At 47.2% G+C, this 57,671-nt stretch carries 48 protein-coding genes and 2 tRNA genes (1 of these 50 running past the window's edge); 33 read left to right on the top strand and 17 right to left on the bottom strand.

Annotation, left to right across the window (positions count from 1 at the left end):
- Window positions 1-67 precede the first annotated feature (67 nt).
- Both Absy_RS05455 and Absy_RS05460 read right to left on the bottom strand, forming a co-directional pair.
- Window positions 68-445: a DUF488 domain-containing protein gene (locus Absy_RS05455; protein ID WP_245614746.1), complete on the bottom strand. Its 378-nt coding sequence runs from the start codon at window positions 443-445 to the stop codon at window positions 68-70.
- 100 nt (window positions 446-545) lie between these two features.
- A complete protein-coding gene (locus Absy_RS05460; protein ID WP_048853740.1) occupies window positions 546-1,190 on the bottom strand; it encodes an HPP family protein in 645 nt (214 codons plus the stop codon).
- Between the two features lie 133 nt (window positions 1,191-1,323).
- Between Absy_RS05460 and Absy_RS05465 the strand changes: the two genes are divergently transcribed.
- From Absy_RS05465 to Absy_RS05510, 10 genes are all read left to right on the top strand, one after another.
- Window positions 1,324-2,763 (top strand): aminotransferase-like domain-containing protein, encoded by a 1,440-nt coding sequence (locus Absy_RS05465; protein WP_048853786.1) that lies wholly within the window; start codon window positions 1,324-1,326, stop codon window positions 2,761-2,763.
- Between the two features lie 336 nt (window positions 2,764-3,099).
- Window positions 3,100-3,582, top strand: a complete 483-nt coding sequence (locus Absy_RS05470; protein WP_048853741.1) for an MSMEG_0572/Sll0783 family nitrogen starvation response protein — start codon at window positions 3,100-3,102, stop codon at window positions 3,580-3,582.
- Between the two features lie 24 nt (window positions 3,583-3,606).
- Window positions 3,607-4,590 (top strand): Nit6803 family nitrilase, encoded by a 984-nt coding sequence (locus Absy_RS05475; RefSeq protein ID WP_048853742.1) that lies wholly within the window; start codon window positions 3,607-3,609, stop codon window positions 4,588-4,590.
- The gene (locus tag Absy_RS05480) at window positions 4,587-5,693 is read left to right on the top strand and encodes an MSMEG_0568 family radical SAM protein (RefSeq protein ID WP_048853743.1); all 1,107 of its coding nucleotides are present in this window, start codon (window positions 4,587-4,589) and stop codon (window positions 5,691-5,693) included. The genes Absy_RS05475 and Absy_RS05480 overlap by 4 nt, the downstream gene beginning before the upstream one ends.
- Window positions 5,693-6,256: an MSMEG_0567/Sll0786 family nitrogen starvation N-acetyltransferase gene (locus Absy_RS05485; protein ID WP_048853744.1), complete on the top strand. Its 564-nt coding sequence runs from the start codon at window positions 5,693-5,695 to the stop codon at window positions 6,254-6,256. The genes Absy_RS05480 and Absy_RS05485 overlap by 1 nt, the downstream gene beginning before the upstream one ends.
- Window positions 6,253-7,227 carry a sll0787 family AIR synthase-like protein gene (locus tag Absy_RS05490; RefSeq protein WP_245614750.1) on the top strand — a complete coding sequence of 325 codons (975 nt, stop codon included), beginning with the start codon at window positions 6,253-6,255 and terminating at the stop codon, window positions 7,225-7,227. Before Absy_RS05485 ends, Absy_RS05490 begins: the two co-directional genes overlap by 4 nt.
- Window positions 7,224-8,408, top strand: coding sequence for an MSMEG_0565 family glycosyltransferase (locus Absy_RS05495; RefSeq protein WP_048853746.1), 1,185 nt, complete (start codon window positions 7,224-7,226; stop codon window positions 8,406-8,408). The genes Absy_RS05490 and Absy_RS05495 overlap by 4 nt, the downstream gene beginning before the upstream one ends.
- Complete coding sequence (locus Absy_RS05500; protein WP_048853787.1) at window positions 8,396-8,683, top strand: MSMEG_0570 family nitrogen starvation response protein; 288 nt, start codon at window positions 8,396-8,398, stop codon at window positions 8,681-8,683. The genes Absy_RS05495 and Absy_RS05500 overlap by 13 nt, the downstream gene beginning before the upstream one ends.
- A 16-nt stretch (window positions 8,684-8,699) precedes the next feature.
- A complete protein-coding gene (locus Absy_RS05505; RefSeq protein ID WP_048853747.1) occupies window positions 8,700-9,947 on the top strand; it encodes an MSMEG_0569 family flavin-dependent oxidoreductase in 1,248 nt (415 codons plus the stop codon).
- A gap of 14 nt (window positions 9,948-9,961) precedes the next feature.
- Entirely contained in the window at window positions 9,962-11,734 is a 1,773-nt protein-coding gene (locus Absy_RS05510; protein WP_048853748.1) for an AMP-binding protein, read from the top strand.
- 119 nt (window positions 11,735-11,853) lie between these two features.
- Here Absy_RS05510 and Absy_RS05515 read toward each other — a convergent pair whose 3' ends face one another.
- Complete coding sequence (locus tag Absy_RS05515; RefSeq protein ID WP_048853749.1) at window positions 11,854-13,161, bottom strand: aspartate aminotransferase family protein; 1,308 nt, start codon at window positions 13,159-13,161, stop codon at window positions 11,854-11,856.
- 109 nt (window positions 13,162-13,270) lie between these two features.
- Here Absy_RS05515 and Absy_RS05520 point away from each other — a divergent pair, with 109 nt between their 5' ends.
- Window positions 13,271-14,128 (top strand): LysR family transcriptional regulator, encoded by an 858-nt coding sequence (locus Absy_RS05520; RefSeq protein ID WP_095351793.1) that lies wholly within the window; start codon window positions 13,271-13,273, stop codon window positions 14,126-14,128.
- 59 nt (window positions 14,129-14,187) lie between these two features.
- On the opposite strand, the gene Absy_RS05525 is transcribed toward Absy_RS05520, so the two are convergent.
- Window positions 14,188-15,654, bottom strand: coding sequence for a catalase (locus Absy_RS05525; protein WP_048853788.1), 1,467 nt, complete (start codon window positions 15,652-15,654; stop codon window positions 14,188-14,190).
- A 209-nt stretch (window positions 15,655-15,863) separates the two neighbouring features.
- On the opposite strand from Absy_RS05525, the gene glsA reads away from it, so the two are divergent.
- The gene (glsA, locus tag Absy_RS05530; protein ID WP_052945710.1) at window positions 15,864-16,925 is read left to right on the top strand and encodes a glutaminase A; all 1,062 of its coding nucleotides are present in this window, start codon (window positions 15,864-15,866) and stop codon (window positions 16,923-16,925) included.
- 290 nt (window positions 16,926-17,215) lie between these two features.
- Here glsA and Absy_RS05535 read toward each other — a convergent pair whose 3' ends face one another.
- The 3 genes from Absy_RS05535 to Absy_RS05545 all read right to left on the bottom strand — a co-directional run bounded on the left by Absy_RS05535 (window position 17,216) and on the right by Absy_RS05545 (window position 20,894).
- A complete protein-coding gene (locus Absy_RS05535) occupies window positions 17,216-18,838 on the bottom strand; it encodes an ABC-F family ATP-binding cassette domain-containing protein (protein ID WP_048853790.1) in 1,623 nt (540 codons plus the stop codon).
- 219 nt (window positions 18,839-19,057) lie between these two features.
- Complete coding sequence (locus Absy_RS05540; protein ID WP_048853751.1) at window positions 19,058-19,870, bottom strand: family 1 encapsulin nanocompartment shell protein; 813 nt, start codon at window positions 19,868-19,870, stop codon at window positions 19,058-19,060.
- A gap of 1 nt (window position 19,871) precedes the next feature.
- Window positions 19,872-20,894, bottom strand: coding sequence for a Dyp-type peroxidase (locus tag Absy_RS05545; protein WP_048853752.1), 1,023 nt, complete (start codon window positions 20,892-20,894; stop codon window positions 19,872-19,874).
- Window positions 20,895-21,264: 370 nt separating this feature from the next.
- Here Absy_RS05545 and Absy_RS05550 point away from each other — a divergent pair, with 370 nt between their 5' ends.
- Window positions 21,265-23,676, top strand: coding sequence for a recombinase (locus Absy_RS05550; RefSeq protein WP_048853753.1), 2,412 nt, complete (start codon window positions 21,265-21,267; stop codon window positions 23,674-23,676).
- 19 nt (window positions 23,677-23,695) lie between these two features.
- On the opposite strand, the gene Absy_RS05555 is transcribed toward Absy_RS05550, so the two are convergent.
- On the bottom strand, window positions 23,696-24,196 hold the full coding sequence (locus tag Absy_RS05555) for a lipocalin-like domain-containing protein (protein WP_084596921.1): 501 nt from the start codon (window positions 24,194-24,196) through the stop codon (window positions 23,696-23,698).
- 197 nt (window positions 24,197-24,393) lie between these two features.
- Between Absy_RS05555 and Absy_RS05560 the strand changes: the two genes are divergently transcribed.
- Window positions 24,394-25,305, top strand: a complete 912-nt coding sequence (locus Absy_RS05560) for a LysR family transcriptional regulator (RefSeq protein WP_048853754.1) — start codon at window positions 24,394-24,396, stop codon at window positions 25,303-25,305.
- A gap of 11 nt (window positions 25,306-25,316) precedes the next feature.
- Here Absy_RS05560 and Absy_RS05565 read toward each other — a convergent pair whose 3' ends face one another.
- Window positions 25,317-26,240 carry a LysR family transcriptional regulator gene (locus tag Absy_RS05565; RefSeq protein WP_048853755.1) on the bottom strand — a complete coding sequence of 308 codons (924 nt, stop codon included), beginning with the start codon at window positions 26,238-26,240 and terminating at the stop codon, window positions 25,317-25,319.
- A gap of 119 nt (window positions 26,241-26,359) precedes the next feature.
- Here Absy_RS05565 and Absy_RS05570 point away from each other — a divergent pair, with 119 nt between their 5' ends.
- From Absy_RS05570 to Absy_RS05585, 4 genes are read left to right on the top strand one after another with little or no spacing between them, the layout of a single operon-like run.
- Window positions 26,360-27,997 (top strand): MFS transporter, encoded by a 1,638-nt coding sequence (locus tag Absy_RS05570; protein ID WP_048853756.1) that lies wholly within the window; start codon window positions 26,360-26,362, stop codon window positions 27,995-27,997.
- Between the two features lie 15 nt (window positions 27,998-28,012).
- Window positions 28,013-29,089: an HlyD family secretion protein gene (locus tag Absy_RS05575; RefSeq protein WP_048853757.1), complete on the top strand. Its 1,077-nt coding sequence runs from the start codon at window positions 28,013-28,015 to the stop codon at window positions 29,087-29,089.
- 4 nt (window positions 29,090-29,093) lie between these two features.
- Window positions 29,094-30,617, top strand: a complete 1,524-nt coding sequence (locus tag Absy_RS05580) for an efflux transporter outer membrane subunit (RefSeq protein ID WP_048853792.1) — start codon at window positions 29,094-29,096, stop codon at window positions 30,615-30,617.
- 9 nt (window positions 30,618-30,626) lie between these two features.
- Window positions 30,627-31,355, top strand: coding sequence for a pirin family protein (locus Absy_RS05585; protein ID WP_048853758.1), 729 nt, complete (start codon window positions 30,627-30,629; stop codon window positions 31,353-31,355).
- 59 nt (window positions 31,356-31,414) lie between these two features.
- Here Absy_RS05585 and Absy_RS05590 read toward each other — a convergent pair whose 3' ends face one another.
- The gene (locus Absy_RS05590; protein ID WP_048853759.1) at window positions 31,415-33,163 is read right to left on the bottom strand and encodes a Na+/H+ antiporter; all 1,749 of its coding nucleotides are present in this window, start codon (window positions 33,161-33,163) and stop codon (window positions 31,415-31,417) included.
- 340 nt (window positions 33,164-33,503) lie between these two features.
- On the opposite strand from Absy_RS05590, the gene sodC reads away from it, so the two are divergent.
- The 5 genes from sodC to Absy_RS05615 all read left to right on the top strand — a co-directional run bounded on the left by sodC (window position 33,504) and on the right by Absy_RS05615 (window position 38,999).
- Entirely contained in the window at window positions 33,504-34,037 is a 534-nt protein-coding gene (sodC, locus tag Absy_RS05595; RefSeq protein ID WP_408735014.1) for a superoxide dismutase[Cu-Zn], read from the top strand.
- 221 nt (window positions 34,038-34,258) lie between these two features.
- Window positions 34,259-35,278, top strand: a complete 1,020-nt coding sequence (locus Absy_RS05600) for an MYG1 family protein (RefSeq protein WP_048853760.1) — start codon at window positions 34,259-34,261, stop codon at window positions 35,276-35,278.
- 574 nt (window positions 35,279-35,852) lie between these two features.
- Complete coding sequence (locus tag Absy_RS05605; protein ID WP_048853761.1) at window positions 35,853-36,062, top strand: hypothetical protein; 210 nt, start codon at window positions 35,853-35,855, stop codon at window positions 36,060-36,062.
- Window positions 36,063-36,260: 198 nt separating this feature from the next.
- On the top strand, window positions 36,261-37,937 hold the full coding sequence (locus tag Absy_RS05610) for an OprO/OprP family phosphate-selective porin (RefSeq protein ID WP_048853794.1): 1,677 nt from the start codon (window positions 36,261-36,263) through the stop codon (window positions 37,935-37,937).
- Between the two features lie 27 nt (window positions 37,938-37,964).
- On the top strand, window positions 37,965-38,999 hold the full coding sequence (locus Absy_RS05615; RefSeq protein ID WP_048853762.1) for a sulfate ABC transporter substrate-binding protein: 1,035 nt from the start codon (window positions 37,965-37,967) through the stop codon (window positions 38,997-38,999).
- Between the two features lie 46 nt (window positions 39,000-39,045).
- On the opposite strand, the gene Absy_RS05620 is transcribed toward Absy_RS05615, so the two are convergent.
- The 4 genes from Absy_RS05620 to Absy_RS05635 all read right to left on the bottom strand — a co-directional run bounded on the left by Absy_RS05620 (window position 39,046) and on the right by Absy_RS05635 (window position 43,573).
- Window positions 39,046-40,350 carry a lactonase family protein gene (locus Absy_RS05620; protein ID WP_052945711.1) on the bottom strand — a complete coding sequence of 435 codons (1,305 nt, stop codon included), beginning with the start codon at window positions 40,348-40,350 and terminating at the stop codon, window positions 39,046-39,048.
- A gap of 79 nt (window positions 40,351-40,429) precedes the next feature.
- Window positions 40,430-41,023 (bottom strand): peroxiredoxin, encoded by a 594-nt coding sequence (locus tag Absy_RS05625; RefSeq protein WP_084596923.1) that lies wholly within the window; start codon window positions 41,021-41,023, stop codon window positions 40,430-40,432.
- A gap of 64 nt (window positions 41,024-41,087) precedes the next feature.
- On the bottom strand, window positions 41,088-42,101 hold the full coding sequence (locus Absy_RS05630) for an alpha-E domain-containing protein (RefSeq protein ID WP_048853796.1): 1,014 nt from the start codon (window positions 42,099-42,101) through the stop codon (window positions 41,088-41,090).
- Window positions 42,101-43,573 (bottom strand): circularly permuted type 2 ATP-grasp protein, encoded by a 1,473-nt coding sequence (locus tag Absy_RS05635; protein ID WP_084596924.1) that lies wholly within the window; start codon window positions 43,571-43,573, stop codon window positions 42,101-42,103. Before Absy_RS05635 ends, Absy_RS05630 begins: the two co-directional genes overlap by 1 nt.
- A gap of 269 nt (window positions 43,574-43,842) precedes the next feature.
- Between Absy_RS05635 and Absy_RS05640 the strand changes: the two genes are divergently transcribed.
- Together Absy_RS05640 and Absy_RS05645 are read left to right on the top strand one after the other, a co-directional pair.
- Window positions 43,843-44,682 carry a transglutaminase family protein gene (locus Absy_RS05640; RefSeq protein WP_048853764.1) on the top strand — a complete coding sequence of 280 codons (840 nt, stop codon included), beginning with the start codon at window positions 43,843-43,845 and terminating at the stop codon, window positions 44,680-44,682.
- Window positions 44,683-44,724: 42 nt separating this feature from the next.
- A complete protein-coding gene (locus tag Absy_RS05645) occupies window positions 44,725-45,798 on the top strand; it encodes a zinc-binding metallopeptidase family protein (RefSeq protein ID WP_048853765.1) in 1,074 nt (357 codons plus the stop codon).
- A gap of 7 nt (window positions 45,799-45,805) precedes the next feature.
- Here the strand turns inward: Absy_RS05645 and Absy_RS05650 are convergent, their stop codons facing one another.
- On the bottom strand, window positions 45,806-47,497 hold the full coding sequence (locus tag Absy_RS05650) for an ABC transporter substrate-binding protein (protein WP_084596926.1): 1,692 nt from the start codon (window positions 47,495-47,497) through the stop codon (window positions 45,806-45,808).
- Between the two features lie 685 nt (window positions 47,498-48,182).
- Here Absy_RS05650 and guaB point away from each other — a divergent pair.
- From guaB to Absy_RS05665, 3 genes are all read left to right on the top strand, one after another.
- The gene (gene guaB / locus Absy_RS05655) at window positions 48,183-49,661 is read left to right on the top strand and encodes an IMP dehydrogenase (RefSeq protein ID WP_048853767.1); all 1,479 of its coding nucleotides are present in this window, start codon (window positions 48,183-48,185) and stop codon (window positions 49,659-49,661) included.
- A gap of 9 nt (window positions 49,662-49,670) precedes the next feature.
- A complete protein-coding gene (locus Absy_RS05660) occupies window positions 49,671-50,969 on the top strand; it encodes an RsmB/NOP family class I SAM-dependent RNA methyltransferase (RefSeq protein WP_048853768.1) in 1,299 nt (432 codons plus the stop codon).
- Window positions 50,970-51,104: 135 nt separating this feature from the next.
- Window positions 51,105-52,943, top strand: coding sequence for a cation:proton antiporter (locus Absy_RS05665; RefSeq protein ID WP_048853769.1), 1,839 nt, complete (start codon window positions 51,105-51,107; stop codon window positions 52,941-52,943).
- Here Absy_RS05665 and Absy_RS05670 read toward each other — a convergent pair.
- Complete coding sequence (locus Absy_RS05670) at window positions 52,919-53,443, bottom strand: L,D-transpeptidase family protein (protein WP_084596928.1); 525 nt, start codon at window positions 53,441-53,443, stop codon at window positions 52,919-52,921. The two genes, Absy_RS05665 and Absy_RS05670, sit on opposite strands and share 25 nt — an antisense overlap.
- A 146-nt stretch (window positions 53,444-53,589) precedes the next feature.
- Here Absy_RS05670 and Absy_RS05675 point away from each other — a divergent pair, with 146 nt between their 5' ends.
- Window positions 53,590-54,297, top strand: a complete 708-nt coding sequence (locus Absy_RS05675; RefSeq protein ID WP_048853770.1) for a response regulator transcription factor — start codon at window positions 53,590-53,592, stop codon at window positions 54,295-54,297.
- A gap of 90 nt (window positions 54,298-54,387) precedes the next feature.
- Here Absy_RS05675 and Absy_RS05680 read toward each other — a convergent pair whose 3' ends face one another.
- Entirely contained in the window at window positions 54,388-55,119 is a 732-nt protein-coding gene (locus tag Absy_RS05680) for a YoaK family protein (RefSeq protein ID WP_048853771.1), read from the bottom strand.
- A 122-nt stretch (window positions 55,120-55,241) separates the two neighbouring features.
- On the opposite strand from Absy_RS05680, the gene Absy_RS05685 reads away from it, so the two are divergent.
- From Absy_RS05685 to Absy_RS05700, 4 genes are all read left to right on the top strand, one after another.
- Window positions 55,242-55,316, top strand: a tRNA-Val gene (locus Absy_RS05685).
- Window positions 55,317-56,016: 700 nt separating this feature from the next.
- Complete coding sequence (locus tag Absy_RS05690) at window positions 56,017-56,409, top strand: hypothetical protein (RefSeq protein WP_048853772.1); 393 nt, start codon at window positions 56,017-56,019, stop codon at window positions 56,407-56,409.
- Between the two features lie 509 nt (window positions 56,410-56,918).
- A tRNA-Ile gene (locus Absy_RS05695) sits at window positions 56,919-56,995 on the top strand.
- Between the two features lie 286 nt (window positions 56,996-57,281).
- A protein-coding gene (locus Absy_RS05700) for a membrane-bound PQQ-dependent dehydrogenase, glucose/quinate/shikimate family (protein WP_048853773.1) crosses the window boundary here: on the top strand, window positions 57,282-57,671 show its start. 2,067 nt of this gene lie beyond the right edge of the window; 390 of the gene's 2,457 nt are visible here — the first part of the coding sequence; the start codon lies at window positions 57,282-57,284; its stop codon lies off the right edge, out of view.

The raw sequence follows: 57,671 nt of genomic DNA on the forward strand, positions 1-57,671 counted from the left end.
GCGTAGCCACAAGGCGCGCCCGCTTTGCTCATGTAAATGGTCTCATTACATGATTGGTTTTTGCTATTTATTTTTTAGAAAGTGTATCTGTTAGAAATTTTTGTAATACAAGAGCATGGTTGCACAGTGGGTTCCGAGCAGCATATAATAATGTGACCTTATGTTGACTTGCGATCTCTATGAGACGAGATAAATCTGCATTTCCGTGTAATAATTCATGGCGATAATTGATCTGGAATTCATCCCAATGTGCAGGATCATGCGCGAACCAGTGCCTCAATTCCGGACTGGGAGCCACGTTTTTTAGCCAGTAGTCCATCTTTACATCACTTTTATGGAGTCCACGAGGCCATAGTCTATCAACAAGAATGCGAATACCATCTGTAACGTCATATGGATCGTAAACGCGTTTGATCACTATATCTGGTAATTTGGACATCGTCATAATACACCCTTTAATGGATAAAATACGATTGATAATTGATGTGCCCGACTGTGGGAGTTTTTCTCAGAACATCATGATGTTTTATCGAACATAAGATGTATTATTTATGACTCTTTTTTCTCATGGTTGCAACTTCTTCCGCTAGATTGAGAAGGAGTGTTAGGTCTCGTTCGTCCACATCAAGCGGATCAGGCATTTTTTGGTGAGCTATATGAATATCTTCCCGTGTAAAATGCCCCGTTGATGTGGTTGGTAGAGTGGTTGGGCTGCCAATATGTGGATAACGGTGCCCTGTACAGCGGTGGTAGAGAACTGCCGCACCTGTTAACGCAGCCGCATTGAATGCAACGGGAAAAAATGGAAAAGCAAGACCTGTTATTAAGTCATGGCTTGCTGGATGTAGAAGTGTCGCCATAAGGGCTGTAGCACCGCCGGGCGGATGCAGTGAACGTGTAAGAGACATAACCATAATAGCGAGGCAAACTGATAATCCACATGCAAATGGAAGTGGAATACCAGTGAACAGAGAGACACTCACACCAATTATGGCAGAGAGCATATTGCCCAGAATGATAGCTCTTGGTGTTGCCAAAGGGCTGGCAGGCACAGCAAACGCAAGAACGGCGGAGGCTCCCATGGGAGCCACAATTGCGATGTGATCGAAGTCTAATAACGATGAACCCGTTATATAAACAACAACAATCCCAAACAATGCTCCTACCGCAGCCCGCAGCGAGACTATCATAAAGTGCAACCTTCTTGTTGGTATATGAGGATGTTTTTGTGTGGCAAAGCTCAATTAGATAGCATTATTCATCCATATTGTATGAAAAAGAATGACACTCTCCACGTGGCCATAAGATTATTGTATGGTTGCAATGGCGGGAATATTTAAATTTGTATGGAGACGCCTTGTGCCGCAACGTAATTATCTTGCGCAGTGGAAAGACGAGATCAGTCGCAGCCCTAATGCTATTTATCTGACACTGGCGGATTCACTGGCCCTTTCCATTCGGAAAGGAGATTTACAGGAAGGAGATAAACTTCCACCACAGCGGATTATTGCGGACTATCTTGGCACAAACCTTACGACCGTGACCCGCGCTTTTACCGAGGCCAGACGCCGCGGCCTGATTGATGCTACTGTGGGTCGTGGTACATTCGTGCGCGTTGGTGCAGGGGAAAGCCATTGGCGGCATACTGGGCCAGCAGTTGTTGACCTGACCATGAACCTGCCGCCCATTCCACAGGATCCTCCGCTACAGAGACTTATACAGAATGATATAACAACCATTCTAAAGCAACAGGATTTGAACAGCCTTATGTCTTACCGGGTGACTGGTGGCACATTGGAAGAGCGTCAACTGGGTGCAAAATGGATTGCCCCTGTGATTGGTCAGCGGCGTACTGACGAGGTTCTTGTCTCTCCTGGTACACAAAGTGCGCTGGCTGCGATTGTGAGCACACACACCCAACCAGGCGATATTATAGTTACAGACCGCATCGCCTACCCAGGTATTCGTACCATTGCCGCGCAGTTTGGACTTATCCTTGTCGGTGTAGAGAGTGATGGGGAGGGTATGATACCCGATCAACTCGATCGGATTTGTGCGGAGCACCACCCGCGATTACTTTATTGTATTCCAACCATTCATAACCCAACAACAGCGACCATGTCGTTACAACGACGCAAGGATATTCTGGCTGTCGCACACCGGTACCACCTGCATATTGCCGAAGATGACCCCTATAGCCTGCTTATGGACAACCCTCTGCCAGCCTTGGCTGCTTTAGATCATAGCCGTGTGAGTTATGTGGCAACACTTGCAAAAACACTTAGCCCTGGTCTGCGCACCGCGTATGTAGCACTGCCTAATGCAGACATGACACGAAGAGTTGCTGCGGCCATACGAGCGATTGCACTGACCAATGCTGGTTTGCTGAGTGCGCTAACAGCCCGATGGATGCAGACCGGGCAAGCCCACATAATTTTACAGGCAATTCGGAAGGAGTTACGCCTGCGCCAGGCCATTGCCCGTAAGGTTTTGGGGGAAGGGCACTGTATGAATGCAGATGGCCCACATGTGTGGTTAAAGCTGCCAGAGTGGTGGGGAAGTGCAGATTTTGTTGCGTATGCACGCAGGCGAGGTCTTGCGCTGGTTCCAAGTAATGTTTTTACCATCAGTGGCGAACCGCCTCAGCGGGCGAGAATTGCGCTTGGCAGTGCGCCTGATGCGACAAGTCTGGAGGAATCCCTACAAGGGGTAATGTCGATCTTGCAGCACAAACGTTCACCCGGTTTTGCAGATATTGTGTGATCAGATTCCAGCGTTTGGAATCGTCTTTGCTCTCTTTTTTAGCCAGAAGAAAACTCTTGCGGGCAAAACAAAAAGAGTCAGCGTTCACAAAAGCGCGATCTCAAAGTCTTTGCAAAACAGCCAATTATGGGATTTTCTAGTGATTGTCTGACCTTCATATCGATATTGTATGGTTGTGTTGGTGTAAGATAATGGTTTTGTGAATGTTTTGTTTTTTTTGTACCACTTGAGTTTAGCATACAATATTTGGCCTCTCTCTTATCCCATGTCACCTTTGCTTCGGTAACAGATTTACTTCGGCATCAGCCGGAAGCCACAGCACATGGGAGAGATACTATGCCGGAAGTCACACATGCTCCGCATAAAGATGGCGACTGCTTCGTTAATTATGAAAATAAGGTTTTTGAAGATGTCAAAGCTGAAGCTGGTGAAAAAGCCCTTATTACCTTCCACACCGTTGCTAACGAAGGTTCCGTTGGATTTGTAAATCTTCTGCAAGCAACACGTTTAATCCGCAAGGGGTTTGAAACATCCGTACTGTTGTATGGACCAGGTGTAACTCTGGGAGTGCAGCGTGGTTTTCCGCGTCTTGGTGATGAAGCATTTCCGGGGCATATGAACTGTAACAAACAGATTGCTAAAATTCTTGAAGAAGGAGGTAAGGTTTACGCCTGTCGTTTTGCACTGCAAGCGCTTTACGGTTATGGCGAACATAATCTGATCCCCGGTATTACACCAATCAATCCGCAGGACGTGCTGGATATTATCCTGCTTGCACGGCGAGATAACGCATTCATTCTCAATACTTGGACTCTCTAAAATTTAAAGGGGAGGACCGCCGGTATGTCTCGCATTGTTCGCGCTGCGGCTATTCAAATCAGTCCTGTTTTGGATGATGATGGTCTGGGTACTGCACGAAAAGTCTGTAAGGCTATTTATGAAGCCGCTGAAAAAAGTGTGAAGCTGGCGGTTTTTCCTGAAACTTTTGTACCATATTACCCCTATTTTTCCTTTATCCAGCCTGCATTTCGTTTTGGTGCAGAACATCTCAAACTTTACGAGCGGGCAGTTACTATACCGGGCCCGGTCACAGATATGGTTGCGGAAGCTGCACGAGAGACAGATATGGTTGTTGTGCTTGGTGTTAACGAGCGCGACTATGGCACGTTGTACAACACGCAAATTATCTTTGATTCTACGGGAGAGATACTTCTCAAGCGTCGCAAAATTACTCCAACATACCACGAACGCATGGTTTGGGGGCAGGGTGATGGTTCTGGCCTGACAGTTGTTGAAAGCGCTGCTGGCCGCATTGGGGCGTTGGCCTGCTGGGAGCACTACAACCCTCTGGCGCGTTACGCATTGATGACACAGCATGAGGAAATCCACTGTGCGCAGTTCCCTGGCTCTCTTGTAGGCCAGATCTTTGCCGATCAGATGGAAGTCACCATTCGTCATCATGCCTTGGAATCTGGCTGTTTTGTTGTGAATGCCACAGGATGGTTGACAGAAGAGCAGATTAAAAAAATTGCATATGACCCTGCGCTGGAAGGACCATTACGTGGGGGGTGCTTTACAGCCATTGTCTCGCCCGAAGGTAAATTGTTGGCTACACCGCTGACGGAAGGTGAAGGCATGGTCATTGCAGACCTTGATTTTACTCTTATTACCAAGCGCAAACGGATGATGGACTCAGTCGGGCATTATGCACGACCTGAATTATTGAGCCTGCTCCATAACCGGCAGCCCGCCATACCTGTGCATTACACGGATGAACCAGAACTGGAATCGCGCATTCGTCCGGTTGTGAGCCGGGGGGAGCCATGACTATTCCAACACTTGGCACACTTTCGGGCCGCAAACTTATTACTGACCTGCAGTCTTTTGGTTTGCAAATTGATGAGGGTGCATCTGGTATTTCCCGCAAGGGGGGGGCTGGCCCTTCTGACCATAAGACAATTACCATTGCTGGCCACACCATTATGGTGCCTGTTTATACTTCTGGTGCGCGTAGCTCTCCTTTTCAGGCGAGCCCGCCAGATACGAGTGGTGCCAGTATCTTGCTGCGTGATGGCCAAAATCTGGGATTAATCCAGTTTCCTGCTGCCCCGCGTTTTTATGGTCTCAGCACGGCAGACGGCGTTCCCTATTGGAAAATTGCGTTGCTGCATGGACGTGATACGTTGGCGACCACAGTGCACCAGACCTGCATCCGTTATGCTGACAGAAGGACATCCTGCCAGTTTTGCGCAATCGGTCAATCGTTGGAAGCCGACCGTACGATTGCCTACAAAACACCTGCACAGCTTGCTGAAGTTGCCAAAGCTGCAGTCGAGCTGGATGGCGTGCGAGATATGGTGTTAACAACCGGCACGCCTAATGTGGTTGATAGAGGGGCAGCTGTGCTGACGGCCTCGGCCCAAGCGATCCGTGCCGCAGTCAAATTACCGCTTCAGGTACAGTGCGAACCACCACGTGATCATGAGTGGTTTGAGCGCCTGCGTGATGCGGGAGCGGACAGTCTGGGAATGCATCTCGAAGCAGCAACACAAGCCGTGCGTGAAAGGATTATGCCCGGCAAAGCTACAGTCAGTGTTGAGCGTTACATGGCTGCTTTTGCCAGTGCCGTGCCGATATTTGGGCGCGGGCAGGTCAATACGTATATTCTTGCCGGTCTGGGGGATAGTGCGCAGGACATTCTTGCCTTGGCAGAACGCCTGATAGTGCTGGGCGTTTATCCTTTTGTAGTGCCTTTTGTGCCTATTTCAGGAACACCTTTGGAAAATCATGCCCCTCCTTCATCCGATTTTATGAAATCGGTTCTGGCTCCTCTGGGGCGGATGCTGCGTGAAGCAAATATGAAGTCTACCGATATACGGGCAGGATGTGGCCGATGTGGAGCCTGCTCCTCGCTCTCGGTCTATGAGTGATGCTTACAATGTTTGATAGCATACAAAACCGGCTTTTTGCTCCCATGGAATTTGTAGTGGGCATTGCCCGTACACCATGGGAACGCCATGCTTACCATAGGTTGCGTCAGCAAGTTTTCTGCAACGAACAGCAGATTTTTATGGATGATGATTATGATGAGGTCGATCTGACCGCCATTCCTATCATTGCAACTTGCTACATGGCGGGAATGCCGGATCAAATTGTAGGTGCAGTGCGTATTCATGAAAGCGTACCCGGTATCTGGCATGGTTCTCGTCTGGCGGTTCATGCCGAACACCGCAAACTAGGTCGAATTGGAGCCGAGCTTATTCGTATGGCTGTAAGCACAGCTCACGGACTGGGAGCCAGACAGTTCTTTGCGCAAGTGCAGGAACAGAATGTATTGTTCTTTCGACGCTTGCATTGGAAGAGCCTTGGGGTAACGACCTTGCACGGCTTGCTGCACCACAATATGGAGGCTGATCTTTCCCGCTATCCGGCACATGGTCGTGACCAGACTTGGTTGCTCCGACCGCAGCCTTGCCCCCGGCAGGTGGCATAATGACGCGCAAACTGACCTCATTGTTGCGAGCACTCCGGAATAGTCGTGCTTTTGTAGGAAAGCAGGATATTGCCTATGCTGCGACCATTCTTGGTCAGGCTGGTCAAAAATCCATTCGTCTAGGTGATGATTGCGCGGCCATCCCGGATGGGGATGGTTATCTTCTGCTGGCCAGTGAAGGATTCCAGGATAGTTTTGTTCGCGCTATGCCCTGGTTTGCAGGATATTGCGGCGTAATGGTCAATGTTAGCGATATTGCAGCCATGGGTGGCCGGCCGGTGGCTGTGGTAGATGCGTTGTGGAGCGATACATCAGAGGCGGCGGCAACTATTCTCACAGGCCTTAACGATGGCGCACAAACCTATAATGTGCCAGTCGTGGGCGGGCACACCAATATACGCAGTAGCCATAATTCACTGTCAGTTGCCATCTTGGGGCGTGCCAAACGCTTACTGACCAGCTTTGATGCCAAATCGGACGAAATGCTGATTGCTGCCATTGATCTGCGGGGGCATTGGCATGATCCGCATCCATTCTGGGATGCCAGTTCAAGCCATCGTGGATCTGATGGCAGAAATCGTTTGAGGGCAGACCTCGAAGTGCTGCCAAGTATAGCAGATGATGGATTAAGCCATTCTGCCAAGGACATTAGCATGGCAGGATTATTGGGTACGGCTCTTATGCTGTCTGAATGTTCTGGCATAGGCATGACCATTGCACTGGAAAACATTCCTCGCCCGGCCAATGCGCCAATGGAACGTTGGCTGGCCGCATTTCCCAGTTATGGTTTTTTGCTAACGACTCAGTCTGAAAATGCTGGGGCAATTATGGCGCGGTTTCATGAGCGTGGCATAGCTGCAGCTATCATTGGTCAATGCAATAGTACACAGCGCCTGACTGTAACATGGGAAGGTGAACAGGAGGTTTTCTGGAATCTCGCAAACGTGCCGTTCATGGGGGTGGGGTCTTGAGATTCTCCATTGGCATTTTAGTCCATTCGACAAATCCACGTGGAGGCGTTGTGCATGGTATGGCATTGGCCGAGGCTCTATGTGATGCTGGACATAATGCTACTTTGATCGCTCCCGATATAACGGGGAATGGTTTTTACCGCTTGCCGCGTTGTGCAACCCGCTACATTCCGGCAAAGCCGGAGGCAGACTTACCCCAATTAGTGGAACGACGTATTGTCGAGATCACAAATGCACTGCGGCATAATGCGCCATTTGATGTGTTGCATGCTCAGGATCCGATGAGTGCGAATGCATTAGCCAATTTGGTGCAGGAAGGTCGGCTACGAGGGTTTGCCAGAACGGTTCACCATCTGGATTGTTTCTCTCATCCAGATGTTGCTGCCCGTCAAACACGAGGGTTTATGGCAGCGGCAGAGGTTTTTACTGTAAGTGGACTTTGGCAGGACGCTTTATTTTCCAAATATGGACTTAAAACATCCGTTGTCGGTAATGGAGTTGATCTGGCAAGATTTTCTCCAAAACCTGAATTCTCTGACCATACGCTTCGTGCACGTTATAATCTACCAGCTAAAGTGCGCTTTATCCTGTCGGTTGGTGGTGTAGAACGTCGTAAAAATACTCTTTTGTTATTAAAAGCTTTTGAGGTTCTGCATAAGAATTATCCAGATGTACATCTTGTTATAGCTGGAGGTGCATCCCTGCTGGATCACTCGGAATATCGTAGGTTGTGCGAAGCGCAGATTCAAAGCAGTAATTTGGCTAAAGCCGTAACTATAACAGGTACAGTTGCGGATGATGATATGCCTGCATTCTACCGTCAGGCCTCCGTGCTTGCGTATCCATCACAAACAGAAGGTTTTGGCTTATGTCCATTAGAGGCATTGGCTTGTGGAACCCCAGTGGTCGTGCCGGATATAGCTCCGTTTACAGAGCATTTCCGCTCCAATGAGGTGTTCTGGTGCCAGCCGGAATCTTCGGAAACCCTTGTTTATGCGTTGCGTGAGGCCCTGATTGCCGGTTGTTTAGAGCATTTTCGGGTTAGTGGCCCCGCAACGGCTTGCCGTTTCGATTGGCACCGCGTTGCCAGTCGTCACCTCCATGCTTACCAGCGCCTGGCATCATTGCCACCGGCTGCTGGTGCACCTGATTCAGGAGTTTTGCAGCAATGCCTGAAATGACATTTCGCGTGCGTTGGCCGGATGGAAAAGAGAGTGACTGTTACTCTCCATCTCTGGTTATACGGGAGCACTTTACACCAGGTCAGACTTATTCAGTCAGTGATTTCCTTCAAAAATCTGCGGTTGCACTAACAGAAGCCAGTGAACGTGTTCGTGCACAATATGGCTTTCCATGCAGTCGTGCTCTGGGGCAGTTGCAGGCCATTCGGCAGACTGGTGCTCAGTTTCATGCTCTTTCTGACGCGAAAGTAAGTATTCTGTCCTTTAAATTTTGAAACGAAAAGAACAACCATGTCACAAAGCGAAAAAAGCATCCCTGTTATAATCGTGGGAGGGGGGCAGGCTGGCTTATCCATGAGCTGGTATCTTTGCCGTGAGCAGGTGGAACATATTGTTTTTGAGGCAAAAACAGCCTGTCATTCATGGGAAGATGAAAGGTGGGATAATTTTTGTCTGGTAACACCCAACTGGCAATGCAAACTGCCAGGCCATCCTTACAAAGGGAATGATCCGAACGGCTTTATGGTGAAGCAGGAAATTATCGATTACGTGCAGGAATTTGTTACCTCATTTAATCCGCCTTTGCACGAAAATACAGTGGTTACCTCAATTACCCGCCATGAAGATGGTGGTTACCGCGTGGTAGCTAACGGAGCACTTTGGCATGCAAAACATGTAGTTATTGCATCAGGTGCATATCAAGATGCAGTAATCCCCGGTTATGCCAGTGCAATTGATCCCTCCATTTTCCAGATCCATTCACAGGATTACCGCAATGTCTCACAGTTACCTCAAGGTGCGGTACTGGTTGTGGGGAGCGGGCAATCTGGTGCGCAGATTGTGGAAGATATATTCCTTGAAAAGCGTAAAGTTCACCTTTGCGTTGGATCTGCACCTCGTGTCTCACGCTTTTATCGTGGTCGCGATGTGGTGGACTGGCTTGCAGATATGAATTTTTATGATCTGACCGTGGACAAACATCCATTACGGGATGGTGCGCGTGACAAGACCAACCATTACGTTACAGGTCGTAACGGCGGTCATGACCTCGATTTGAGGTTGTTCGCCAAGGAAGGTGTTGGTCTGCATGGCACACTGGAGACAATCCGTGATGAAGTGGCGCATTTTAGGCCAGATTTGAAGGAAAACCTTGATGATGCAGATAAAACCAATGCAGACATCAAAAAATCTATTGATGCCTACATTACACGCGAAGGCATTATAGCTCCAACTGAAATGCCGTATGTTCCCATGTGGGAACCAAACGGGAACAATACTCCGCTGGATCTAAAAGCTGCTGGAATCACGTCAATTATCTGGTGTATCGGTTTTCGTCCCGATTACCGGTGGATTGATGTGCCGGTTTTTAACGGAGCCAATAAGCCTGTCTGGCATCGGGGAGTAACAGATGCTCCGGGCTTCTACTTTCTGGGCTTGCCATGGTTGCATACATGGGGATCGGGACGGTTTTCTGGTGTGTCCCGTGATGCCGCATGGCTTACCAGCCAGATCACTGGCAGAAATGTTCCTGTAGCCTGAGCGGAGAAAGACCGGTGCTTCCATGGACAACTTACGAGGATATGTACAATGCAGCTCGACACCAGCCGGAGCAATTCTGGCTGGACGCAGCGCAACGCATAACATGGAAGCGCGAACCAGAAATTGCGAGCAGAAAGCGGGAAGATGGTTGGTATGACTGGTTTTCCGGTGCGACGCTTAATACCTGTTACAATGCCGTGGACCGACACGTTGAAAACGAACGTGGTGAACAACCAGCTCTCATCTGGCATTCCTCTGCGGCTAACGCATGTCAAATTGTTACTTACCGGGAATTGCAGGGCAGGGTGGCCGGATTTGCCGGAGGTTTGCAATCGCTAGGAGTGGAAAAAGGAGATCGTGTTCTAATTGCCATGCCGACCATGGTGGAAACGGTTATTGCCATGTTGGCTTGTGCACGGATTGGGGCAATACATGTGGTCGTTTTTGCTGGCTACGCTGGACCTGAACTTGCGCATAGAATTGATGATGTCACACCTAAGGTTATCATATTCGCAAGTTATTATTTTCAGAATCTAAAGCAGATTTCCTCATTGCCTGTTTTAAATGCTGCATTGGCGCAAGCGGCACATAAACCTGATGCTTGTATCATTGTACATCGTAGCAAAGACTCTACACCATTTTCCCCTTCCGTGACCTACGATTTTCACATGCTGGAGCAATCCTCTCCAGCCACGCCACTTGTGCTCCGTGCGGAAGATCCTCTTTATATTTTGCATACATCGGGAACGACTGGTAACCCCAAAGGGATTGTGCGCGATAATGGTGGCCATGCTGTAGCAATGGCTTTGTCCATGGAATTAATTTACGGCTGCCAGCCAGGCGATATTTTTTTTACAACGTCCGATTTAGGCTGGGTTGTCGGGCATTCCTATGGTGTTTACGCCCCTCTGATCAGCGGTTGCACAAGTATCCTTATTGAAGGCGGCGCATCCCCTTCAACCATTCACGGATTGTGCGATAAGCACAAGGTGCAATGCCTTTTTACAACGCCCACTCAGTTACGACTCATACGGCAGGAAAGTCGCAACCTGTCACACTTACATTTGGCTTCCCCGGCTAAAGTTTTTGTTGCTGGAGAATATGCAGAACCGACCTTACTGGATTGGGCGCGGTCCTATTTTCAGCGACCTGTGGTAAATCATTGGTGGCAGACGGAAACAGGATGGAGCATTACTGCTCATTTTTTTGGGTTGCCTGAAGCCGAACCTGCTGCCCTGATGAACGACATAGGACGCCCAGCACCGGGATTTGATATGTTTATTGTTCCATCCATACCGGATGAAGAATGCGGCGAGATTCGGCTATCATTACCGTTACCGCCGGGATGCCTGGCTGGTGTGTGGAAGAATGAAACTAGTCACATCCCAACGTCTTATCTTGATGGGAGAGGTCAACACTATCGGACGTTTGATGAAGGCATGATTGATCAAAGGTATGCTTTGCATATGTTAGGTCGCTCCGATGATGTTATTAAAGTTTCCGGGCGACGGATTTCTGCTGTGCAGATTGAAAAAATTATTGCTGCACACCCGACTGTGGCTGTCTGTGCAGTAATTTCAGTACCAGATGCTTTAAGAGGACATCGGCCTGTTGCATATGTGGTTCCTGTAAATGATATAGAAAATATACCCTCTTCTCAGGAAATTATTGCTCAAGTCAGCCACGATCTGGGTAAATGGACTGGATTAAGAGAGGTTCATTTTGTAAATTATTTACCAATGACAGTGTCTGGAAAAATAAAACGGCGAGATTTGTCCATCTGTTAATTCATGGAGGTTGGAGAAATATAATTGAATATATAAGGAATATTACAAGAGAAACAGTGAGATCCCGAAGAATGATTTTACGGATATTTCAGACTTTCAGGATCTCTATTTATTATTGATTATCTCTTGTAAGTTTTTTCTATGGCTTTTCCTAAGAGATTAATACCAAGGTCTATTTCCTCTTCACTGACTGTAAGAGGGGGAGCAATGCGGAAAACTCCCCCCATTCCGGGGAGTTGTACTACATTCATGCTTAAACCAAGGTTCATGCACTCACGCGTTATGGCTTCTCCCCGATCATTATCTGCTTCTTTTGAGGCACGATCCTTAACAATTTCTATACCGAGCAGCAGACCACGCCCACGGATGTCTCCAATACATTCGTAACGTTGTTGCAAAGATTGAAGTCCAGCCTCCAGGCGTTCCCCCATAATCCGAGCCCGCTCAACAAGCCTGTCTCGTTTAACAATTTCAAGAACTTTAAGCCCAACAGCAGCAGGAAGTGGATCTGATACATGCGTAGTATAAAATAAATACCCGCGTTCATGCGCTTTCTCTTCAATTTCTGCACTGGTAATTGTTGCCGCTAATGGCAGTCCAGCGCCCAGCGTTTTGGATAGTGTAAGAATATCTGGAACTACGCCATCCCGCTCAAACGCGTACATTAAGCCGGTTCGACCTACGCCAGTCTGCGCTTCATCAAGGATCAGAAGCATTTCTCGCTCATGGCACTTCTGCTTGAGTGCTGCCAAATACCCTATAGGGAGGTCAATAATACCACCTGAACTTAAGATAGGTTCGGCAATAAAGGCGGCCAGATTGCCTGTTGATTGCCGGTCTACCAAATCAAAAGCATAATCTAGTTCTGCCGCCCAATCATAAACGCCATTTTTTTCAAAACGAGGGCGATAGGGGAAGGGGGTCGGTATGGCGAATGACCCAACTGCGGAAGGACCCACGCCTTTGCGACCGGCACTGTAAGTGGCAGAAGCGGCAGCCCCTGTCATGCCATGCCAGGATTGAGCAAAACTTACGACTTCATATTTGCCCGTGACCAATTTGGCCATGCGGATCGCGGCTTCGTTCGATTCAGCTCCAGTACTTAAAAATATAGCTTTATCAAGTCCTTTAGGTAGTGTTGCAGTCAAGGCTGCCGCCAGATCGACCACTGGACGAGACAACATGCCACTGAAAAGATGGTCAAGATTACGGCTATATTCTGCAATAACGTGAGAAATATCGGGGTGGCAATGCCCTAGAACAGCACTCATTTGTCCCGACGTAAAATCGAGTATGGGGCGTCCATCGGCATCATAAATAAAACTTCCTTTTGCACGTTCGATAATAAGATTTTCAAATTTTCCGCCATAGCGAATAAGATGCTGGCGTGCATTGTTCCAGAAATGTGGTTCATGATTTTTGGTCATACGATTGCAACCCCGTACTGCGCATTGTCAAACAATCAGAACGGTATCGCATTGACCATATTCAGTGTAGCGAATATATTTAATTAGAGATATCAATGGAGATGATACCTTGGTCGGCACCCTAGACATTGATATTTTAAGATCTTTTACCGTTATTGCTGATATAGGCTCATTCAGTCGGGCAGCTAGCAGACTTGCAAAAACGCAGTCTGCTCTCAGTATGCAGATAAAGCGGCTTGAAGAGTTAACCGGTCACACTCTACTGCATCGTGGAGGTCGAGGTGTCACTTTGACTTCTCAAGGCGAAAAGTTGATTGGTTATGCGCGTGATATTTTAAGAATTCATGATCAGGCTTTCATGGATCTTTCCGGGCGAGGGTTGAGTGGCAGTTTAAAATTTGGTTGTCCGGATGATTATGCCGTCTGTTTTTTACCTCAATTAGTGGGGGAGTTTACGCAACTGCATCCTTCGGTATTTATAGAAATTTTTTGTGGGACTACACAGCAACTTCATCAGAAATTGCGGCGAAACGAAATTGATCTTGCTTTGGTTTCTGTGGAAGACAAGGCCCGGCAGGATGTGCTGAGAACAGAACACTTGGTGTGGGTCGGCCAGCCACGCTCTCCCATATGGGATACTTCCCCTCTTCCTTTGGCGTTGAGTGAAAAAGATACATTTGACCATAAAGCCGCTATTAAAAGCCTAGAGTGTTTGAAGCGTCCTTATCGTCTTGTTTACGCGAGTGGATCACTTGCTGGTTTGATTGCTGTCGTCCGATCTGGCCATGCTATTGCTGTTCTTACGAAATGTGCAGTTCCGGAAGATATTCAGGAATTACCAAAAGAGGCGGGGTTGCCAGATCTCCCCACGTTAGGAATAACTCTAGCCTTCTCTGAAGGGAATAAAGATCCGCTTGTTGAAAAATTTGCATCTCATATAGAGAAAACACTCCCTAATATTATATAAAAATCAGGCATGGTGTAATAATACCATGCCTGTCTCATAGAGTATATGACAGATGGAAATTAAGAACGTTTAGCTAAAACATTCTCCCGAACACGTTGACCTATGGTCTCATCAATGTTTGTCCAATATTCAAATACTCGAGAAAGAACTGGTTCTTCAACGCCCTGCAGAATATGACCGACTATATTACTAACTAATCGGTCGCGTGCTGTATCATCCATAACACGATTGATTAACGTGTTTGCCTGACTAAAATCGTCGTCATCAGAACGTAGTGTATAAGCTGCACGCACAAACTCTCCATCCGCTTCCCATACAGCATTTTCTGGGAAATGTTTGAAATCAGCTACAGGGCCTCCCTTGGAGTTTGGTACGTAAACTGGGTCATGTGCATCCTGAATGCGCATTGTACCGCCTTTAATATAACCATGGACAGGACAGCGAGGTGCATTAACCGGAATTTGTTTATAATTGACGCCAAGACGAGCCCGATGGGCATCCGCGTAAGCAAATGACCGCCCTAAAAGCATCTTATCGGGCGACAGTCCAGTTCCGGGAACAAAGTTATTCGGTTCGAATGCAAGTTGCTCGATTTGGGAATGAAAGTCTGTTGGATTGCGATTAAGGGTAAGTTTGCCCACGTCGATGAGTGGGTATTCTTTATGAGGCCATACCTTAGTGAGGTCGAACGGATTGATGCGATATGTCTTGGCATCCTCATAAGGCATGATCTGCATTTTGAGTGTCCAACTGGGGTAATCACCTTGCTTGATCGCCAGATATAAATCGCGCCGATGGTAGTCGGCATCAGCGCCAGCAATTTGCCCCGCTTGCTCCTGAGTTAAGCATTGAATGCCTTGATCGGTTTTAAAATGATATTTAACCCAGAATTTTTCCCCTTTGGTATTAACCCACATGTAAGTATGGCTGGAAAAACCATCCATATGGCGCCAACTTGCTGGAATACCGCGATCCCCCATTAACCAGGTGACCTGATGTGCTGTTTCAGGGCTAAGAGTCCAGAAATCCCACTGCATATCGTTGTCACGCAACCCGTTATCGACACGACGTTTCTGAGAATGGATGAAATGCTGAAATTTTAATGGATCGCGCACAAAGAAGATCGGTGTATTATTACCGACCATATCAAAATTACCTTGATCTGTATAAAATTTTAATGCAAATCCACGCGGGTCTCGCCATGTATCCGGGCTTCCAGCTTCACCAGCCACGGTCGAGAACCGAGCAATAACGTCAGTTTTTGTGCCAGGTTGAAGAAAATTGGCGCACGTATAACGGCTAACGTCGTGAGTTACCTCAAACACGCCAAAAGCACCGCTACCTTTTGCATGAGGTTGACGATCTGGAATCATTTCACGGTTAAATGCGGCCATTTGTTCAATAAGATAATGGTCCTGTAGCAAAATTGGTCCATTAGCACCGACTGTAAGTGAATGTTCGTCATTAGAAACAGGAATACCAGATTCTGTGGTGTGTATCTTAGTTTTTGAATCATCAACAGTCATAATAAGTTCCTCCACATAATGTTTTTGTTGCTGAGATTTAAACGCATTAGATACATAGAGTGTTCATCTGAGTTTCATCACTTTTTCGAATCACATATTTTTTACATTTATTGAGTATTTATTATGCAGAACAAAAAAAGAATATCTTTTATAAATTTTTATTGTCTATTATATCATAATAATTCGAGTATTTTACAAAGGAGAAGGCTATGAAAAAGAAGATATTTTCCAAAATATGTATATTTATAGTACTTTTAAATGTCTTGTTTATCTATATTGGGAAAAATGTTTTCGCTCGAGAAAGTTCATCTCAACTATCGTCATCCACTATTCAGGAAACTATTAATCAGGCGTATGAAAAATTTAAACCCGTTATGGATGGAGAAAATGCAAGTTACATACCATACTTAAAAAAAGCAGATGGAAAGCTTTATGGAATTTCTATTGTTACTGTAGATGGTCGAGTATTTAAGGCTGGAGATGCAGAATATAAATTTCCTATAGAATCTATTTCCAAAGTTTTTACCTTGTCTCAAGTGTTATATAAGAGTGGAGCAGAGTCTGTTCTGCATAAAATTGGTGTTAACGCAACAGGCTTGCCTTTTAATTCTGTTTTGGCAATCGAGCTTAATCAAGACAAAATAAGCGGTAGCCTACCTCCCGGCAATCCGTTGGTAAACGCAGGAGCAATTGCAACGGCTAGTTTGGTTGCTGGTCAAACATTAGATGCCAAATGGCAGAGCATAATTGATACAGCATCTTCTTTTGCAGGCCACACTTTACACATCAATAATGATGTTTATCGATCAGAAATGGACAGTAATCAACACAATCAAGCAATAGCAATGCTATTGCAAAGTTATGGACACCTTTACGCAAATCCAACAGAAACAGTCGATCTTTACACACGCGAGTGTTCTTATGATGTTGATGCTGTTGACCTTGCCACCATGGGTGGAACATTGGCAAATGGAGGCACAAACCCGCGCACACACACAGTTGTGGTCGACCCGGCAACAAGCGCACGTGTGCTGGCTGTTATGGCGACTGCGGGATTATATAACACATCTGGAGAATGGCTTTTTAAAGTTGGGTTGCCCGGAAAAAGTGGGGTAGGTGGGGGAATACTTGCCGTTGTTCCTGGGAAATTTTCTATAGGAGTTTATTCTTCTCGGCTTGATAACGCTGGTAACAGTGTGAGAGGGCAGCAAGCTGTGCAGTTTATATCTGAAGCGTTGAAGGTAAATATTTTTTCTTCAGAAGCAAGGTAATATAATCTAATTTTTACAGATTAAATCTTACTGCATCATTTAATGAGTTTACAATTGAGTGATGCGGTAAAAATAAAATATTTTAGAATTCTGAAACGCTAGCCAACTAGATGCTGGTATGTAGTTGGCTAGAATAAACAGAATAGTATCATAAACATCTCGTTGTATTTGTGGAGAATCTCTAGATCATAGTTGTAAAATTCATAGGCGAGTTTTTAAAAATACAGCCACCGATCTGCAATCCGTGGCTGTGCATTATGCTTTCTATTTGATTGAGGAAGAAGACGTATTTATTCGTGCAACCCTGGCGCTTCTCGTCCGGTCCGAGCGACATACTCAGTATAACCACCATCATAACGATGCAGACCTTGTGGTGTGAGTTCCAGAACACGGTTGGATAATGCAGCCAGAAAGTGTCGATCGTGAGAAACAAACAGCATTGTACCATCGTAGTCTGCTAATGCGGAGATCAGCATTTCCTTAGTGGCAATATCCAAATGGTTGGTTGGTTCGTCCAACACCAAAAAATTAGGGGGATCAAACAACATTAATGCCATAACAAGACGTGCTTTTTCTCCTCCGGATAAAACCTGGCAGTTTTTATCAACATCATCTCCAGAAAAGCCAAATCCGCCAGCAAGTGAGCGTAAAGCTCCTTGACCCGCAAGTGGGAAAGTATCGGTCAATGTTTCAAATACAGTGCGATCACCATCCAACAAATCCATGGCATGCTGGGCAAAGTAGCCCATTTTAACACTGCCTCCCAAGGTTACGGTTCCTGCATCCGGTTGGATGGAGCCTGTAACCAATTTGAGGAGTGTTGATTTACCTGCGCCATTAACACCAAGAACACAGCATCGTTCCTGGCGCCTGATCAGAAGATCGAGCCCTTGATAAATGATTCGGTTCCCGTAATTTTTATCTACGCCTCGCAGATTAACCACAGCATCTCCCGATCGGGGAGCCTGCGGGAATGTGAAAGAAAGAGCCTGTCGGCGTTTGGGAGGTTCAACCCGATCTATCTTATCCAGTTTTTTAACGCGACTTTGCACCTGCGCAGCATGGGAAGCACGCGCTTTAAATCGTTCAATAAATGCGACTTCCTTGGCCAGCATAGCTTGTTGTCGGTCAAATTGAGCCTGCTGATGTTTTTCATTCAGAGCACGTTGCTGTTCATAGAATTCATAATCACCAGTAAAACTGGTCAGACTGCCGCCGTCAATTTCAATAACTTTATTAATAATCCGGTTCATAAAAGCGCGGTCATGGGAGGTCATGAGCAATGCGCCATCATAACCTGCCAGGAACTGTTCAAGCCAGATCAAACTTTCCAGATCCAGGTGGTTGCTTGGTTCATCAAGCAACATCACATCAGGTTTCATCAACAGAATACGGGCTAGCGCAACACGCATTTTCCAGCCACCGGACAGCCGCCCTACATCGCCGTCCATCATTTCCTGACTAAACCCCAAACCGTGCAGTACCTCACGTGCGCGTCCATCCAGTGCATATCCGCCCAATTCTTCAAAACGGGCCTGCACTTCGCCAAACTGCTCTAGTATGGCATCCAGTTCATTCAATCGCTCTGGATCAGCCATTGCGGATTCAAGCTTGGCCAGTTCTGCGCCAACTTCAGCCACTGGACCAGCGCCGTCCATGACCTCCGCGACAGCGCTGCGACCTGCCATTTCCCCGACATCCTGATTAAAAAAGCCGATCGTTATCCCTCGGTCAGTTAAAACAAGACCTTCATCTGGTTCTTCCTGCCCAGTGATCAAACGGAACAACGTGGTTTTACCTGCACCATTCGGTCCGACTAATCCAATTTTTTCACCCTTTTGTAAGGCCGCAGATGCCTCGATAAAGATCACACGGTGACCATTATATTTGCTGATATTGTCGAGACGGATCATGGAACCTCGGGAAAACATATCGGAGAAAAGACGAACAGCCTTATTGCGCACCATCAGTCGTTCGTAAACTACTGCAGACGGCACACAATAAAGCTGCGGGAGATTGGAAGCCGCTGAAGAGGATCAAAATTCTGCCCCCAAGTGGCAGAAGCCGTTTTGGGGGGAGCTGGCAGAGCTATATGCCTCTTCAACAATAAATCAGATTAAACTGCCAGATACTTACGATTTGGTGGCAATATTCTCAAGAGTTACCGTGGCTTCGCTCGTTAGAACCCGGAACACAAAGCTTTCCTGTAGATAAAGTTCAACAGTTTCTGCCGTGTGATTTAGATAGCCAATGGATATATCCTGACCGATATCGAGAACAAAATCTCCACCGCGCATAGAAACAACAAAAGCACCTTCGAGTGCTGGAGCCCAGATAATCTTACCGTCAATCATACTTTCAATATGCTTGCACACTGGGTATCCATCATCGTCTCCGCTGCTGACAGCCAGATGGGCCTGCGCACCCAGCACTACGGAGTAAGGACCGTTAACACCTGCCAGACGCAATGCGTTAAGAGCTTCAGCAATGGCGTGTGGGTAATCTTTAGCTTGTGCTGGCAATTTAAGATGCGGGTTGGATGTGCCTTTGCGCATACCGCAAATACCCGCAGATTCAAAACCATCGAATATGGCGTGATCTTCGGCAAACGCAATTTTCTTTGCTGCATCTTTGACTGTCTGCCAGTCGGAATCAAGGGCGCCACGCTCTACTGCGTCAATTTCTTCGCGTGATAACGTAAAGGGAACCCGCAATTCTACCAATGGCAGGACTTCACGCTGCATAGCCAGCACGCCGTTATCTGATGCAGCAATTTTTTTACCACGTCCTGTGCCAACGCCAGCAAAGCTGGTGCCTTTGGGTTCTGGTGTATCAACCACGCGACGACCAGCAAGATGGCGGCGAATGGTGCGGGAAGCTTCTTCCTCAATTTGAACCCATGCTTCAGCAGAAATAGGGGCGAGGTGTTTATGCAGATTGTTCATATCAAACGTCCTTATATTTGAGTGATCCAATGCCGAGAGAACCATCTTCTGGTTCGTTTGATTGCAAAGGGGAAGGTGGGGGAGAGTCGTTTAATGTGGCCATATCTGGCGCACTATCAAGGAATTCAGCCGTTGGGATAAAATAGAGCGAGCCAGTAACAGCAGTACTTACGTCCAAGATCCTATCGTAATTACCCGGCGGCTTACCAATAAACATATTCTGGAGCATTTGCTCTATACGAGACGGAGAGCGGGCATAACCAATAAAGTAAGTGCCAAACTCTCCCTTACCTATAGTGCCAAAAGGCATGTTTTCACGCACAATCTGAAGCTGTTCGCCGTTTTCTTCAATATTGGTGAGTACATTATGTGCGTAGCTCGGCTTTGCCGCTTCAGGTAATTCTATATCCGAGACCTTTTTGCGACCAATAATATGTTCCTGCACTTCGGTCGGAATGGCATCCCATTTTTTTAAGTCATGTAAATACTTTTGAACAATCACATAACTCCCGCCTGCAAAGGAAGGATCTTCGTCGCCGATCACCGTCGCATTCATGGCTACCTGACCAGATGGGTTTTCGGTGCCATCTACAAAGCCAAGCAGGTCGCGGGCATCGAAATATTTAAATCCATGTACTTCGTCCACAACATGCGCGGCTCCTTCAAGCCGCCCTACAAGCGCTGTTGCGAGTTCAAAGCAAAGGTCCATTTGCGTTGCCCGGATATGGAATAGCAAATCACCCGCAGTAGATGGAGCGTGGTGAACACCATTAATCTCAGGGAATGGATGAAGATCTTTGGGCCGAGGCATACCAAAAATCTGGTCCCATGCCTTGGAGCCAATACCTGTTATGCAACTAAGCTGACCATCTGATACCCGAAAACCAACACCTCGAACAAGGGAAGATATATCGCCAAACAGGTCCAGAACTTGCGGAGTAAAAGAGGGGTCATCACTCAGACTCAACACAAGGAATACAGCGGCCTGTGTCAGTTTTGGATCAACAAGTTGTGGTGTAGACAACGGACTTAAGCTCCCGGCAATGACGCACTGGACAATAATGCTCTACCATAAGCCCATGTTCGGTCATGACAAGGTGTGATGTTGGAGAGGCCTCATGCCAGCATAATGAGTAAGGTCGTTATAACTCCCCCTCTTTCTCTGGCGCTTTTCAGGAACACATTAATCAGCGTACACAGATGCGAATCGCTCTCAAAAAAATATTTGAAGGAGCATAGGCAGGAAAGTCCTACCTTAAGCATTGCACATAAAATGCGCATACCATTTTTTGCGTGCAAAACACTATATATGGTGCAATTGTTTTAATTGATACACAATATGACCGATATTCCTTCTATCTGCTGATGGGGTAACAACATGATGGAGCCAGAGCATGGGTAGGCAATTTCCACCAGTTAGCATACTGGCTAAGCGCCAGACTGTTGCCCGGTACCCGTTTGAAGGAGCCTTCGGCACACAGCCACTTAAGGCGCGTTCGCTTGACCGTGGCATGGGGGAGGCTGTTGGACGGCGAACAGTTTTTCGTCCTTCAGATCATGAAGATTTTGGGAAAGTTGCGAACCGTGTTGCCGCAGGAAACACGGCATTGCTCCCCAATGTAGATGACCGGGAAACGACACAACTGCGCAATGCTATTGCAACCGGTGCTTTGTTAACATCTGGGCGTCACCTGCAGCATGGAGATCCATCGCAGCCTGAGCGAAACATGGAAGTGTTTACCAACTGTGCGACGGCTATCTGCTCCTTTGCCAAATTTTACCTTCTTCTTAATGGATCTGGCGTAGGACGAGCTTATGATGATGAATTATGCATTATAGACTGGGCACAAGCACCCAATTTGCATTTTGTTCTGGATAATACACATCCCGATTACCCGCATGATCGGTCCAGTCTGCTGCGCTTTGGATTGGAAATGCAGATTGTGCCCTGGAATACAACGCTGGCCACGTTTGATGTGACAATGGCTACGCAGGTCGAGCAGTTTTTAAACAATGTTGTCTTACCTGAAAAACCAAATCGGCCAGAAATTATTGTTCACGAGATTGAAGATAGTAGGGAAGGGTGGGCCAAGGCGGTTGAAACAATAGAATCCATGGCTTTTGAAGGAAGTTCTGAGCGCGCTCTTGTTTTGGACTTTAGTCGCATACGTTGCGCAGGTAGCCCTATTGCTGGAATGCAGGGACGCCCGGCTTCGGGACCTATTTCTCTTTTGCGGGGGTTATTGAATATCCGCACACATGTGATTGAACCAGCAAAGCGTAAGCAGATGCCTCGTTGGGAGCAGGCGTTACGGGTTGACCACTATCTGTCTGTAGAAGTGCAGGTAGGGGGCGCAAGGCGTGCAGCACGTATGGCTACTAAATCCTGGCAGGATGTAGACGTTTTGTTGTTTATTCGGAGCAAAGAAGAAGGGGGACTGTGGACCGCCAACCATTCTGTCATGGTTGATCAGCAGTTCTGGCAGTTTGTTAACAATCCAAGCATAGAAACACCTTTGGCAGACCATGCAAGAACAGTTTTTGCAGAAGCAACACGCTGCGCATGGATTAATGGCGAGCCCGGCTTTATTAATGGTGACAAGTTAGAGGATAGCCGCATAGGCAGTGCTCGGCGCAAGCCTGTGTATCAGGATGGACGGGATTTTCGCTCCAAGCGTTATCAGGCAAGTCTGGCATCAAAATTACTGGCGGAACTAGCTGCTTGCGCTGCCAAGGCGCGTTTTCCGGTTACAACCAATCCTTGTGGAGAAATTACGCTCCATGTTACGGGAGGATACTGCGTTATTGGAGATTTTGCGCCGTTATTGGCATGCCCTCTCCCATTAAATGAAGTTATTCCCGGTCAGTTAACGCATGATCATGCCGCGGTGTGGGACGCCCGTATCCGGGATTCCGTACGGCTTGGTGTGCGCTTTTTGTTGCGTGCCAATGGAATGGATGCTTTGTACGCACAGGAAGTTGCGCGGACTAATCGTATTGGTATTGGCCCCACGGGTCTGCATGAATGGGCTTGGTTACGTTTTGGGTTAACTTTTACGGACTTACTGGACGAACAACGCTCTGTTCATTTTTGGCAAGCTGTCAGCGAGTTATCTCGTATTGCTAAGACCGAAGCGAATGCCTACGCACAAGAAATAGGGGCGACACAACCTATTACAGTCACCACAATAAAACCTGCGGGTACCACTTCCAAACTGTTCGGATTGACCGAAGGAGCACATTTGCCTGCCAGACGCCAATATCTGCGTTGGGTTCAGTTTAAAGGCGCAAGGTCCGAAAGTGGTGGGTGGGAAGTTGGCACAGACCCTTTGCTACCCAGTTATGAACGTAAGGGATATCCTGTAAAATCCTTACGGAGTTTTCCTGGAATGAGCATTGTTGGTTTTCCAACGGTACCACTTATTCAACGTCTTGGTACGGGAGACCGTATTGTAACCGCGCCTGAAGCAACGCCAGAAGAGCAGTATTGCTGGCTTGGTTTGCTGGAAAAATACTGGATTGGAACCGAGCAGGGGAACCAGGTTTCTTACACCCTTAAGATATACACTGATCGTTATGAATTAGAAAATTTTCGGGCTATTGTAGCCTGCCATCAACCCAATGTGCGGTGTTGTGCTGTTTTACCCAGTCGCTCAGATGCTGAGCTTGGATATGAATATCTACCAGAAGAGGAAATCTCTGCTGGTAGATTTGCCGCCATTACAGCCAATATTAAAGACGATAATGTGCCTGAGGTTGTGGACTGGGCTCACCTGCAATGTGCAAGTGGTGTCTGCCCAGTTTAATATCTAATCTCAAGCTGGGTTAAGCGGCATTGCCTGCACGGCGGAAGCGAATAATGCTACGTGACAGGCGACCCGCTGCCCAATTTGGCATTTTGCGCCATGGTGTTACAACATCTGCATATTGCCCGTTTATTATAACGGTTCTCCGTTGCTCCGTACCAACCCACTCTGGAGCCCATGCGGTTTGCACGCTGGTAATCCACTGATCGCCTTCAACACGATAGCGCCCAATATAAGCGACAAGTGTTTTCATTAATTGGGCTCGATCTGCATCAGTGGTGGCTGCGAGACGATTACTACCTTCCAGATTAAATGCCACCCAACCATCGGGAGTAAAAACCACTCGTCCACGTGGTGCTGGTCCCATAGGATTAATAAAAGCCCCGGTTTCTTTTTCTTCCACCTTGTAGGACACAAGCTCCCATGTGCCGATAAGGCTCTGTCTTAGAGCTTCATCTCTGTGGGGGGCCGGGGCATCGTAATCATCCATAATCCGTGGGGCGACTGCTTGGACTGGCATTGTCTCATTCCGTTTCAGGTTTGTAGCATCTGCCGTATTGCCGACAGGTCCGCAAAGGAGAGTGTTGCGCTTTCATCTTGAGCTGTTAGGCGGAACATGCCGTTCATTTCACATCTTCGGTAGTGACAATTAAGGAAAAATAATATTACGCTGGACGCAAAGGTGACGCATGGAAAACCGAAGGAGAGGCATTTGTCATGGCGTATGATGAGACGGGAGATTTACGTTTTTTCATCAGTCTGGTCGATGCGGGGAGTCTTTCAGCCGGTGCACGCAGTCTGGGCACATCACCTGCCGCAGCCTCTCGGAGGTTAGCCAGGTTGGAGAGCCGGCTGGGTAGTACGCTCGTTATCCGCAATACACGGCATTTTGGATTAAGTGAGACTGGCCGACTTTATTACGAACGCGCTTTAACAATTGTTGCTGAAATAGATCAACTGGAAGAAGAAATTTCTTCAAGCACTAATGCACCAAGGGGCACTTTAAGCATTGGCGCACCAGTAGAGCTTGGCCGTAGGCAGATTGCGCCTTTTATTGAAGCTTTTAGTGCCCGGCATCCTCGCTTGATGATCAATCTGGCTCTGGCACCCGAGGGTAATTATGATTTTAACGATTATCTGGATGTGGTGCTCAGACTTGGCTTGCCAGAAACGCCCGGTGCCGTTGTTACCCGGCTTGCATCCACCATGCGGGTTTTGTGTGCTTCCCCAGCGTATATTGCCCGGAGATCCTTGCCATTGCACCCCCGTGATATTGCAAAACATGACTGCTTATGTTTACGCAAAAACAAAACAATGGCGCTTTTAAACAAGTGGGTTATCGGGAACGAGACGGAAACTGATGTGGTAATGGTAGAACCACGCTTATCCACAACCAATGCGGAAATTATTCACGATTGGGCTTTGTCCGGTCAGGGTATTGCTTATAAACTATTATGCGATGTTTATCAGGATCTTGAAGATGGCAAGTTAGTCCGTATTCTGCCGAATTTACAGGGTGAAAAAATCGATTTGTATGCTGTTTTGCCAACACGGCAACATACCCGCGCCAGTGTTCGGGCATTTTTGAATGATCTTAGGCCTTACATCCGCACTGCAGGATTTTTATAATTTTCAAAAAATTATTGTGTAAATGGGCCTAAAACCTGACGAGAAACACGAAAAAGAGTTTCGCGTAGCCAACGATGTACCGGGTCAGTGTCCCGGCGTGGGTGCCATGCCTGAAAAGCATTGATAAAAGGCAGCGGTAAGGGAAACTCAAATGCCGCCAACCCTAACGCTGTCATGGAAATATGATCGATAACAATGCTAGGCAATGGCAAAATAAGGTCGGAATCTTTCACGCTTTCTACCATGCAATGGTAATTGGGTACAACCATGGCAATCCGCCGTGTAAGCCCATACTGGTTGCGTAAAACCCAGTCTATTGGCCCTTGCGCACGGCCTCTGCGAGAGACACTGATATAATCGTATTGCACCATTGTTTGGGGCGTAATAGGGGCTGCCAGAATAGGGTGATCTTTGCGCACAACGCCTTGCATCTGGTCACGGAAGAGGGTCTGACGCCTGATTTCAGGCTTCATAACATCTGTTGCACCGATATAAAGGTCAACAAGACCGTGGCGTAACGGGTCCGATGCAGGATCGTCAATTTCCGGTGCCCAGACAAGCTCGCAGCGCGGACATTCTTTTTTAAGCGCTTGCAAAAGCGGAAGAGCTAAAGAGGCCACGACCAGATCATTCGCCCGAATTGTAAAAGTCGGGGCCATATTGACCAGATTAGCAAGAGCGCGTGTTTCTATCAGGCTATCTGCGGCACGAACGAGCTCCTGTACCCGATCCAGAATACCTGCGGCAAAAGCCGAAGCACTCATACGACGACCAGATTGCACCAAAATAGGATCAGCAAATGCTACGCGCAGTTTGGCCAAATGGCGGCTCATGGCTGGTTCACTCACCTTAAGCCGCCTTGCTGCCCGCGAAACGCTCTCCTCCTCAATAAGCACCTGAAGATAGCGTAACAGATCTAGATCATAACCTTGCATGGTTGCAAAAATAGACTTTATCAAGCGCAGATACCACCATTTATCATTCCTAAAAGTGGAATCGTTGCTTACGGTGAATGAGGGTTGTCTGCTTATCTTCGATCGTGAACATGCGGGGTATGACAAATGCAGCCTCCGCTTCTGTGCCGGGTGAACCAGTTATTCATGCTTCACCTCCACGGCCCTCCTATATTCCCCCATTTGGTTTGCGCACTGTTGTTGGTTGCCTGGGCATGTTGCTTGCCGTGCATGTTGCCGGTTTTAACGAGCATGTGACTGAGATTGGCCTGTCGGACATTCGTGGGGCCATGCACATTGGTCATGATGAAGGGACGTGGGTCATTGCGATTTATGAGGCTTTTAATATAGCTGCCATGGCTTTTACGCCATGGTTCTACATGACGTTCTCTATCTACCGTTTCTCAATTTTCATGACGGCGATGTTGGCCTTATTGTCCATCCCGGCTCCCTTTATGCCCGATGTTACATCGCTTTGTATTTTAAGAGCTTTTCAAGGATTGGCCGGAGGTTGCCTGCCGCCAGTACTGATGACGGTCATGCTCAAATACCTCCCTCCCCAAATTCGCGTATTTGGTATTGGTGGCTATGCTATGAGCGCAACTTTTGGCCCTAACCTTGGCTTGCCGCTGGAGGCATTCTGGTTCGAGCATGTAGGCTGGCATTGGTTGTACTGGGAGATCATTCCCACAGCAGCGCTCGCCATTGCCATGATGTCCTATGGTTTACCACGCGATCCCATGTATTTTGAGCGGTTTAAAAAATTCAACTGGTTTGGCATCCTGGTGGGGCTACCGGCCATCTGTTCGCTGGTTATTGTTCTCTATCAAGGGGATAGGCTGGATTGGTTCCGCTCTTCCACCATCACAAACCTGACTTTCTGGGGAGGTGCAGCCTTTATTGTTTTTGTAATCAACGAGGCTTTCCATCCCAGTCCGTATTTTAAAATTCAATACTGGACGTCACGCAATATTCAGGCAGCCCTGCTATCATTGGTCGGTATTTTGGCTATCTGTTCAATCATGAGTGAAATACCGGCAACTTATCTGGAAGTCGTGCGAGGCTATAGGCCTATCCAGACTGCACCTGTGTCACTTGTTGTTGCTTTGCCCCAGCTTATTATGCTGCCTTTGATTGCCAGCATTTGCAATAATCCTAAAGTTGACTGCCGTCTTGTATTGGCTGGTGGAATGCTATGCCTTGCCGGAGCGGCATGGTTGGGCACATGGCTTACTGTAGACTGGGTCAGAGATAATTTTTACTTAATCCAATTGCTTCAGGTTTTTGGCCAGCCCATGACCGTTATTCCCACACTTATGCTGGCCACAATGGCTATGGGCCCTGCAGATGGTCCGTTTATTTCCGGTATGGTGAATATGCTTAAAGGCCTGGCCAATGCGGTTGCTTTTGCCTTGTTCTCAGCCGTAAGCCGCCGACGGGAGCAGTATCATTCCACCATGCTACTTGATCATCACGGAACACATCAGCTGGCGTTGCAGGGGATGGGTAATCCCATTGACCAGCAACTTGCCGGTTTATCGCCCGATGCTGCGCATACAGCATGGAATGGACTTCAGGTTTTCCATACCTATCTGCATGAACAATCTCTCGTTCTTGCATTAACCGATATCTACTATGTGCTGATCTGGGTTTGCTTTGGTTATGCCGCCATGAATCTTGTTTTGCCGCATCGAGTATATCCCCCTCGCGCACCGTCCCCTAACATTCCTGCCCGCTAACCCGGAACGATAAATATGATTTACAAAAAACCATTACTTTATGCCGGATGTGTTGCTGGCGTGCTCGTCCTGATTGCATGGGGTGGCACACGTTTGGTGAATGGAGATGGTATAAACCAATATACCAATGATGCCTATGTTACAGCAGACTTTACTATTGTAGCTCCCAAGGTTTCTGGGCGCATAGACCGCGTTATCGCACAGGATAACGAACGTGTTCATGCAGGAGAAGAACTGGCTCATATAGAAGATGATGATTACCGCGCAGCTTTGGATATTGCCAAAGGAAATGAACTTGCAGCGCAGGGAGATGTTGCAAATCTTAAAGCAGAACTGAACCGGCAAAATGCTCTGATTGCTCAGGCTCGTGCTGTTGTTCTGGCTGATCAGGCCGAACTGCTTTTTGCCCAGCAGAATACGACCCGTTATCGCAATCTTTCCTTAGGTGGGGCAGGGACGATAGAGCAGAAACAATCCTCCGAAGCACACGAAAAAGAGGCAAAAGCAGCTATTGCCCGTGACGAAGCCGGGGTCGATTCTGCCGTTCGAAAGGTTTCTGTACTCATGGCTCAACTGGAACGCGCCAAAGGTGTGCTGCTTCATGCGCAGGGAAATGCCAGACAGGCGGAACTTAATCTGTCGTATTGCTCCATTCCTGCTCCGGTGGAGGGTATTGTGGGTGAGCGTGGTGTGCGTGTTGGTGCATACGTGCATCCAGGCACAGGTATTCTGGCCGTTGTGCCAATACAGGCAGCTTATGTGCTTGCCAACTTTCAGGAAACGCAACTTACCAAAGTACAATCTGGCCAGCGTGCAACAGTCTGGGTGGATACTTTTCCCGACCATCCGCTTAAAGCTCATGTAGATTCAGTTGCGCCTGCTACTGGAGTTGCTTTTGCCCCCATTCAGCCAGATAATGCCACCGGCAACTTTACCAAAGTTGTGCAACGTATTCCGGTTAAACTGACGCTTGATGCAAACCAACCTCTGGCATCCAAAGTACGCGTAGGCATGTCCGTAGAAGTCAATATTGATACGGGCTCCCAACCGGAAGGGCCGCACGCCAATGATACACGCTATATTTGGCAATAACGGCATGAAACACTCTCTCCTCATCAGCTTTTCACTCCTTGCCTTAAGTGCTTGCACTGTCGGGCCGGACTTCCAACAGCCACACGTCCAAGCACCGGTGGCATGGCGTAACACGCTGCCATCGGCTCAAAGCCGCACCACCACAGCTTCAACCAATCCTGATTGGTGGACTCTGTTCAATGATCCGGTGTTGACCCGGCTGGAACAAGCCGTCGCTGCATCTAATCTCGACCTGCAAACAGCAAGTTTACGCTTGATGCAAAGCCGGGCTGAGCGCCGGATAGCCAGCGCAGCCCAACTGCCCCACGTAGAGGCCAATGCCTCTTACGCACGTGAACGCGCGAGCAGTAACGGTATTCTTGGCTTAATGGGGAGTATGGAGCAGGCAGGAGCAGGCAGCATTGCAAACGGCACACAAGGGTTTGGTCCTGCCGCCTTGCCGGGCAGTGTTGGTAATCCATCGTTTAATTTGCCGCAATATGGCATGAATGCTTCGTGGGAAGTGGATTTATGGGGACATGTACGCAGGCAGGTAGAAGCGGCCACTGCAGCAGTGCAGGCGACCGAAGAATTCCGGCGCGACATTCTCGTCTCACTTATGGCCGAAACTGCCCAAACTTACATAGATTTACGCGCCATACAGGCTCAGACACGCATTCTGGAGCAGAATATCAATCTTGCCCAGAATAGCATGAACTTAACAACAATGCGGTTTGAGCAAGGAACCGCAACCCGGTTAGATGTAGCGGAAGCCACTGGACAGTTACATTTATTTGAATCTCGGCTAGCCCCCCTACAGGCGCAGGCAACGCATTTACTGAACAGTCTGAGCTTTCTGGTCGCGCGCGCACCAGGGGCGTTGGATACCGAATTGGGACAACCACGAGATATTCCGCTTGTGCCAACTATTGTACCCGTGGGGCTACCATCGGAACTTGCCCAGCGTAGACCAGATATTCGTATGGCAGCAGATCGGCTCCATGCTGCTACAGCGAGCATTGGCGTAGCCATAGCTGACTTTTTTCCGCGTATTACACTCTCTGGTAGTTTGGATGTTCAGGCGTTGCAGTTTAGTGGGCTGGGCTCATGGGCATCTCGTCAATACGGATTTGGTCCCACCGCTACATTGCCTATTTTTGAAGGGGGGCGCCTTACAGGACAATTGCACCTGCGTAAGGCGCAACAGCAAGAGGCATCCGTAGCGTTCCAACGCACCGTGCTGAAAGCATGGCAGGAAATTGACGATGCCATGGCTGACTTTACCGCCGCCCAGAAGAGGCGTGATGCGTTGGCATTAGCCGTCCAAGCGAATGAAACTGCCTTAACAGTTGCCAAAGTGCAATATAAACAAGGTGCCTCGGATTTTTTGAACGTTCTGACGACACAAAATAGTTTGCTTCTGTCTCAAAGTGCCTTGGTCGAGGCGACTGCACGTGTAGCAGGGGCTGTTACCCACCTTTACCGTGCTGTTGGTGGGGGGTGGGAAAAATTATACTCTGATACCCAAAACAGCAAACAGCATGTGTGAGAATATTCCATGATAATCAGACGGGCCAATAACCTCGGTAAAGCACATTCCGATACACTGACACTACGCTGCCATTTTGCGTTCGCAGACTATCAGGACTCTGAGTATGTGCATGAAGGACGGTTAAGAGCAATCAATCTGGGGTCTATGCGGCCCAACAGTAGCTATCGTCTTGGTCCTGAAAAAAATCTGGATATTGTAACGTGGCTGCAAACCGGCACGTTGTGGACAAAAGCCGATAATTTCTCTTCTAACCACCTCTATTCGGGTGGTCTTCAACTCATTAATGCTGGCACTGGTGTGTGCGATATGGAATGGCATTCGGGGGCGGATGGAGCATCATTTATACAATTCTGGTTTATGGCAGATACTGAAGGTGGTTTACCAGAGCAGGAAATACGGGCAGCTTTTCCCAAGCCAGAAGATGGCAGTTTTCGTATTATCGCGTCTGGTTTTCCTGAGGATGATCCAGAAGAGCTTGGTATTATAGAAGACAATGCGCCTGTAAAGCTCAGTGCACGAAGTCGCCTTTTGTATGCGGATATTCCTGCCGGAGAAGGTGCGGCTTACCAAACGACGCCAGATCGTGACCTGTATATAGTGGTTGTTTCAGGAGAAATGATACTTAATGGAGAAAATCTGTCATGTGGGGATGGTGTGATGCTTCCACAGACCCAAAATGTGACCATAATAGCAAATTGTGAAACTGTTATTCTTCTTTGTGATGTTTCTGTATGAACTTTACTGATCGTCGAGATTCAATATTTCTGATTTTGAAGAGGCCGCTGCGTGTAAAATTACCCAGTATAATATAATGGATGAATAGCCTTCCAATCTTCATGACTATCCTGTTGTCTTGGCAAGGCGCGAGCGCTCCCAAAGAGCATTGTTTCCTCCAGATCAAAGTCATGAATTAACTGACGTTCAGCCTCGTCGCTCACCATTCCTTCCAGTCTCATACGTGTCAAAGCTTTGCGCTTGGTGCGTAACAAGTGCAGGCGTAAGGCAGCTTCAAACCGTCTTTTCACCAAAGCCGTATCGCATTGTGTGGTCGCATTTGCTTGCAAATCTCCATTCTTGAGATTTTCTATTGGAGTATTTTCCAGTAATTGCAACCGAAAACGGTATTCAGCCATTATGGCGGCCGTAACCTCTGCTCGCTGTTGTGCGGTATTTTCATCAATTTGTTTGACTGCAAGAGCTGATTGTCGTTCTATTTCTGAAATTGCATCTAAAGTAAGAAGGTAACGAATATCGTCAGTTTCTTTTTCTACAATGCTTGCACTTTCATGGCTTAAGTAACGGCTGAAGATAGGAAGAAAAATTGTGCCGAATAAAATGGAGGCAATAATAACACCTGCGGCAAAGGTAATCAATAAGTCACGCATAGGAAATTCTGGTATATTCCCTTCTGCCATGGGAAGGGACATAATACCTGCAAGTGTAATAGCACCGCGCACACCACCCACAGTCATGGCTGCGGTTTCTATTATTGAAACATTATGGTGCGATGTTTTACGAATTTTCGCAATCATATTTTTCCCATACCCCAATAACAATATCCATATCATGCGTAAAAAGAGTAAAACGCATGTTAATAATATAATGGTACCAAGCAAAGACCATGTGCTGTCTCCCGCAGCATTGGCAATTCTGACACCTTGCCTTGCAATATCGGGCAGTTGCAGGCCCAAGAGTAAAAAGACCAGACCGTTAAAAAGAAAAGTAATCATCTCCCAAACTGCACTACCACGTAAACGAGTAGCCGTTTGGGCAGAACCAAATACACGGTTTTGATTCAAGCTAAGGCCTGCACCAACAGATGCCAGTATGCCAGAAACATGTAAATGTTCAGCCAGCAAATAAGCTGCAAATGGAAGCAAAGTCATGAGTGTAATTTGAGTTGTGGGCTCATTAAAACCATGCCGTGATACAATACGATTGGCAAAATTAAATAAAATAGCCAGGAGAATACCAATAAAAACTCCGCTTAATGCGACCACTACAAACCCCCAGGAAGCTTGTGTGACGGAAAATGTGCCAGTTAAAGTCGCAGCTACAGCAAATTTAAAACAAACAAGGCCAGAGGCATCATTCAGTAAAGCCTCTCCTTGCAGAATATGTAAAAAGCGCCTGGGAACATGCTCTTCATACACCATACTGGTGACGGCCACAGCATCTGTGGGAGAAAGAATGGCTGCAAGAGCAAATGCCGCGGCAAATGGTAAGGTGGGGAATAGGCAGTGAACAAAATAGCCCCCGGCCAGAGTGCTAAATACTACCAGTCCAACAGCCAAAAGCAAAATGGTCCAGCGTAATTGCCGGAAATCCCTTAACGGGATTAAATAAGCCTCTGAAAACAAAAGAGGTGGAATAAAAAGTAAAAGAAATGTCTCTGGATCAAAGGCGATATTAAGACCAAGAAAGGAGGAGGCAATACCACAAGCAATTAACAGTAATGGTAAGGGAATAGATAAAATTTTAGCAATAGGGCCAGAAATGGCGGTAATAAGCAAAAGGGCAAGAACAACAATTGTAACGTGCATTACTCGATCTGCCCTTTGGTATTAATGGATGGAAAATAATACCTAATAACTTCAAATCCATGCACGAGTTCCTGATTTTATTGTATTATTCAGAATAAATTTAATCATGATGATAAGAAACTCACAATATGATAAAAACGTTTATCATATTTCGTTATTGGTAAGTGCTCTCGTAGAACATTACACGATGTGAAGTGCTCGTTTTATGGGTTCTGGCGCAGAATGGAGCAATGATCTAGGGTACCTTAGTGTTTAAGAATTAAGCAGCCAACTCCCTGATTCCTCGGAGAACGAAGGTTGGGATTGGTCATTATTTTCGTCTGGAATAAGGATACGCACAGTGGTTAAACGCCATCTTAAACAATTTGCACTCCTCACATTCGGCTTAGCCTTAATGCCATCTTTGGCCCATGCCGCCGATACGGCCAGTGGTAATCTAATCGGCACAGATGGTGCATCACATGGCACAATCAAGGTAACAGAGGCACCTAAAGGTGTGCTGCTACGGGTAGAAGCAAAAGGCCTAACCCCTGGGTGGCATGGCATGCACTTCCACGATAAAGGCAGTTGTGAAACCCCAAAGTTTACCAGTGCAGGTCCTCATATCCATGCGGAAACACCCGTCGTTCATGGTTTATTGAACTCAAACGCAAATGATGCAGGCGATTTGCCCAACATATTTGTTGGCGCAGACGGCACAGTGACAGTAGAGTTGTACTCACCATTGGTCAGACTTAAAGAGGGGGCGGATCATCCTGCACTTTTGGATGCTGATGGCTCTGCTCTGGTTATTCACGCACATGCAGACGATTATCAAAGTCAACCAATTGGTGGGGCCGGTGACCGCGTTGCCTGCGCTGTGCTCAAACCATAATTACATTTGATAATCTGATCATTTTTAAGCACCTGCCCTGCATGATGAAGGGCAGGTACCTGAAGAATTTTTTTGGAGCATGTGAGACGAAACAAGAGGAGGAGAGAGATAGAAAATGCAAATATATTCGAATATTACAGCCCAGCAGGTTGTGTGATATCGGGTCGTGCGGCATGAAGAGCTACAAAACTTGAACGTTATTGGATAGTAGGTCTTCATTCATGTCTGAACATACTCCTATTGGCCTTGGCCATGAAGCGAGAACGATAACAGCACTTACCCATTCGGGTAACTTTCATGCTGACGAAACATTGGGCTACGTAGTGCTGCATTATGCACTTGCTCCAATGGGAGATTTACGCGCCCGCATATTAGATGGTGCGTCAGATGACTGTTTAAAATTCCAGCGTTCGCGGGATCCTGCGCACATTCAGAGTGCAGACATTGCGTTCGATGTGGGCGGAATTTATGATTCGTCCAATGGGCGTTATGACCACCATATGAAGAACAAGCCTCTGCGTGAAGATGGCACTCCTTACAGTGCAGCAGGTCTTTTATGGAAAGATTATGGCAAAGCTGCCGTGCGTAACCTTGTTAGAACACAAGTTGATGATGAGACGATCAACGCAATCTGGCTAAGCATCGACAAATCTTTGATCGTCCCGATTGACATGGATGATAATGGTATTGCCAAAATGGGCAAGCTATCCTTAGCAGACATTGTTTCCGCCTGTAGCCCCCCGTGGGATACCGCTGAATTGCATGGTCCAGAAGAAGCCAAAAGACGTGAAACTCTTGGTTTTGCCAATGCTGCAACAGCGGTAGCTTCTCATCTGGTGAATACAGTCGATCGTGTTCGTGCGAGCTTAAAAGCAACGGATCGCGTTCTGGCTGCTTATAAACAAGCAGAAGATAAACGTATCCTTCTTATGGATACAGGGATGCCAACAGAAAAAGTCATTTTTGAACATGATCTTCCTGTTGTATATGTTGTTTCGCCGACTGGCAGCGGTCAGTGGAATGTTAAAGCTGTTCCGCCCGAACGAGGGGCATTTGGCCAACGTGTGTCTCTACCTGAGGCTTGGGCAGGCTTAGATACTCAAGCACTCGCAACCGCCTCTGGTGTGCCAGATGCCGTATTTGCGCATCCAGCACGTTTTATTTGTGGTGCGGCAAGTAAGGATGGAGCGTTAATGATGGCAAAACGAGCACTAGAAATTGATGCAGTTTTACAAAAATAATTAAGAAACTTGGTCTGCCTTTATGTGATTAAGTGTTGATTTTTATTATCAACAAACCACTTTAATGCAGACCAATATTTTATAAATTATTTACACCCCCTTTCTTCAAAAAATTATTTTAATTTCTTGGGTATTTTTCTGTTTTATGGAAATATAAAGTGATTTAATTTACATAATTTATTTTAAAAATTTATAATTTGAAGATATCACATCAAAAAAAATAAAAATGTACTTTTAAAATACAAAATTAGAGTAATTTTATTTTTATATTAAGTAAATCACCTCACCCATCCTCTAGGGAGAGTGCAGTCATTTTACTCACCCTGCATTAATAACATTAAAAAATAGTGATATAAAAAACGAAGAATGCTCCAATTATATGATTGACGGTCGTGAAAATATGGGTGATACAAAATCAGACGTTAAAAACGTTACACACAAGGAGCAGACTTAATGCAAACCCTATTGGACCGAATGTGTCGGTTTGTTCGATGTTGTAAAGAAAATAAAGCCTAGTATCTGGCCAGTGGGTTGTATTGACCTTCTGGGCAGTTAATCCCAGAAGGATAGAGTCATGTTTGAATCGCGCATTATTGAAATCAATGGTACTTTTGTTGGTACTATTATTCTTGAAGAAGACCGTCAGACCCGTCGTTTTTATGCGACTCATGAAAGTGTACAGAGCTTGCATAACAAACGCTATCCAAGCGGGCAGGACTTGCGGACCTCAGTAATCCGTAAGTTCAAAACAACCTCTGCGCAGTATAATATTGGTGTTTCTTAATACACAATTACAGCACAAAAATTCTCTAAATATCATTTGTTGTGCATTACGTTATTTTTCTGCAATGATTATCCCCTGTAATTAAGGTTGAGTGATGATGTGTTTATCAGATCTGCAGTAATTTATGCCCGAAACAAGAGAAATCTGTTTTGTGGAATGAAAACATATCAAATTAAAAGCTTATTTTTGGGGGATCTTATGGCGGTATCTGTTCGGGCAAGCGTTCTGTTAACAACAACGGTTTCTAGCCTTTTATTTCCATATGTGGCAAATGCAGCCTCTTCTGATGCCGAAAATGCAGCATTACGTCGTGAAATAGCTGCAATGCACAGAGAAATGATGGGGGAGATTCATCGCCTCCAGGCTCGAGTAGATAAATACGAACATGCGACTGCATTGCAGGGCCATAAAATCGCCCACTCACGCCGGACTCTGACAACTGCTGGCGCGGATGAACCACAGCCAATTTTTGGCGAGCAAAATATTGCTCCAATTAACCATGGTCCTCGTAGTGTCAATGATAGTCGCATTGCATTGCCTGAAGGACCAGCTCAATCATGGAGTTCGTTCAAAGCAGCTAGCGCAAAAGATGAAAATGTTGACATCGGTGGTATTAAAATCGGTTTTCCAAAAGGTCGGCCGACCATATCATCCGACGATAAAGCTTATGCTTTTTCCATTGGACTCTTAGCCCAAGAAGACTTTGGCGGCTTTATGGGAGTAGGGCAGCGCGGCAGCGAAAGCGCCGGAAATTTTAATAAATTCACGCAAAATGCACGTCGTTTACGTCTTTATCTTTCATGGCGTTATAAAGACTGGGTTGTTAATGTAACACCAGATTTTGGTAGCAGCAGTGTTGATGGAACCGTTGGTTTGTTCGAAGCAAACCTGAACTACACTGGCCTGCATAACACCACATTAACAGTGGGCTATTTTCAACCTCGCATGGAAGAAGATAGTGCTGAGCGTTCTGGTGCATTTGAGTTTTTGGAACGTCCAACTATTGTTGATCTTGTGCGCAATATCGCTGGTGGTGTTGCACGCTTTAGTATTGGTGGTGAGCATTACGAAAAAAGATGGCTTGTTGCCGGGTATTTTACCGGGCAAAAATTTGGTGACCGTAATTCATCTACCAATCCTGTAACCGATAGCCAGACTGGCGGCGTATTCCGCGCCACTGGGCGTCCTTATGTTTCTAAAGACATTGATGTGCATGTTGGTGTTGGTGCAACAGCAGCATTCAAAGTTAATCAAACATCAAATGGTCGCTCTTATACGTTTAGTGATAATGTAGAAGTCCCTCTAGGCGAAACAAAGCTGTTAACGTCAGGAGCATTAAATAATATTTCTCAAATATGGGCTGCTGGTCCTCAATTTGGGTTCCGTTACAAAAAATTCCTGCTTAAAGGGGAATATTACCATGTTGGTGTTCAGCATAATAATGCTGCCACCACTGCAAATTTACCGTCTCTTAATTTTGATGGCTGGTACGTTGCCGCCAACTATACGCTCATTGGTCACGGACGTGGCTATAACGAAAAAATTGGTGCATTCACTACTCCTGGCGTTGAATATGACTTTGATCCTGCAAAAGGCCACTGGGGGGCTTTGGAAATTAGTGGTCGGTGGAGCGTAACGGATCTTCGCACTTCTGGAGCGACAATTAAGAGCGGTAGCTTGATTCAAGCTGATGGTGAAACTGGGGGAAACAAACAAACAGTCTGGCAAGGTGGGCTTAACTGGTATCCCAACCAGCATATTAAAATTATGCTGGATTACACACACTTCAGTGTTTCAAGCGCACGTGGGGTAAGCACAGATTTGTTGGGTCGGAATGGTAATGCTGTCGTCGGGCGCGTGCAGGCAGCTTTCTAATTTGCTTAATTATTAAGGAGCAGACTTATGAAACAGGAAAAATTTTCTAATATCCGTCGTGCCGTTCTCAAAGCGACAGCGGTATTAAGTGTTTCTCTTCTTGCCGGGCTACAAACATCGGCAAGTTATGCTGCATCTTATCATCTTCTCAATGTTTCTTATGACCCAACACGCGAACTTTACGCAGATGTTAATAAAGCATTTGCTGCTGAGTGGCACAAAGAACACCCGGATGATACTGTAAGTGTTAAATCCGCCCATGGTGGTTCAGGTGCACAGGCTCGCTCCGTGCTTGAAGGCGCACCAGCAGATGTTGTAACACTTGGACTAGCTTACGATATTGACCTGCTTGCTCAGCATGGACTGATTGCCGCAGACTGGCAAAGCAGGCTACCACATAATGCAACCCCCTACACCAGCACCATTGTTTTTCTGGTCCGTAAAGGGAACCCCAAAAACATTCATGACTGGCCGGATTTGATCCGTGACGGCGTACAGGTCGTCACACCCAACCCCAAAACATCTGGTGGTGCACGGTGGAACTATCTGGCAGCGTGGGGGTGGGCTCTTCATCAAAAGGGTGGTACGCCAGAAACCGCAAAAGCATATCTTAAAAACCTGTTCAAGCATGTACCTGTTCTGGATACGGGGGCTCGAGGTGCTACAAATAGTTTTGTGCAGCGTAATCTGGGTGACGTGCTTCTGGCATGGGAAGATGAGGCTCTTCTGGCAACCAAGGATATTGGCCCGGATCAGTTCGAAATTGTTGTGCCATCGCAGACAATCCTAGCAGAGCCTCCTGCATCTTTAGTAGATAAAAATGTTAAAGCACACGGCACAGAAACAGTAGCCAAAGCATATCTGGACTTCTTATTTACTCCAGAAGGGCAGAAAATTGGCGCAAAACACTATTTCCGCCCTGTGGATCCAGCTATTTTGGAAGAAAATAAAGCCCTTTTCCCTCAAGTTGATACCTTCGATATTAAGAGTTTGGGGGGCTGGACCAAGCTGCAGAAAGAACATTTTTCTGACGGTGGTATTTTCGATAGTTTGTATAAGTAATTTTTTCTTTATGCGCAGAACTTTACCGTGCTGCGCATTTTTAATTCTATTCAGAATCAAGAACAGTAAAAGCAAAAGATGTAGGGGTGCCAATTGGCACAAAATTCCAAGTAAAATCAAGCGCACCAGTATCCGTATTTACGCGGAAAGATGTAATGCAATCACTCCGTTGGTTGGCAATAAATACAAATTTACCGGATGGATCAAAACTAAGCGCACGACCATAATCCGCACGCTCCCAGACCTCATCAAACAAAGTTATTGATCCATCCTCATTCACTTTAAAGCAGGCAATAGCGTTACCTAACCTATTAGTGACATAAAGAAATTTTCCGGTGGGATGAAGAATAATCTCAGCAGCCAGTGTGCTTCCCCGGAAATGAGCCGTGACGGTAGAAGCTGTCTGTTTAACCTGCATGGCACCAGTTTGAGTGTCGTAATCAGCAACGACAACACGTGAATCCTGTTCACCCAAAATATAAATAACTTTTCCATCATGACTAAAACAGAAATGACGCGGTGCAGAACCCGGCTCCATTGTAAGCCATGGTTGTTCAGCGGGTTTTAGGGTTCCGGTTCCCATATCAAATGACCAGACATAAACTCGGTCTAATCCTGCATCACACGCCAGCACAAACTTTCCACTGACATCAGTTTGAATCATATGAACATGTGCGCCAGAATGGTCGCTTACTGCGTAATTGCCAGGAGGGTTATCTTTGGCCCGTTCAGGCATTTTAGGCCCGGTATTATGCACAAGATCGGTTAATAAACCTAAGCTACCATCTGGTTGTATCTGTAGAACAGCTGCACTTCCACCGGTATAATTAGCGACAAACAAATATTTCCCGGAGGGATGAACACTTAAATGCGCAGGATCTGCCCCACCACTGCTGACGATATTCAGTGAGGTCAAAACACCAGTGCGGCGATCAATCCTAAAAGCCGTTACTGCTCCAGTGTGTCCACCTCCAAAATCACTCACTTCATTCACTGTGTATAAGCAGTTCTGATCGGGCGATATAGCTAAAAATGATGGATTGTCAGCCGGAGTAGTATGTCCAAGCTGGGTTAAAATGCCACTTTGGGGATTCATTTCAAAAAGAGTAATTCCCTTTGCATTGCTCTCAGCTGGGCCAGAGCGTGTATATCCGCCTACATAACACAAAATACGTGGCCCAGATTTTTTGGCAGCTTTTTCCGGGGTTGCTTTTGGCAATGCAGCCTTGGGAATAGGGGTGGGGGGAGGTGCAGAATCTGCCCAAGCAGACTTAATGGTGGATGAAAAACCTATCCCCACAAGAGTAAACCCGAAAAAACGTCGGTTGATCATATTTTTCTTGTTTGTCATTTGTTTTTGCATCGAAGATTGATAGCTGGTGCCAATGTGCATTTACATGCAAATATAACCCATATTCCAGACTTTGTATTTATTTTTGCGTTTTACTGGCGTTCCATTTTTTCAAAAACTCTAATGTTCTTGTAACATGCTGTTCCGGATCAGAGCCGGTATAACTCAGTAAAATTTTTCCATCCCGCGAAATAACATAAGATGTACGCTCGGATAAAAGCGCATGATTCTGAGCGTTAACAGAGTGGTATAGTATTGCCGTGAACGTGCCCGGGTCAGCTAAAACAGCGAATTTCCCCCGACATTCAGTTTTTGAGAACTCCGTAACTCTATCCGTATTCCCGGCTGTTACACCCACAAGAGTTGCCCCTTCAGCTTCGATCTGTTTTGCCGCATCGGCAAAGGCATGGGCTTCCTGCGTACAGCCAGGTGTAAATGCCGCAGGAAAAAAATACAGAACAACCGGCCCTTTTGAGAGAGTTGATTTGAGAGAAAATGTAACGGGTTTACCATCAAGCGCACCTTGAAGAGTAAAATCCGGAGCATTTGCACCTTGAATAAGGGCTGCCTGAGCAGGTGCAGGAAGTGAATGTAGAGCTACCAATGGTAAAACAAACACAGAAGATAAAGATAAAAACTGTAGATTGAATATATTTTTAATATGCTTTTTCATAATGATCTCCCTGAGTAAACATCATAGATTCAAACCTTACATGGTCGATCATGTTTGATCAAAATCAGTTTTGCTCTTGAAAATATGAATGGTTCATATGGTATTCAGGCTGCATTGGTGCCGGCCAGAATGTTGCGGCAATGGCGTTTTGCAAATCCCTGAGCTGGATTTGTATCCAATTCATATAATCATGTAATCCGCGAATAATAATTTCTTCTGCTGTTTGGTCCAGTAAGCTCGCTCTTAATTCTGTTACACACTCCAGAAGAGGAGAACAGCGCTGACGCAAATTATCGTGTGATGCCAAAAGAGTCAGTGTTTCATCGATCTGCCGTAAATTTGTGCTGAGAGAACGGGGAAAACCATCATTTTTAAGTAAAAACCCAACAATATTGGCAGGCGATAATGTAACAGGACGCAAGCGCCTGAAAGCATGATAGGCCGCGGCCGAACGAAGCACGGATGTCCATTGAGTTATATCAATTTCAGATCCGGGTATTTCCGATTGTGGTAGTAGCATATGGTAACGGATATCAATCAGTCTTGTAATCTGATCACTCCGTTCAAGAGCTTTACCCAGCCGATAAAAAAGCCATGCCTGATCGTGGTATAATGTGCCTTCGGCAATACCAAAGTGTGTTTGGCAGTCCTGCCGAACGCGTGTGCAGAGTTCAGCCAGATTATGTGCGCTCATGTCCTCATTTTTAAGATTGAGCAAATTGCGGGAAAAAACATTAAGCTGCGTCCAAAGTTCAATAGACACCAAAGGCCGCACAGCTCGTGCATTTTCACGCACAGCCTGAGCGAGTGAAACCAAGGAAGCGGGGTTACGGGTTTCCGTAACATAAAACGGAACAATTGCAGCGTGATTTACTGCATTATGAAGCTGTGTAAATAAATGTTCATCTGTATTGATAGCCAGAATAGAATCCCACGCAGTCTGTCCGTCAGCATTTCTTACAAAAGTTTCTGTCACTTCCAGAAGGCGTGCCAGATTTTCCATGCGCTCCATCTGGCGGGCAAGCCACATCATGCATTCTGCATAGCGGGAGAGAAGGGGTGTTGGGGAAACAATCATCATGATGCCATAACCCACGTATCTTTTGAACCGCCACCTTGAGACGAGTTAACAACCAGAGAGCCTTTACGCAGCGCAACGCGAGACAATCCTCCTGGAAGCACCCATACTGAGCGCCCGGTTACAGCAAAAGGTCTGAGGTCCACATGCCTTGCTTCCACAGAATTCCCGCAAAGTGTCGGGGTAACAGAAAGACCGATAGTCGGCTGGCTAATATAGTTCTTCGGGTTCTGCTGTAATTTTTGACTGAATTCGTCCAGTTCTGCCCGCGTTGCCTGTGGCCCGATAAGGAGTCCATAGCCTCCTGATTCACCAACAGGCTTAACAACCAGTTTATTCAGGTTTGCCAAAGTATAGGCCAAGCCTTCCGGTTCTGCGCAGATATGTGTTTCCACGCTTTCCAGAATTGGATCCTCGTTCAGATAATAGCGAATAATGCGAGGCATATAGGCGTAAACGGCTTTATCGTCCGCAACGCCGGTCCCTAAGGCATTGGCAAGAGTAACATTCCCTTGCCGATATGCTTCTACCAGCCCCGGCACTCCAAGCAGACTGTTGGGATTGAAGACTAATGGATCTAAAAAATCATCATTGAGGCGGCGATAGATGGAGTGTACAGGTCTCGGGCCCATTACCGTACGCATGAACACACGATGATTGTCCACGAAAAGATCTTTGCCTTCTACAAGAGGAATGCCCATCTCTCTGGATAAAAAAACATGCTCAAAATAAGCAGAATTGTAAATACCAGGGGAGAGAAGAACAACCTGAGGGTCCGCCACTCCATCGGGGGCAACCTCGCACAAAACCTGATGCAACCGAGGTCCGTAATTTTCCACAGATCTAATGGGTAGCCCGGACGCCAGATCTGGCATGAGTCTGAGCATCATATGCCTGTTTTCTATAACGTAAGACACGCCAGAAGGCGTACGTGCATTATCTTCCAGAACCAAAAAACGTCCCTGCTGATCGCGAATAAGGTCTGTGCCATTAATATGAACATAAACCCCACCAGGTACCGACAGTCCTATCATAGCCTGACAATAGTTGGGATTGGTCAGCACAAGCTCGGATGGCACCACTCCATCTTTGAGAATATGTTGCTCATGGTAAATATCGTGTAAAAAAAGATTAATTGCCTGTATTCGCTGCTCAACACCACGTTCAATATGTTTCCATTCTTCTGCTGTAATAATGCGAGGAATGGCATCAAAAGGTAAAATTCGATCAATCGCCTCTTTATCTGTGTAAACTGTAAAAGTAATGCCCATTCTGTAGAGTTGCGCTTCCGCTGAAGCGGTTCTGGTTTTTAACTCTTCAATGGACAATGCAGACAGACGTTCTTTTACACAATTTATAATCGGTGGAACCGATGCGTTGCGGTTCATCAACTCACAAAAAAAATCAGGCGTGTCGTAATTATCCAGCAATCCGCGCATTAAAGGAGAGGCTAGGTGTTGAGCATTGATCATTAAGGCCTCCCATCTCTGGCGGACCGGACCTTAATCTCAAGGTAGTCCTGCACGCCAAAACCGTTTCGAATTCGTATTAACGGAGCAGGATTTCCCGCATTTGCCAAGCACAAAATATGCATTGACACGCTAGTGTAAACAAACTGGCAAAGGCCCTTGCGCCTGCCACATACAATGCTATGATCCTACGCTAAATTATTGTTCTGATATGACAACAGACAGAACTGGAACATTGCGTAGGGTCGCAAAAAAGCAGGGTCATATTTTTGATGAGTTCACATGTAACACTTTTGCATAAGACCTGCTACCGTTACGACCGACCAGTGACCATGGGACCGCAAACAATACGCCTGCGGCCAATTGAAGGTGGACGCACACCGATTGAATCCTACGGATTGCAAATTAATCCAACAGGATTCCATTTAAAATGGGAGCGTGATTTATACGGCAATAATGTTGCCTGTGTTGGTTTTCTTAATCAACTCACACATTTTGATATCGAAGTATCACTGGTTGCAGACATCGCTTTTTATGACCCTTTGCTTCAAAGCATTCAAATGGCTGGTCAGGAAGATATATGCCTCGATTTTTTTGCAATGCCAGCTTGTTGCGGCCAAGAAGTTAAAGACTTTTTAGCTAAATACGTCATTAAAGATGATGGTAATTGTCTTGGTCATTTAATGGCTCTCAACAGAGGTATTGCCAAACAAATTCGTTACCAGCGCAGGTTGGAACCTGGTGTATGGTCTCCAGAAGAAACATTACGCAATGGGGCAGGGTCCTGCCGGGATAGTGCATGGCTTCTTGTTAATCTGGCTCGCTATATGGGACATGCCGCCCGATTTGTGTCCGGCTATCTTATTCAGAATGCCATAACTGCCGATGGAACAGAAGTGCTGACAGCAGACCTTCATGCATGGGCTCAAATTTTTATACCCGAACGCGGCTGGTTAGGGTTTGATACAACATCTGGCCTTTTAACGGCAGGAAGCCACATTCCGTTGGCTGTGGCTGTCAAACCGGAAAACGCTGCTCCGGTTTCTGGTCTACTGGATTGTTGTGAGGCAACATTTGATGTTTCCATGCATGTTGAACGTTTGTTTACCTGAATTGCACGGCATTAACATCTGCCTGCAAAAAGGAAATGCAGGATGAAGCGCTTTGCCTGCCAGTCTTGTGAACAGCCTCTTTTTTTTGAAAATACTCATTGCGATCAATGCTATGCTGTTTTGGGGTATATGCCCGAAACAGCTACACTAGCTGCCATGCAGCCACAGGATAGTGGATTATGGAAGACAGTTCATGACTGTCATGACCAGCCTCGCGCTTTTTGCGCCAATCATAATTATAATGTGTGTAACTGGCTTCTTGCCCCCTTTCAGCATAATGGCGGTTTTTGTTTTGCGTGCCAGTTTAATAGAGTTATTCCCAACCTTAATATACCGGGCAATATGGATCGCTGGCGTAAATTAGAAGTTGCAAAACACCGTCTTTTTTACACGATTCTACGGTTAAAACTCCCGATTAAGAACAGGTTGCAAGATCCGCAGAACGGACTGGCATTCGATTTTTTGGATGATCCGGTCGACGGCTCTCTTCCGATCATGACCGGGCATAATAATGGTATTATAACCATTGCGACCAAAGAAGCTGATGATGCGCATAGAGAACGTATGCGCGTAGAAATGGGGGAATATTACCGCACCCTTCTAGGGCATTTCAGGCATGAAATTGGCCATTATTACTGGAATGTTCTCATTCGGGATGGTGGACATCTGGAGGAATGTCGTACCATATTTGGAGATGACCGTGCCGATTACGCGTTAGCCTTAAAAAAACATTATGCCCGCGTACCATCCGGTAATTGGCATGAGGATTACGTAAGTCTCTACGCAATGTCTCATCCATGGGAAGATTTTGCAGAAACATGGGCGCATTATTTTCATATTGTTTCCACCTTAGAAACGGCCTTGTCTTACGATATGACCATTGGTCCCGTGGCAGACGGGCAAGCTTTGCTCACGCATAAAAGCGATCCTTATTTACATATGCCATTTGACCAGATTATTTCCGCATGGATGCCTTTAACTTATGCAGTTAACAGCCTGAACCGATCCATGGGTTTGGCAGACTTTTATCCTTTTGTTCTTACAGCGGGCGTGCGCGCCAAACTCCGTTTTGTGCATAATATTGTAAGAAACATGCAGCAGACCTACGCAGCATAATTAACTTTTATTTAAGCTGAATTTGGGAAAATAAAATTTCATCATTTAGTGTTGTTACAATATTTTTTGCTCGTCTGGAGAGCAACACGACCCTTTGTGTTTGAGAAAGAGGGACTAGGGGCGCTTGCACCATAATTTCTCTGTCGACCTTAGCCCATGCCTGATTGCTGGCTACGCGGTCGGTTAACGCAAGCATTGCGGCTTTATCCATCAACTGATCAATATGTGGGTCACAAAAACCAGAATAGTTAGGCGAATTGTCTGAGTTGGGATGAAAAGTTTGACACGAAAATAACGTCCGCAAAAAACTGGATGCTGAAGGATAATCTGCATTCCATCCAGTCAATGCGATCTGAACATGATTTTGCGTATTCTGGATATACGTAAAAGCAATCGCTGGACTTACGCTGCGCACTGTTGCTTTGAACCCCAGAATTTCTAAAGTATTGCGTATATCCTCTGCTGTGGCACTGCCATGCTGTTCCGATGGAACAATAATCGTAACCTTGTGCCCCGCCATTCCGCTTTCTTCTACCAGATGGCGTGCAGCTTGCATGTCTGGCCTTACCCAACTGATGGCTGGATGAGTAGGGGAGGCTCCAAAAGTATAAAAACAGAAAGGCTCGTACCCCGGTGTCCCTTTCGGTAAAATCTGACATGATGGAGAAGCGACTGCTGATCCACCACGGTAGATGATCATGGCATGCCGGTTAACAGCGTAATTCAGTGCCTGTCGCACTTTAAGGGATGTAAAGGGGGGTTCATGCACATTCAGTGTAGCGTAGTAGAATAGTAAAGGCGTATAAATGCGCACCTGATCGGCGTAACGGCTCCCTACTTCTCCGAGCCTATCCAGTGGAACATTTTCATACATCCAGTCTGCCTGGCCATTCTCCACAGCGGTCACTGCTGCTTCAGAATCCAAACCAAAAGAAATGTGCACTTCATCAGGCATCGCCGCAGGCTGTGCATTGTGTGACCATTCCTGAAAATAGGGATTGCGTTCCAACTTTAACACAGTAGTTGGGTCATACTCTGCAATGCGGTAAGGTCCTGTTCCCGCAATAGGGCTATTGCCCATATCCCGTGCTGGCGTATCGGCTGGCAAAATAACAGAATGTATCCACGCTAGACGGTCCAAGAACTCCGGATCTGGTTCAGTCAGGTGGAAAACAATCTGCCGAATTTGAGGGTGTGTTTCTATCCCACCAGCTAGCGTGCAGGTTGCCGGGAGTTCCAGACATGCCTGTGCCCCCACAAGGGCACCATAATAAGGCCCGGCCGTTGGGCTGCCCACTTTAAACAGGCGGCGGAAAGATGCAGCCACATCTTCCACTGTTACTGGCGCACCATTAGAAAAATGTAATCCCTCACGTAAAGTCAGACGATACGTTCTCCCTCCATCTTCAGGGGTGGGAACCGCCTCTGCCAGATTGGCAATAACCGGTTGGGCAGCCAGCCCTGCAAACTTAGGGTACGTTAGCAATGTATCGTACACTGGTGTTTCAACCATTTTAGTCAACGCAACATAAGATATCTGCGGGTCTAAAGTGCCTGCATCACTTTGTGCCAGAATACGTAATGTGCCCCCGGCATGATCGTTCGGCTGGCTGCCAGTCGCCCATGCTGGGGGTACAATGCTAATTCCAAGGCTCAGAACGCCTAATGCCGTCAATAAGCAGAATATCCGGTGTCTCATACAGTAAACTATGGCGTGCTTTATCTCCGCATTCAAATTGGAAATTGGCGCAGGCAGGGTAAATGCGGCAGCCCCCCAAATTTGTGCGCGGGTCCTGAATATTCTGCTGATTATCCCTTAGCGCCAGAAACATTCCATATTTAAACATGCGACCTGTCACAAAACAGTCACACCCTATGACTTTTTTTGCGCGTAAACTTACCTCACACACTCAGCGTAGGAGGCGGGCAATGTATGTTCATCAGGTCGCACAAACTACTCAAGCAGATGCCTCAAACCGCTGGCGTGAGGCTGTTAGAGAACGGTGGCGCGTTACCCTGTTAAGTGCATGGGAGCGGGATAGCGCACAAAACGTTGATGCGACAGAAGAGAAACCTCAGGCTTTTGTGTTTCTGCGCCCCAAAGTCCGCCTGTCTCGCAATCCTCTGCGGTGCAAATCATAATTTTATAGTAAGATGGCGACGAAAATTACAAACCATTGCAACTCCCCGTGCCCCAAGGAGTATGGTGCAATGCACGGCAAAAAACACTTTAATTTTTAAAACTATGGTAAATAATGGCCTTGGGCGCTTGCGTTTACCCGGGCAAAGTCATAAGAGGAAGCGCCAAAGGTCGGGTGACCTGCGGCAATGCTTTGCTTCTGGGTTAACCCACCACGTTGTAATTCAGCAAGGGTGCCCGCTGCATGACTTCCTCCCCGTACAGCCGTGTTACAGAAGCTCTGGCATTTGACGATGTTCTTGTCGTTCCGGCTGCTTCCGATGTCGTGCCAGGTCAGACGATGGTTCGTACCCATCTGACGCGCTCCATCGAGCTTAATATTCCTCTGATCTCCTCTGCCATGGACACGGTTACGGAAGAGCAGATGGCAATTGCCATGGCGCAGCAGGGCGGCCTTGGCGTTATTCATAAAAATCTCAAACCCGAAGAACAGGCCGAACATGTGCGTCGGGTCAAACGGTTTGAATCTGGCATGGTGGTTAATCCTGTAACGGTTGGCCCAGACCAAACCTTGGCGGAAGTGCGTGAGATCATGCATCGTCATGGCATTAGCGGCTTGCCCGTTGTTCAGCCTGATAGCCAGAAACTTGTAGGGATTCTCACAAACCGCGATGCGCGTTTTGCCGTTGACCCCAATCAGCGTGTATCCGAATTAATGACCAAGGATCGTCTGGTAACGGTCAAAAATGGTGTTGACCCCGATACGGCGCGCCAGCTTTTGCACAAACACCGGATTGAAAAACTGCTGGTTGTGGACGATGCAGACCGTTGCGTTGGCATTATTACCGTCAAGGATATGGATAAGGCCGTAACCCACCCTCTGGCCATCAAAGATAGCATGGGTCGCCTGCGCTGCGCTGCAGCTACAGGGGTAGGAGAAGAAGGATTTAGCCGCGCCAAATTACTGATTGATGCCGGTGTTGATGTACTGGTGGTAGATACAGCCCACGGTCATTCGGCTGGTGTGCTGGCTGCTGTGGAACGCCTGAAGGCACTTGATGACGACATTCAGGTTGTTGCCGGGAACGTGGCCACGCCAGAGGCTGCACGCGCTTTGGTATCAGCTGGTGCTGATTGCGTTAAAATCGGCATTGGTCCCGGCTCCATCTGCACCACACGAATTGTTGCTGGTGTAGGCGTGCCACAGTTTTCGGCTATTCTGGAAACATCGCTCGCCTGTAAGGAAATGGACGTGCCGTGCATTGCTGATGGCGGTATCCGCACATCAGGTGATATTGTTAAGGCCATTGGTGCTGGTGCCGATGTTGTCATGATCGGCTCCTTGCTTGCGGGGACGGAAGAAGCTCCGGGCGAAGTATTCCTGTATCAGGGACGTTCCTATAAATCTTACCGTGGTATGGGCAGCCTCGGAGCCATGGCGCGTGGTTCGGCAGATCGCTACTTCCAGCAGGAAGTCAAGGATGCGCTTAAACTTGTGCCAGAAGGGATCGAAGGTCGCGTACCCTACAAAGGCAGCATGGCAGCCGTTATTCATCAGCTTGTCGGTGGATTGAAAGCAGGCATGGGCTATACAGGTTCGCGCGAAATAAGCGATTTGCAGGTGCGGGCCAAATTCCGCCGCATTACTGGTGCGGGCTTGCGTGAAAGCCATGTGCACGACGTTTCCATCACGCGTGAAGCCCCTAATTATCGTCAGGACTGATCTGTTTTTATGACACCTACTGCCAGACTTGCCGCCAGCATTGACCTGCTGACGGCTATGGAGGCGGCACCACGCAAACCTGCGGATGCCGTTGCCAACAGCTTTTTCAGAGAAAGACGCTATATTGGCGGCGGCGACCGGCGTGCCATTTCCGGTCTCGTGTGGGACATCATGCGCAACTGGCGCCGACTTGGGTGGTGGCTGGAGCAGAATGGAAGTGCTGCCAGCCCTCGAATGCTGGCGGGTGCCCAATTGGTTTTCGACCGTACCCCCATGGAAAAACTGTCGTCCATTTATGGTGGTGGCCGCTTTGCGGCAGGTGCCCTAAGCGAGCATGAGCAAAATGTTCTAACAGCTTTAGTGGGTAAAGAGCTGGATAGTGCAGATATGCCCCGCGCTGTTCAACTGGAGGTACCTGACTGGCTGCTGCCAAAACTGGAAGAAACATTTGGTTCTGATCTGGAAGCCGAAATAAAGGCGATGGCAGAACCTGCATCTTTGGATCTGCGCATTAACATGCTCCGGACCACCCGCTCGGAAGCCATGCACGCCTTGGCGCGTGAAGGATTACATGCGGAGGAAACAAAGCTTTCACCTTGGGGATTACGGCTGGAAGGCCGCCAGCCAGTGACTGCCAGCAAGCCATTCAGGGATGGTCTGGTCGAAATTCAGGATGAAGGCAGCCAGCTTGTGGCGGCAATGGCTGGTGTTGAACCAAGTATGCGCGTTCTGGATTATTGCGCAGGAGCCGGAGGGAAAACACTGGCACTTGCTATGATGATGGAGAACAAAGGGCATATTGTAGCCTGCGATGTCTCTGTTGTCCGCTTGGAAGGTGCCGTTAAAAGATTGCGCCGGGCAGGGGTGCATAATGTAGAACGCCACCTACTGACAGAAGGAGACAAATGGGCCAAGCGTCGCGCAGCTTCTTTTGACCGGGTGTTGGTCGATGCTCCATGTAGTGGTACAGGCACATGGCGGCGAAACCCGGATGCACGCTTCCGCACAACTCAGCTTGATCTGGAGGAGTTGTTGGTCAAACAGGCAGTTATTATGGATAGAGCCGCAGCGCTGGTTAAGCCCGGTGGACGCATGATCTACGCAACCTGCTCCTTGCTCAAGGCAGAGAATGCAGGACAGGTAGAGCTATTTTTATCCCGTCACCCTGACTTTAAACTTGTGTCTTCCAACTCTCCTGTTTTGCCAGAAGGCTTGAGAGAAAAAAGCATGATCAGCCTGACGCCCGCCAAAGATGAGACAGATGGCTTTTTTGCTGCTGTTTTGGAGCGATTTTCCCCTGAAGGCTGAGCGCTCTCAACAGCAAGAGTCATTTTAAAACGTCTATTTTAAGGTCTATCTTGTCGGTTTGATGTATAATTGCCATGCCTTCGTGTTTCATGCATGGCAGGATATGGATCACATTTGACCAAAAGATAGGCCTTTATGACCGATAGTGTAATTCTATTTGTCTTTTTTGTGCTGGGCGGCAGTATGCTTGCGCAATGGACGGCATGGCGCTTCAGGCTGCCCGCTATTGTGCTTCTGTTCTCTCTTGGATTGTTATACGGACCTGTGTTGCAGGTCATGCATCCATCGGAAATGATTGGCTCTGCCTTCCATCCCATGGTCTCGCTAGCTGTTGCGCTGATTGTGTTTGAAGGTGGCTTGGCCCTCGACTTCCGACAATTAAAGGAAGCCGGGGAGGGGGTTTTACGCTTAACTCTGGTCGCTCTTCCCATCAATTTTCTGTTGGGTAGCCTTGCCGCTCATTTCATTGGAGGCATGGGGTGGGGGCCCGCTTTTTTGTTTGGGTCCATTGTTGTGGTAACCGGCCCTACTGTGGTGCTGCCACTTTTACGCCATGCCAAACTTAAACCACGTATTGCTGCTTTTTTACGATGGGAAGCCATTCTTAACGACCCAGTGGGTGCAATTTTAGCAACTTTGGTGCTCGAAGTGCTGCTAATGCGACCAGGGGAGGGATCTGGTACGGTTTTTGCTGCCATTGTACCTCATATGCTGGCCAGCGCAGCATTGATGATCGGGTTTGGCATTGGCACTGCGTGGTGCGTCAGATGGCTGTGCGTACGTGATCTGTTGCCAGACGTTATGAAATTGCCGCTGTTCATTACTCTGGCTCTCATGCTGTACGTTATGGGTACGCTAAGCATGGATGGTGCCGGCCTTATTGCCTCTACCGTATTTGGCATGGGACTTGCCAATTTGCGTATTCCCGGAATGGGGGAGCTTCAGCGCATGAAAGAAGCTCTGGTTGTTCTCATAGTATCTGTTCTGTTCGTACTTTTAGCAGCTGACTTACAGCGGCATGAGTTAACCAGTATCTCATGGGCTATCGCCGGGTTAACCTTGGCTGTTTTGTTTTTGGTTCGTCCTTTGGGAATATGGCTGGCAACCATCGGCTCCAGCCTTAGCTGGGCAGAACGTTTTTTTGTCGGCTGGATTGCACCTCGTGGCATTGTGGCAGCTGCCGTTGCCGGAATCGCAGGCGTGCGTTTGCAAGATGCAGGCTACCCCGGCGCAGGGTTGGTCATGCCCGCCGTTTTTGCCGTCATTGCATCGACTATGATTTTACACGGGTTTTCTCTGATCCCTCTGGGCCGCAAGCTGCATCTGACTCTGTCCAATCAGCCTGCATTGGCCATTGTGGGGGCAAGCAACTGGTCTAGCCAACTGGCACAGATTGTGCACGCGGTCGGCACTCCGGTGTTGCTGGTAGACAGTTCTGCCCGAGATTTGGCAAATGCACAAAAAGCAGGGGTTCCTGTTTTGTGCACAGAAGTTCTTTCCGAGGAAGGAGCAGAAAGTCTGGAGGAACGCCCTGCAGACTACCTGATCGCGGCCACACCAGATGCAATTTATAATGGACTGGTCTGTGCCCATTTGGCGCCTCATTTTGGTCACCAGCGCGTTTATCAGGTCAGCCCCGGCATAGCCCGCCTTGACCAGTATCGTGGCCTCAGCCGTGAGGCACGCGGCAAACTGTTAGGTCAACCAGGGTGGAACTTCACCCTTTTGGAAACACTGGTCGCTCAGGGATGGCGCTTTGTTGCAAAAGACATAACGGAAGAAAACAAAGACCGCCTTTTGCAGGAAAACAGCGACTTTCTGATTTTTTTAATCATTCAGAAAGGAGCATCCATCACTGTTGTTTCTCTGGAAGAAGATGCATCCCCCCCCTTCTGGGCTGGTCTTGTGGCAATAGGTCTGATGCCTCCCTTACCGAGCCATGCTGAATCTCAGGATGGTACTTCGTCATCATGAATAGTTATACTCGTTGCGCCCGATGCAAGAACTAACCGTAAATCTTGCTCGGTTAAGGCTACGCAGCCTTCTGTAGGTGTATGGTCCGGTCGCTGCAAGTGCATGAAAATGGCCGAACCACAACCCGGTTTCGCAGGCGCATCATTGTAACCAATTACAACAATTATATTATAAAGGTCATCTTCCCTCCATAAGGCTTCATGTCGCGCTGGGTGAGGCCTAGTGATGAACTGGTTGTAGAGCGGGGCCCTCGGGTCATCGCACCAACCATCGAGTGGGCGTAGCGGCTCCATGGGCAAAATACTTGCAGGGGGCATTACGCGGTCGGCTCGATAATACACTTTTCTGAGAGTATATTGGCCAACAGGGGTACACATATCCCCCTCCCGTTTATGCCGTGTCATACCATTTTTACCGATAACAGCGGTCATTATTGTTTGCCCGCAATGCAGTTTTGCGTAGCTGCTACTGTCCGCTATGGGCCACACATGTATGATCATTTTTAACATCCTGCCTCTTTTCATGGCCTGCCATGCGGCTCACGTATCATGTCGGTTCTTACGTTGCGTGAAGATTCGTGGCACGGTAGCAAAAGAATAGGTCAGGCAGCCATTTACTGAAGGCTGACACAAGGAGATGGAACCACATGACGGGTGCACGCCCCATTTTGGTTGTTGACGACGATCAGGTCATCCGCCGCGCTTTAACAGAGCAGTTGCAGGTTGATGGCGAATTTCTGGTTCTGGAAGCCGCGACACTTGCAGAAGCTCGTGAAAAAATGAAGGGGCCGGATGCCCGGTGTGATGCCATCCTGCTCGATGTAACATTGCCAGATGGTGATGGACGGGACTTTTGCGCAGAACTCCGTAAGGAGGGGCTACGTATGCCTGTCATCATGCTGACAGGTTCTGACGATGAAGCAGATATTGTGCGCGGCCTAGATGCTGGTGCCAACGATTATGTTGCCAAACCCTTCCGTATTGCTGAACTTCTGGCGCGGCTACGAGCACAACTTCGGCTGTTTGAAAATAGCGAAGACGCGGTCTTTTCAATTGGGCCATATACCTTCCGCCCTTCCGCCAAACTCCTGCTGGAACCAGTCAAGAACCGCCGTATCCGTCTGACGGAAAAAGAAACCGCCATTCTAAAGTTCCTCTACCGTGCGGGTACACGCCCTGTGCCACGGCAGGTTCTCCTGAATGAGGTCTGGGGATATAATGCGGCGGTTACGACTCATACGCTGGAAACACATATTTACCGCCTCCGGCAAAAAATTGAACCAGATCCGGCTCATGCTTCTCTACTGGTAACAGAAGGGGGCGGTTATAGGCTTAACCCTGAAGTTATGGCCTGAATCCCAACCATAGTCCTCTCTCCTGCTGTGTCGCATCATATTATATGGCAACAAAGCAGGAGAGCATATACAATACCAATTATCGTGATCTCAATTTTTCCTAGAAAACCATGCTGTCGCGTTAGTAATTGAACCCAAGATTGCGCTACCTGCCAATAAACTGGCGGTTATAAGAAAAAAATAAGTTGGTCGGTCATGGTAAACAAACGCGCCAATTACACCACCGACCACAAAACTGCCGATAATCTGTAAATGTAACCACAGACGCTGTTTGATGGAGTAGCGATGTTCGTTGCTTACATTGTATCGCCATGAATCGAGTAAATCAGCAATTTCTATTCCGAGATCGGTCATCATACCGGTAATATGTGTGGTTCTTACAACCGACCCCGATATCCGAGTAACAGTGGCATTCTGTAAGCCCATAAGAAAAGCAAGAGTGAGTGCAGGAAAAAAACTAGCTTGATCAAATCCTCTAATCGCATTGACCAGCCCCATAAGCGCCAATAAACCGGCTTCCAACAAAATACTAAAGACGTACTTTGCGGGCCAACGCTGCCTGTGACCGATATTGACCAAAATGGTGCATATAACGGCCCCCAGCACAAAGCTTCCCCCCAATTCTAATGCGCGCAGCCCTTCCTGCAGTGCTCCTTTTTGTAAATTAAGAGCCAAAGCTGAAGCGTTGCCAGTCATATTGGCACAATAGTACCCAAATTCCATAAAACCCGCGACATTTATAGCCCCGGCGATCATAGCCAATGAACTGCCAAGCCTGCGGTTCATAACGAAATTACGTTTTTCCAGCTCCTGAAAGAGCATCGTTTCTCCCAGTTCATTCCTTCAGTAAACTCTGACTGCAAAAATATTGATTTTTTTGACTTTAATAGCAAATCCTCTCTTGCCAAAATGTACAGGATAGATGTATCTACCCCTCACAAACCGGGTGCGTAGCTCAGCGGTAGAGCATCGCCTTCACACGGCGGGGGTCACAGGTTCAATCCCTGTCGCACCCACCACGGTTTGCCCCAGTTTTCTGCGGGTTACAGAAAACAATCCACAAAATAATAAGCAACCTATCGGTCCATATCGAGCCATATTAAACCACATTAATCCGTGCCATTTTTTGATTGACTTTAAGTGCTGGGTTCTCATTATGTTTCCGTCTGGGAGGAAAGCAAATGAATGCCCGCTATGCGGGAGATCGCACAACTAGTTTTGCCAGCCCGGCATCCAATGCCGTTGAAGGACCGATTGATCTTTCCAGACTCTGGACCTAAGGTCAGGACTCATTCTTTAAGATAGAAGATGAAGCTTGCTGCGATGTGGATTGCGGACATGAATGTATGAGCGCAGCGATCGCATCGTGTTGCCACCTGTCGCCGGTGACCTTTCTTCGGTTTCGTCGGGGAGAGCTAGCAGCTGCGCGCCTACATCTTTGAAGTTACTGACCCGCTGTCAGATACAGACGAACAGACCGAGACTGACCATCACACACATGTGCTTTTAAGTTCAGGCCATCTTTTGTCCATCCGATATGGCGGTGGTCATACAATAGTCTCCGCCCAATCCGCAATGTGCCTATATCTCATGTAGAGATGAGCATTGGGAGACCATATCGAAGCACTCGAAAGTGAATTCCCTTCTAGAACCGCCTCTTGATTTTCAACAATTGCCGTCTCATAATAGAAAAGAGTATCATATATGAGGTTTTCAACTATGAAAATTAGTGGCTATACAAACATCACATATGATCTACCTGACAACGGTTCCAGAGCTAAAAATACCCCATCTCTTGCTCTGGATTTTAGTAACATGACCCCTCAGGAAATGGAATCTGCAAGAATAGAATTGGGGAATGAAGGAAAAATCTCCCTCCATCAAAGTACAGAAATGGCTTTAATGGATGGTTATGCGCTTATAGGTGTTAATGGTGGAAAACAGGTTGCTGGATCAACAAATATGTATTCAATGATTGATTCACTTCTGGATTATGCAGAAAAATATAGCACTATCAATGCCAAAGATAACATTGATTCTCTCAAAGCTCTGAGAGAAACTCTTGAGCAAAATGATGTGAATTACTCTCAGAATCGGTCTATAGTTGTATAAATTGTGGCAGACAGCAGGATTATCCGCTAAAAAACTTTCCAAACATTAAATGATTATCATATTTATTTTAAAATAATTTGTGGATATATTTAAAAATACAAACATTCCAAATGACGAGTTCAAAAAATCTCTAGGCTCAGGGCACATCCTTTAAGACAAAAGATGAAGGTATGAGCGCATCGGTCATATCGGGCCGTGCAAAGTTCGTACACCCTTTTTTAAATTGATTTTGAGTGCTGCGTTCTCATTATGTTTCTGTTGGGAGCAAATGAATGCACACTATGCGGGAAATCGCATAACTGGCTTTGCCAGCCCGGTATCCGATGCAGTTGAGGGGGGCGATTGATCTTTCCCAGCCTCCGAACCTGAAAAACTCCAGCGGCCGTGTTCAAGGCTTTCCAGAGTATCTCTTGGTTTTCCTTACCGTATATGGCTTTTCAGAAAGCATGATTGCGTGTAAGATAGATGTCTGACGCTTTCTTCATAATAGTAGAATGCTCAATTAGTGTGCGCTGGTAGCTCAGTTGGTTAGAGCGGGCCGCTCATAACGGCTTGGTCGCGGGTTCAAGTCCTGCCCGGCGCACCATTTTCCCCTTAATCATTAAAACGAATGAGACACTCACTATGACGACGAGCTGATTCGGCTTGTCGCCTAGATATTGGTCCGTGTCGTTTCCATTCCCACGCCATCTGTCTCATATCTGAAACAGGTTAGGTTTTTTGCTACAAACATATGTGAGAAAGCTTGTTTCAACTGTGGCAATTTCTGGGTGGTTCCTGTTCATCAGACAAAATTGGCTATGGGCAGAGTGTGCTTTACCAGTCTTACGCAATGTTCTGGCCGACTGAACACATTCAGAGAGAAACACAACATGCGAGAGAGCAATAAGAGGTTATTTTCAATTATAACCTCAGCCTTACTGGCTCTTATCGGGCTTTTCCTGTTTTTTGGAGGGGCAGAGCTGCTCATCCTTGGAGGATCCTGGTTCTATATTCTGGCTGGCGGTGTTATGCTCGCCGCAGCTTTTAGCGGCTTCAAAAACCCCAAACTGGCTTCCCGCCTGTATGCGGCCCTACTGCTGGTAGCGACTCTTTGGTCACTGCTGGAAGTCGGGTTTAATATATGGGGGCTGGAAGTCCGTCTGTTTACACTGATCGGCCTTGGTGCATGGCTCCTGCTGCCATGGGTCTGGCGGACAGGTGCCGACTGGCTGACAGACAAGCGTGAGGTATTGGGTGCCGTTGCTGTTTCCACTCTAGTT

The sequence above is a fragment of the Acetobacter syzygii genome, from assembly GCF_000964225.1.
Classification (GTDB): Bacteria; Pseudomonadota; Alphaproteobacteria; order Acetobacterales; family Acetobacteraceae; genus Acetobacter; species Acetobacter syzygii.

Bases quoted from the DNA above. Each gene is read 5' to 3' on its own strand.
- Absy_RS05505 (WP_048853747.1), top strand. From the start codon at position 8,700: ATGTCACAAAGCGAAAAAAGCATCCCTGTTATAATCGTGGGAGGGGGG.
- Absy_RS05470 (WP_048853741.1), top strand. From the start codon at position 3,100: ATGCCGGAAGTCACACATGCTCCGCATAAAGATGGCGACTGCTTCGTT.
- Absy_RS05640 (WP_048853764.1), top strand. From the start codon at position 43,843: ATGAGTTCACATGTAACACTTTTGCATAAGACCTGCTACCGTTACGAC.
- Absy_RS05680 (WP_048853771.1), bottom strand. From the start codon at position 55,119: ATGCTCTTTCAGGAGCTGGAAAAACGTAATTTCGTTATGAACCGCAGG.
- Absy_RS05485 (WP_048853744.1), top strand. From the start codon at position 5,693: ATGCTTACAATGTTTGATAGCATACAAAACCGGCTTTTTGCTCCCATG.
- Absy_RS05560 (WP_048853754.1), top strand. From the start codon at position 24,394: ATGGCGTATGATGAGACGGGAGATTTACGTTTTTTCATCAGTCTGGTC.
- Absy_RS05480 (WP_048853743.1), top strand. From the start codon at position 4,587: ATGACTATTCCAACACTTGGCACACTTTCGGGCCGCAAACTTATTACT.
- Absy_RS05460 (WP_048853740.1), bottom strand. From the start codon at position 1,190: ATGATAGTCTCGCTGCGGGCTGCGGTAGGAGCATTGTTTGGGATTGTT.
- Absy_RS05575 (WP_048853757.1), top strand. From the start codon at position 28,013: ATGATTTACAAAAAACCATTACTTTATGCCGGATGTGTTGCTGGCGTG.
- Absy_RS05665 (WP_048853769.1), top strand. From the start codon at position 51,105: ATGACCGATAGTGTAATTCTATTTGTCTTTTTTGTGCTGGGCGGCAGT.
- Absy_RS05580 (WP_048853792.1), top strand. From the start codon at position 29,094: ATGAAACACTCTCTCCTCATCAGCTTTTCACTCCTTGCCTTAAGTGCT.
- Absy_RS05570 (WP_048853756.1), top strand. From the start codon at position 26,360: ATGACAAATGCAGCCTCCGCTTCTGTGCCGGGTGAACCAGTTATTCAT.
- Absy_RS05675 (WP_048853770.1), top strand. From the start codon at position 53,590: ATGACGGGTGCACGCCCCATTTTGGTTGTTGACGACGATCAGGTCATC.
- Absy_RS05565 (WP_048853755.1), bottom strand. From the start codon at position 26,240: ATGCAAGGTTATGATCTAGATCTGTTACGCTATCTTCAGGTGCTTATT.
- Absy_RS05620 (WP_052945711.1), bottom strand. From the start codon at position 40,350: ATGACAAACAAGAAAAATATGATCAACCGACGTTTTTTCGGGTTTACT.
- Absy_RS05660 (WP_048853768.1), top strand. From the start codon at position 49,671: ATGACACCTACTGCCAGACTTGCCGCCAGCATTGACCTGCTGACGGCT.
- Absy_RS05625 (WP_084596923.1), bottom strand. From the start codon at position 41,023: ATGAAAAAGCATATTAAAAATATATTCAATCTACAGTTTTTATCTTTA.
- Absy_RS05500 (WP_048853787.1), top strand. From the start codon at position 8,396: ATGCCTGAAATGACATTTCGCGTGCGTTGGCCGGATGGAAAAGAGAGT.
- Absy_RS05590 (WP_048853759.1), bottom strand. From the start codon at position 33,163: ATGCACGTTACAATTGTTGTTCTTGCCCTTTTGCTTATTACCGCCATT.
- Absy_RS05645 (WP_048853765.1), top strand. From the start codon at position 44,725: ATGAAGCGCTTTGCCTGCCAGTCTTGTGAACAGCCTCTTTTTTTTGAA.
- Absy_RS05550 (WP_048853753.1), top strand. From the start codon at position 21,265: ATGGGTAGGCAATTTCCACCAGTTAGCATACTGGCTAAGCGCCAGACT.
- Absy_RS05605 (WP_048853761.1), top strand. From the start codon at position 35,853: ATGTTTGAATCGCGCATTATTGAAATCAATGGTACTTTTGTTGGTACT.
- Absy_RS05455 (WP_245614746.1), bottom strand. From the start codon at position 445: ATGACGATGTCCAAATTACCAGATATAGTGATCAAACGCGTTTACGAT.
- guaB (WP_048853767.1), top strand. From the start codon at position 48,183: ATGACTTCCTCCCCGTACAGCCGTGTTACAGAAGCTCTGGCATTTGAC.
- Absy_RS05465 (WP_048853786.1), top strand. From the start codon at position 1,324: ATGGCGGGAATATTTAAATTTGTATGGAGACGCCTTGTGCCGCAACGT.
- Absy_RS05635 (WP_084596924.1), bottom strand. From the start codon at position 43,573: ATGATCAATGCTCAACACCTAGCCTCTCCTTTAATGCGCGGATTGCTG.
- Absy_RS05670 (WP_084596928.1), bottom strand. From the start codon at position 53,443: ATGATCATACATGTGTGGCCCATAGCGGACAGTAGCAGCTACGCAAAA.
- Absy_RS05610 (WP_048853794.1), top strand. From the start codon at position 36,261: ATGGCGGTATCTGTTCGGGCAAGCGTTCTGTTAACAACAACGGTTTCT.
- Absy_RS05515 (WP_048853749.1), bottom strand. From the start codon at position 13,161: ATGACCAAAAATCATGAACCACATTTCTGGAACAATGCACGCCAGCAT.
- Absy_RS05600 (WP_048853760.1), top strand. From the start codon at position 34,259: ATGTCTGAACATACTCCTATTGGCCTTGGCCATGAAGCGAGAACGATA.
- Absy_RS05650 (WP_084596926.1), bottom strand. From the start codon at position 47,497: ATGAGACACCGGATATTCTGCTTATTGACGGCATTAGGCGTTCTGAGC.
- glsA (WP_052945710.1), top strand. From the start codon at position 15,864: ATGAAAAAGAAGATATTTTCCAAAATATGTATATTTATAGTACTTTTA.
- Absy_RS05535 (WP_048853790.1), bottom strand. From the start codon at position 18,838: ATGATCCGTCTCGACAATATCAGCAAATATAATGGTCACCGTGTGATC.
- Absy_RS05630 (WP_048853796.1), bottom strand. From the start codon at position 42,101: ATGATTGTTTCCCCAACACCCCTTCTCTCCCGCTATGCAGAATGCATG.
- Absy_RS05475 (WP_048853742.1), top strand. From the start codon at position 3,607: ATGTCTCGCATTGTTCGCGCTGCGGCTATTCAAATCAGTCCTGTTTTG.
- Absy_RS05615 (WP_048853762.1), top strand. From the start codon at position 37,965: ATGAAACAGGAAAAATTTTCTAATATCCGTCGTGCCGTTCTCAAAGCG.
- Absy_RS05690 (WP_048853772.1), top strand. From the start codon at position 56,017: ATGAAAATTAGTGGCTATACAAACATCACATATGATCTACCTGACAAC.
- Absy_RS05540 (WP_048853751.1), bottom strand. From the start codon at position 19,870: ATGAACAATCTGCATAAACACCTCGCCCCTATTTCTGCTGAAGCATGG.
- Absy_RS05525 (WP_048853788.1), bottom strand. From the start codon at position 15,654: ATGACTGTTGATGATTCAAAAACTAAGATACACACCACAGAATCTGGT.
- Absy_RS05555 (WP_084596921.1), bottom strand. From the start codon at position 24,196: ATGCCAGTCCAAGCAGTCGCCCCACGGATTATGGATGATTACGATGCC.
- Absy_RS05585 (WP_048853758.1), top strand. From the start codon at position 30,627: ATGATAATCAGACGGGCCAATAACCTCGGTAAAGCACATTCCGATACA.